Source organism: Marinovum sp., from assembly GCF_034669705.1.
Lineage (GTDB): Bacteria > Pseudomonadota > Alphaproteobacteria > Rhodobacterales > Rhodobacteraceae > Marinovum.
The window spans coordinates 1-56135 of record NZ_JAXMOR010000022.1; the positions used below are offsets into that span (position 1 = coordinate 1).

At 66.6% G+C, this 56135-nt stretch carries 52 protein-coding genes and 1 tRNA gene (1 of these 53 running past the window's edge); 30 read left to right on the top strand and 23 right to left on the bottom strand.

Features of this window, described 5'->3' with window-relative positions; translation table 11 throughout:
• Positions 1-180: hypothetical protein (locus VOI27_RS15215; RefSeq protein ID WP_323766218.1), on the bottom strand; the 180-nt coding region annotated here is incomplete at its 3' end.
• Between the two features lie 192 nt (positions 181-372).
• On the opposite strand from VOI27_RS15215, the gene VOI27_RS15220 reads away from it, so the two are divergent.
• The 7 genes from VOI27_RS15220 to VOI27_RS15250 all read left to right on the top strand — a co-directional run bounded on the left by VOI27_RS15220 (position 373) and on the right by VOI27_RS15250 (position 6418).
• On the top strand, positions 373-1587 hold the full coding sequence (locus tag VOI27_RS15220) for a MobA/MobL family protein (protein WP_323766219.1): 1215 nt from the start codon (positions 373-375) through the stop codon (positions 1585-1587).
• A gap of 136 nt (positions 1588-1723) precedes the next feature.
• Positions 1724-2032, top strand: a complete 309-nt coding sequence (locus VOI27_RS15225; protein ID WP_323766220.1) for a hypothetical protein — start codon at positions 1724-1726, stop codon at positions 2030-2032.
• A 461-nt stretch (positions 2033-2493) separates the two neighbouring features.
• Positions 2494-3624 (top strand): hypothetical protein, encoded by a 1131-nt coding sequence (locus VOI27_RS15230; RefSeq protein WP_323766221.1) that lies wholly within the window; start codon positions 2494-2496, stop codon positions 3622-3624.
• A 429-nt stretch (positions 3625-4053) separates the two neighbouring features.
• Complete coding sequence (locus tag VOI27_RS15235) at positions 4054-4440, top strand: hypothetical protein (protein WP_323766222.1); 387 nt, start codon at positions 4054-4056, stop codon at positions 4438-4440.
• Positions 4430-4855: a hypothetical protein gene (locus tag VOI27_RS15240; protein WP_323766223.1), complete on the top strand. Its 426-nt coding sequence runs from the start codon at positions 4430-4432 to the stop codon at positions 4853-4855. The genes VOI27_RS15235 and VOI27_RS15240 overlap by 11 nt, the downstream gene beginning before the upstream one ends.
• Positions 4856-5090: 235 nt before the next feature.
• A complete protein-coding gene (locus VOI27_RS15245; RefSeq protein WP_323766224.1) occupies positions 5091-5294 on the top strand; it encodes a hypothetical protein in 204 nt (67 codons plus the stop codon).
• Positions 5291-6418, top strand: coding sequence for a site-specific integrase (locus tag VOI27_RS15250; protein WP_323766225.1), 1128 nt, complete (start codon positions 5291-5293; stop codon positions 6416-6418). The genes VOI27_RS15245 and VOI27_RS15250 overlap by 4 nt, the downstream gene beginning before the upstream one ends.
• Positions 6419-6500: 82 nt before the next feature.
• On the opposite strand, the gene VOI27_RS15255 is transcribed toward VOI27_RS15250, so the two are convergent.
• The 7 genes from VOI27_RS15255 to VOI27_RS15285 form a co-directional block, all read right to left on the bottom strand.
• A tRNA-Glu gene (locus VOI27_RS15255) sits at positions 6501-6575 on the bottom strand.
• Between the two features lie 240 nt (positions 6576-6815).
• Positions 6816-8564: a single-stranded-DNA-specific exonuclease RecJ gene (recJ, locus tag VOI27_RS15260; RefSeq protein ID WP_323766226.1), complete on the bottom strand. Its 1749-nt coding sequence runs from the start codon at positions 8562-8564 to the stop codon at positions 6816-6818.
• The gene (locus VOI27_RS15265; protein ID WP_323766227.1) at positions 8561-9127 is read right to left on the bottom strand and encodes an isochorismatase family protein; all 567 of its coding nucleotides are present in this window, start codon (positions 9125-9127) and stop codon (positions 8561-8563) included. Before VOI27_RS15265 ends, recJ begins: the two co-directional genes overlap by 4 nt.
• Positions 9127-10089: a class II fructose-bisphosphatase gene (gene glpX / locus VOI27_RS15270; protein WP_323766228.1), complete on the bottom strand. Its 963-nt coding sequence runs from the start codon at positions 10087-10089 to the stop codon at positions 9127-9129. The genes VOI27_RS15265 and glpX overlap by 1 nt, the downstream gene beginning before the upstream one ends.
• A 91-nt stretch (positions 10090-10180) precedes the next feature.
• Entirely contained in the window at positions 10181-11326 is a 1146-nt protein-coding gene (locus VOI27_RS15275) for an HPP family protein (RefSeq protein WP_323766229.1), read from the bottom strand.
• A gap of 83 nt (positions 11327-11409) precedes the next feature.
• A complete protein-coding gene (locus tag VOI27_RS15280) occupies positions 11410-12696 on the bottom strand; it encodes a homoserine dehydrogenase (RefSeq protein WP_323766230.1) in 1287 nt (428 codons plus the stop codon).
• Between the two features lie 85 nt (positions 12697-12781).
• Positions 12782-13090 carry a hypothetical protein gene (locus VOI27_RS15285; protein ID WP_323766231.1) on the bottom strand — a complete coding sequence of 103 codons (309 nt, stop codon included), beginning with the start codon at positions 13088-13090 and terminating at the stop codon, positions 12782-12784.
• 102 nt (positions 13091-13192) lie between these two features.
• Here VOI27_RS15285 and VOI27_RS15290 point away from each other — a divergent pair, with 102 nt between their 5' ends.
• Positions 13193-13786, top strand: coding sequence for a TetR/AcrR family transcriptional regulator (locus tag VOI27_RS15290; protein WP_323766232.1), 594 nt, complete (start codon positions 13193-13195; stop codon positions 13784-13786).
• Positions 13787-13955: 169 nt separating this feature from the next.
• Here VOI27_RS15290 and hrpB read toward each other — a convergent pair whose 3' ends face one another.
• Together hrpB and VOI27_RS15300 are read right to left on the bottom strand one after the other, a co-directional pair.
• A complete protein-coding gene (gene hrpB / locus VOI27_RS15295; protein WP_323766233.1) occupies positions 13956-16412 on the bottom strand; it encodes an ATP-dependent helicase HrpB in 2457 nt (818 codons plus the stop codon).
• A 7-nt stretch (positions 16413-16419) separates the two neighbouring features.
• Positions 16420-17157 carry a DUF3108 domain-containing protein gene (locus VOI27_RS15300; RefSeq protein WP_323766234.1) on the bottom strand — a complete coding sequence of 246 codons (738 nt, stop codon included), beginning with the start codon at positions 17155-17157 and terminating at the stop codon, positions 16420-16422.
• 189 nt (positions 17158-17346) lie between these two features.
• On the opposite strand from VOI27_RS15300, the gene meaB reads away from it, so the two are divergent.
• The 3 genes from meaB to rpmB all read left to right on the top strand — a co-directional run bounded on the left by meaB (position 17347) and on the right by rpmB (position 19574).
• Complete coding sequence (gene meaB, locus VOI27_RS15305; RefSeq protein ID WP_323766235.1) at positions 17347-18324, top strand: methylmalonyl Co-A mutase-associated GTPase MeaB; 978 nt, start codon at positions 17347-17349, stop codon at positions 18322-18324.
• A complete protein-coding gene (locus tag VOI27_RS15310; protein WP_323766236.1) occupies positions 18321-19115 on the top strand; it encodes an alpha/beta hydrolase in 795 nt (264 codons plus the stop codon). The genes meaB and VOI27_RS15310 overlap by 4 nt, the downstream gene beginning before the upstream one ends.
• A 168-nt stretch (positions 19116-19283) precedes the next feature.
• A complete protein-coding gene (gene rpmB, locus VOI27_RS15315) occupies positions 19284-19574 on the top strand; it encodes a 50S ribosomal protein L28 (RefSeq protein WP_048530507.1) in 291 nt (96 codons plus the stop codon).
• Between the two features lie 355 nt (positions 19575-19929).
• Here rpmB and VOI27_RS15320 read toward each other — a convergent pair whose 3' ends face one another.
• Together VOI27_RS15320 and parE are read right to left on the bottom strand one after the other, a co-directional pair.
• Entirely contained in the window at positions 19930-20058 is a 129-nt protein-coding gene (locus VOI27_RS15320; RefSeq protein ID WP_323766237.1) for a hypothetical protein, read from the bottom strand.
• A gap of 901 nt (positions 20059-20959) precedes the next feature.
• Positions 20960-22918 carry a DNA topoisomerase IV subunit B gene (gene parE / locus VOI27_RS15325; protein ID WP_323766238.1) on the bottom strand — a complete coding sequence of 653 codons (1959 nt, stop codon included), beginning with the start codon at positions 22916-22918 and terminating at the stop codon, positions 20960-20962.
• 152 nt (positions 22919-23070) lie between these two features.
• Here parE and VOI27_RS15330 point away from each other — a divergent pair, with 152 nt between their 5' ends.
• Complete coding sequence (locus tag VOI27_RS15330; RefSeq protein WP_323766239.1) at positions 23071-23949, top strand: NAD(P)-dependent oxidoreductase; 879 nt, start codon at positions 23071-23073, stop codon at positions 23947-23949.
• Positions 23950-23952: 3 nt separating this feature from the next.
• On the opposite strand, the gene VOI27_RS15335 is transcribed toward VOI27_RS15330, so the two are convergent.
• The 3 genes from VOI27_RS15335 to VOI27_RS15345 all read right to left on the bottom strand — a co-directional run bounded on the left by VOI27_RS15335 (position 23953) and on the right by VOI27_RS15345 (position 26760).
• Positions 23953-24330 carry a type II toxin-antitoxin system death-on-curing family toxin gene (locus VOI27_RS15335; protein ID WP_323766240.1) on the bottom strand — a complete coding sequence of 126 codons (378 nt, stop codon included), beginning with the start codon at positions 24328-24330 and terminating at the stop codon, positions 23953-23955.
• Positions 24327-24578, bottom strand: a complete 252-nt coding sequence (locus VOI27_RS15340; protein ID WP_323766241.1) for a hypothetical protein — start codon at positions 24576-24578, stop codon at positions 24327-24329. Before VOI27_RS15340 ends, VOI27_RS15335 begins: the two co-directional genes overlap by 4 nt.
• 67 nt (positions 24579-24645) lie before the next feature.
• Positions 24646-26760 carry a caspase family protein gene (locus VOI27_RS15345; RefSeq protein ID WP_323766242.1) on the bottom strand — a complete coding sequence of 705 codons (2115 nt, stop codon included), beginning with the start codon at positions 26758-26760 and terminating at the stop codon, positions 24646-24648.
• Positions 26761-26979: 219 nt separating this feature from the next.
• On the opposite strand from VOI27_RS15345, the gene VOI27_RS15350 reads away from it, so the two are divergent.
• The 5 genes from VOI27_RS15350 to VOI27_RS15370 all read left to right on the top strand — a co-directional run bounded on the left by VOI27_RS15350 (position 26980) and on the right by VOI27_RS15370 (position 35163).
• On the top strand, positions 26980-27726 hold the full coding sequence (locus VOI27_RS15350) for a response regulator transcription factor (RefSeq protein WP_323766243.1): 747 nt from the start codon (positions 26980-26982) through the stop codon (positions 27724-27726).
• Positions 27723-29105: a HAMP domain-containing sensor histidine kinase gene (locus VOI27_RS15355; RefSeq protein WP_323766244.1), complete on the top strand. Its 1383-nt coding sequence runs from the start codon at positions 27723-27725 to the stop codon at positions 29103-29105. The genes VOI27_RS15350 and VOI27_RS15355 overlap by 4 nt, the downstream gene beginning before the upstream one ends.
• Positions 29106-29339: 234 nt before the next feature.
• On the top strand, positions 29340-31352 hold the full coding sequence (locus VOI27_RS15360; protein ID WP_323766245.1) for a caspase family protein: 2013 nt from the start codon (positions 29340-29342) through the stop codon (positions 31350-31352).
• A gap of 50 nt (positions 31353-31402) precedes the next feature.
• Positions 31403-32476: a serine protease gene (locus VOI27_RS15365; protein WP_323766246.1), complete on the top strand. Its 1074-nt coding sequence runs from the start codon at positions 31403-31405 to the stop codon at positions 32474-32476.
• 65 nt (positions 32477-32541) lie between these two features.
• A complete protein-coding gene (locus VOI27_RS15370; protein ID WP_323766247.1) occupies positions 32542-35163 on the top strand; it encodes a hypothetical protein in 2622 nt (873 codons plus the stop codon).
• Positions 35164-35167: 4 nt separating this feature from the next.
• On the opposite strand, the gene VOI27_RS15375 is transcribed toward VOI27_RS15370, so the two are convergent.
• Positions 35168-36832: a CHAT domain-containing protein gene (locus VOI27_RS15375; RefSeq protein WP_323766248.1), complete on the bottom strand. Its 1665-nt coding sequence runs from the start codon at positions 36830-36832 to the stop codon at positions 35168-35170.
• A 419-nt stretch (positions 36833-37251) separates the two neighbouring features.
• On the opposite strand from VOI27_RS15375, the gene aceE reads away from it, so the two are divergent.
• Genes aceE through lpdA form a run of 3 tightly spaced genes read left to right on the top strand, consistent with a single transcriptional unit; the run spans position 37252 to position 42969 of the window.
• Entirely contained in the window at positions 37252-39906 is a 2655-nt protein-coding gene (gene aceE, locus VOI27_RS15380) for a pyruvate dehydrogenase (acetyl-transferring), homodimeric type (RefSeq protein ID WP_323766249.1), read from the top strand.
• Positions 39907-39927: 21 nt separating this feature from the next.
• Complete coding sequence (gene aceF, locus VOI27_RS15385) at positions 39928-41211, top strand: dihydrolipoyllysine-residue acetyltransferase (RefSeq protein ID WP_323766250.1); 1284 nt, start codon at positions 39928-39930, stop codon at positions 41209-41211.
• A 12-nt stretch (positions 41212-41223) separates the two neighbouring features.
• Complete coding sequence (gene lpdA / locus VOI27_RS15390) at positions 41224-42969, top strand: dihydrolipoyl dehydrogenase (protein ID WP_323766251.1); 1746 nt, start codon at positions 41224-41226, stop codon at positions 42967-42969.
• 118 nt (positions 42970-43087) lie between these two features.
• On the opposite strand, the gene metF is transcribed toward lpdA, so the two are convergent.
• Positions 43088-43954 (bottom strand): methylenetetrahydrofolate reductase [NAD(P)H], encoded by an 867-nt coding sequence (metF, locus tag VOI27_RS15395; protein ID WP_323766252.1) that lies wholly within the window; start codon positions 43952-43954, stop codon positions 43088-43090.
• Between the two features lie 100 nt (positions 43955-44054).
• On the opposite strand from metF, the gene VOI27_RS15400 reads away from it, so the two are divergent.
• Complete coding sequence (locus tag VOI27_RS15400) at positions 44055-44960, top strand: LysR family transcriptional regulator (protein ID WP_323766253.1); 906 nt, start codon at positions 44055-44057, stop codon at positions 44958-44960.
• 75 nt (positions 44961-45035) lie between these two features.
• Here VOI27_RS15400 and VOI27_RS15405 read toward each other — a convergent pair whose 3' ends face one another.
• Positions 45036-45242 carry a cold-shock protein gene (locus tag VOI27_RS15405; protein WP_323766254.1) on the bottom strand — a complete coding sequence of 69 codons (207 nt, stop codon included), beginning with the start codon at positions 45240-45242 and terminating at the stop codon, positions 45036-45038.
• A gap of 229 nt (positions 45243-45471) precedes the next feature.
• Between VOI27_RS15405 and VOI27_RS15410 the strand changes: the two genes are divergently transcribed.
• The 9 genes from VOI27_RS15410 (at position 45472) to VOI27_RS15450 (ending at position 52583) form a co-directional block, all read left to right on the top strand.
• The gene (locus VOI27_RS15410; protein ID WP_323766255.1) at positions 45472-45804 is read left to right on the top strand and encodes an ArsC/Spx/MgsR family protein; all 333 of its coding nucleotides are present in this window, start codon (positions 45472-45474) and stop codon (positions 45802-45804) included.
• Between the two features lie 65 nt (positions 45805-45869).
• Positions 45870-46238, top strand: a complete 369-nt coding sequence (locus tag VOI27_RS15415) for a hypothetical protein (RefSeq protein WP_323766256.1) — start codon at positions 45870-45872, stop codon at positions 46236-46238.
• Positions 46239-46241: 3 nt separating this feature from the next.
• Positions 46242-46745: an NUDIX hydrolase gene (locus VOI27_RS15420; protein WP_323766257.1), complete on the top strand. Its 504-nt coding sequence runs from the start codon at positions 46242-46244 to the stop codon at positions 46743-46745.
• A gap of 1 nt (position 46746) precedes the next feature.
• Positions 46747-47037: a hypothetical protein gene (locus VOI27_RS15425; protein WP_323766258.1), complete on the top strand. Its 291-nt coding sequence runs from the start codon at positions 46747-46749 to the stop codon at positions 47035-47037.
• A gap of 46 nt (positions 47038-47083) precedes the next feature.
• The gene (gene dnaG / locus VOI27_RS15430) at positions 47084-49051 is read left to right on the top strand and encodes a DNA primase (protein ID WP_323766259.1); all 1968 of its coding nucleotides are present in this window, start codon (positions 47084-47086) and stop codon (positions 49049-49051) included.
• A 113-nt stretch (positions 49052-49164) separates the two neighbouring features.
• Positions 49165-51147, top strand: a complete 1983-nt coding sequence (gene rpoD / locus VOI27_RS15435) for an RNA polymerase sigma factor RpoD (protein ID WP_323766260.1) — start codon at positions 49165-49167, stop codon at positions 51145-51147.
• Between the two features lie 154 nt (positions 51148-51301).
• On the top strand, positions 51302-51550 hold the full coding sequence (locus VOI27_RS15440; RefSeq protein ID WP_323766261.1) for a hypothetical protein: 249 nt from the start codon (positions 51302-51304) through the stop codon (positions 51548-51550).
• 183 nt (positions 51551-51733) lie between these two features.
• Positions 51734-52018, top strand: coding sequence for an HlyU family transcriptional regulator (locus VOI27_RS15445; protein ID WP_323766262.1), 285 nt, complete (start codon positions 51734-51736; stop codon positions 52016-52018).
• A gap of 73 nt (positions 52019-52091) precedes the next feature.
• The gene (locus VOI27_RS15450; protein ID WP_323766263.1) at positions 52092-52583 is read left to right on the top strand and encodes a hypothetical protein; all 492 of its coding nucleotides are present in this window, start codon (positions 52092-52094) and stop codon (positions 52581-52583) included.
• On the opposite strand, the gene VOI27_RS15455 is transcribed toward VOI27_RS15450, so the two are convergent.
• The 5 genes from VOI27_RS15455 to thrS all read right to left on the bottom strand — a co-directional run.
• Positions 52580-53152: a DoxX family membrane protein gene (locus tag VOI27_RS15455; protein WP_323766264.1), complete on the bottom strand. Its 573-nt coding sequence runs from the start codon at positions 53150-53152 to the stop codon at positions 52580-52582. The genes VOI27_RS15450 and VOI27_RS15455 overlap by 4 nt on opposite strands.
• Entirely contained in the window at positions 53149-53901 is a 753-nt protein-coding gene (locus VOI27_RS15460; RefSeq protein ID WP_323766265.1) for a DNA-binding domain-containing protein, read from the bottom strand. Before VOI27_RS15460 ends, VOI27_RS15455 begins: the two co-directional genes overlap by 4 nt.
• Positions 53898-54755 carry a DUF692 domain-containing protein gene (locus tag VOI27_RS15465; protein ID WP_323766266.1) on the bottom strand — a complete coding sequence of 286 codons (858 nt, stop codon included), beginning with the start codon at positions 54753-54755 and terminating at the stop codon, positions 53898-53900. The genes VOI27_RS15460 and VOI27_RS15465 overlap by 4 nt, the downstream gene beginning before the upstream one ends.
• A gap of 84 nt (positions 54756-54839) precedes the next feature.
• Positions 54840-55145: a DUF2282 domain-containing protein gene (locus VOI27_RS15470; protein ID WP_323766267.1), complete on the bottom strand. Its 306-nt coding sequence runs from the start codon at positions 55143-55145 to the stop codon at positions 54840-54842.
• Positions 55146-55447: 302 nt separating this feature from the next.
• Positions 55448-56135: the final stretch of a threonine--tRNA ligase gene (gene thrS, locus VOI27_RS15475; RefSeq protein WP_323766268.1), read on the bottom strand. The gene runs 1328 nt beyond the window's last position; only the last 688 of its 2016 coding nucleotides appear in the window; its start codon lies off the right edge, out of view — the gene reads right to left on this strand; its stop codon occupies positions 55448-55450.

The window sequence follows — 56135 nt, forward strand, 5'->3', positions numbered from 1 at the left end:
CCCGCTGGCCCGATACGGCTGCGCTGTGTGAGGGCTACACCGCATCGGGCCAGCTACCCGAGCGATCCAGGGGGTCATTTTTGAATGCCGATAGGGGGTCAAGATTGCCTGCCGATTGACAGCTTGCAGCTCTTTAACTCTGGCTTGCGCCTGCTGAATGCGAATATCCAAGTCCTTCATCAAGAGTTCTCCTTGCTGTGTCTGAGAAGGAAATGCGCTCTGCGCCCGAGCTTCGCTCCCAAAAATTCGGCGGTAACTGTCTGCCCCGCCTGCCGTAGGCAAGCGCGCAGTTACGCAAACTGAAGTTTCCCTGCGCGCCTTGCCAGCGGGGCTGAAGGAGCGGATGTCAGGCTTAGGCCCGACATCCCCTGGATGATACATCCAGCAAGTCGACTTGAGGTCGTGATCCACTCCAGAGCGGACGGGCGAGGCGCTGTCAAATCCGCAGCCTATTGCGCTCGCTCTTCCTACCGGGATGAGCGGCTCGGGAAGCGGTTCAGGGCGGGGAAAACCGGCGGATGTCTATCGCACGAGCTGATCAACTGGAGCGGCGATGCAGCGTCGCTCTGGAACGCTGCTGAGAAAGCTGAGACCCGTAGGAACGCGCGGGTCATCCGCGAACTGCGCCCCAGCCTGCCTGCCGAGCTACCGCTGACCGAGCAGGTTCGTCTTGTTCGTGGGTTCGGCCTCTGGCTGCGTGACGAATATGGAGTGGCCATTCAAGCCAACATCCATGCCCCGCGGTTTCTGAACCGTGCGACGGAGCGGCGTCATCAAGCTGGCAAGCTCGACATGGCGCGAGACGATTACTTGGCAGCCCTCTTTGACGACGAGATCACTAACCGGAACTTTCATGCGCACATCCTGATGACGACGCGTAAGGTCTGCCCCCGCACCGGCGCCATGGGGGCGAAAACCAGAGTTCTGGATGACAAGAAGACGGGGCCGGAGGAGATCCGGCGGATCAGGCAAGAGTGGGCGAACCGAACCAACGCGGCACTGGCGCGGGTAGGGGCCTCTGCACGGGTCGACCTGCGCTCCTACAAGGACATGGCTAAAGCTGGTGATGCGCCGGAAGGATTGATTGCGCAGAATCATCTCGGTCCTCGTCGCGCTGAGCGTTCGCGGCGGCTGGAAGAGAAGGGACAGGATAACAGCGCAGCCGGTCGCCAGCGGGCCGAAGTCAAGGCAAACAACGAGGCGCTATGGGAGTCTTGGATGGTGCTAAGAGCACTGGAACGCCAAAAGGTGCGCGCAGACGGCGAAGCGCAGGCATGGGAGCGCGACAACGCGCGAAAGAAAAAAGCCGATGCTGAACAGCACCGGCTTCAAAAGACCAAGTCCGCCCGAGACGCAGGCGCCGCATTGGCGCAGGCGACCCAGTTCGATAGTCTCAAATCGGAGTCAGCCCTTGCTGCTGCTATTTCGTGGGCGCTGGGCAGCGAGGACGACTCGTCTTCCGCGGTGTGCGATCAGTTTTCTTCACTCTTGGATTTGGAGACTTACGAGCCGCCCGCGGGGCGGCCGCAACCGGAGCCTGTTCTTGAGGTGAAGGTTGTTCGAGTTCGGGGCCCTCGTTTTCGATAACGTCAGCCTCAGCCTCAGCCTGAGCCTGCATTTCGTCCACGCACTCTTCCAGGTAGGCGACCTCCTCTTCCAACTTTTGGATTTTCTTCATGTGCTCGGCTTCAAGTAGCGCGAAGTCGCGATCCCGGAGGGAGGCTTGTCTGAGCTGCTGCTCGGTCATGCGAGCGATCACCTGCTTGACGATGACCTCGAGGGACTGCTCGAGGGTGGCCACGGTTGCCTCAAGCTGGGCTTGCGCTTCATCGGGCAGCGGGATTTCGGTTTGGTCCGCTTCATCCCGCGTTGCTTGATGAGCCTCCCAAATTTCTCGAATTCTCGAGAATTTACCTTTGCCGTCGAGCGCCTTATGGATATCGGTAGCAGAGACCTCCCGTCCCAATTTCGCCATCAAGGCTTCGCCCGCCTGGATGATCTGTTCGTCGGTGTAAATGGGTTTGCGCACTGATTTCTCCTTTTTTGATCGAATGCAGGAGGGACTTGGGGCCGGTTTCAGAAAGGCAGAAACAACTTTCTCAACTTTTTTCTTACTTCGGAAAAGTTAATTGGTTGGTTGGAAAGTATGGAAGTCAGTAAGTTCGTAGGTCGGTCTGGTAAGTTGTCAGAAAAGTAGGTCAAGGATAGTAAGTCGAAAGGCCATCCGCGGTTCCGGCCGAAACCCGGCGCGGCCGCACTACGGCTTGCGCTAAATCGCCCCAAATATTTCTCGGGTTATCGGGTCGGACGTAATTCCCTGGGATGAAGCATACTGATCCCCGCGAATTCGCCCCGTCCGACCAAATTTACGATCTCTCTGCCGAGGACTACTACCGCTTACTACATCCCTCGGAGTCACGGGGGCAGGCGATCGTCTTTTGCAAATCTGAGGGTGTTCATTTTGGACACTACGCTTTGCGATACGAGCAGTTAATGACCCACATGCCGATGTTTCTCGATCAAACGAGCTATCTTACCCTCAATCGATTCTGGGGTCACCGGAACGGCAACAAGCTCGCCGCGCTTAATGCCCTTTATGTGGATCTCGATTATTTCAGCTGTATCGGCTGGCAGGGGAAAAGCCCTAATGTAGTGCAGGCGGCTTATACAGAGAAGCTTTCGAATTCGGGAATGCCGGACCCTACAATTTACCTGCACACCGGGCGGGGCTTAGCGGTAATTTGGTTGATCGAAGAAATCCCTGTTTCAGTGCTCCCGCGATGGCAAGGCGCCATGCGAGCCTTGGTCGAGTTTTCGGACCCCTTCGGCGCGGACAAGAAATGCAAGGACGCCGTTCGCATCTTCCGAATACCAGGGAGCACCAACGAAAAGTGCGGGAAAACCGTTCGCGTGAGCGGCGGCACCGGCCGGCGTCACAACTTTGATGCCCTTGCCGACCAGATTTACATCGCCAGTGGCCGACCGACCCGGGCAGAGTTGGAGACCAAACGGAAGCAGAGAAAGCGCAAGCGAGAAAGCGGTGCCCCGATGCCGCGAGGGTTGCCTCCAGCTCACCGGTTCAAGCTCATTCTCGAAGATCTTGAAGTGTTTCGGGGCTTCCATGGCGGGCTCATTCCTACCGGCATGAGGAACACCTGGCTGCATTTTGTTGCAACCTGCCTGACGCACATTCCAGACGTTGCAGACATCGCTGAGGAGGTGCGACAGATCGCGGAGGAGGCCACACCCGGTCTTCCGCGGTCGGAAGTTGAGGCGATTGCCAAGCAGGCTTCGAGTAAGTCGAAGCTCCCCTACACATCGACTTTCTCAAGTAATGGTCGATACCAATATGCCGGAGCCACGATCGCCGAGAATCTGGGCATCACGCCTGCTGTCGCGCGGGAGATTGGGCTGAAACAAATCATTCCTGACCAGGAAAGAAAGCGGCGCAGGGCGGACGCTGAACGGCGCCGCCGGGAAGAGAAGGGTGCCAGAACGCGGGCTGAATATCTTCAGAAGAATTGCGCCGCTCGAGAGCAACCGTGGAAGGCGCTCAACATCGGTCGGACCAAGTATTACGAGCTGAAGCGTGAAGGAAAGCTCCCTGGTGCCCCCACGGTGTAGGTCCGGACAGGTCCGTGTCCGCTTCAGGGCTATAGCCAAGCCTTTGGCGCTCCCACAGGAAAGCATCAGGGTCCACTCACCGCCCCCAGCACCCCGCAAAGCACTTCGATAAAGGCGCGCAGACCCCTGCGGAGAACTTCGCGAACAGGTGGCCGAAGAGGGGCGTCTGCTTGTGCGACTTGCCGGAAAGCGAGACTGCAACCGCGGCCCGCCCGGCCGGTGCGTCAGGGTCGGACATAAGTAACGGAGGTAATTCATGGGCAGTTCGTCGTTCTGCTGTTCCCGTCGGTGAGAACAGCAGGACGCCAGACAGCCCATTGCAAATTCGAAGTCGAAGCGGAAACGCTTCCCACACTGCGGTCAGGAAAGGAAGGAAGACCGTTCTTGTCACCTGAGGCATCCTGCCGAAGGCACCGAATGGAGAACAGCATGTTCGATATTCCCCAGTCAGCGTCCGCCCTGCACCGTTTTGCAGACGAACACTCTCAGGCAATCCAGAACGCCGCTCTGCTGCTCGGAGGGCAGCCTTGGCTTCGTCGCGCCCAGCGGCTGCTCGATGATCTCAACCAACCGCAGCCCGTAACGCGGCGGATCTTCCGGGAGGCTCTCGCGCTTCTGTCGCTCCTCAAGCTCGACTGCGTCTTCGAGGAGGGCAGCATTGAAGCGGCGCATTTTGCCAAGCTCGATCCAGCGGCCCCTTACGTCAATGATATCTGCCTTCTGACCGAAAGGCTCAGCGAAGCAGTTGCAGAGGTGCGTGCGCAGGAACAAGACGGTCGCGCGACGGCAGCAGAGGGGCGCTATAATGCCCTTTGAGACCCAACTGACTGATCCGCACACCCGAGCTATTTTCGATGCGCTGAGCGCCGCAGAAGCCCTGGCAGATGCCATCGCCGGGGCGGGCGCCGAAGGAGCGTTGGCAACCGAGCAACTCAAGCAGGTTCACGTCCTTAGCAGTGGCGATCTGAACCCCGACAGCTTTTCGAAGCAGAAGATTGCAGCACTGCGGGAGTTGGCGTGCAGTCTCGATCCCATCATCGAGGCTGAAACCCGGACGTCATATGTCCACGACGAGTGTTGCACGTCGGGCGGCTGGGAGCAGGCCGAAATGACGGCCAAAGGCGATGCGCTGGTCCAGCTTCAATCTGCACTGTGTGATCTCGCAGAAGCGATATCGAAAGCCATCCGAATCCGTGAGGCTGAACGGATAGCCGGACTCATGTTGCACTAATTTCTTTGCCGACCCAGGATTTTTTGCGAACCCTTCATGCGCCTGATTTCATTGCATGAAAAAGCCCTGAGCCGTGCCCCTTCGGCTGCCGAAGGCGGCTTTCGGCTCAGGGATTCGAACCCGCACATTCTTTTTCACGGATGAACCGAGGTCCTGTTCGCGAGGGGCAAACGCTGCTCGCAAGCATCGAAACCGCTCGCGCAATCACGCGATAAGAAATGAAAGAGGCAACAGAATGCCCGCTCCGAAAGTTACGAAGGCCTCCCTCGGCAACGCCATCCGCGCCATTCGCGCAGCCGGGCTGACACCCGCCGCTGTCCATATTGAACCTGACGGCGGAATCCGCATCGAAATCTCGGAAGTGATCGAGAAAGAACTGCCCGAGGGTGACCTCGTTGCCGCCAACGACGATGCGCTCGACTGGGAGGAGGTCGCATGAAGATCGGCTTTGAATTTCCCGGACTGTGTGAGGAAAAAACGGCGGCCGGCAGTGTGCGCTGGCGTGTCCGCGTGGAAGGCGAGAAGCGGCGAAAGATCACGATCCCGGTGGGCCCGGAGCACCCGGACTTCCAAGCACACTACGAGGCCGCCCGGTTTGGTGAGAAGCTGAAAATAAGTCCGGACGCCAGGCCCGTGTCGGGATCGCTGGATGAGTTGCGGGAGCGATATGTGAAATGGATGGAAGTTCAGGTGCAGGCAGGAAACCTCAGTCAGAAAACGCTCGAAAGCCGTGAGCGCGGATTGAGGCAGGCTTGTGATTGCCTCACGCCAAACGGCAAAGCGCGAATGGGCGCCGTAAAGGCATCAATGCCGGCGAGCGCGTTCTCACACATCCGAGATTCGTTCGGAGCGAAAACTGGTGCCGCCGCGACATGTCTGAAGGCATTGCGAGCGGCGTATTCATGGGGGGAGGAACGCGGATTCCCGGTGGGTAGCCCTGTGTTCAAGCTAAGCAACCCGCATGTCTCGAAAGGGGGAGCTGTGCCGTGGACCAAAGAGGAAAGGAAGAAGTTTCTCGATCATCACGGTCCTGGAACGATGGCTCGGAGGTGGTTCCTTCTTGCGAGTGATACGGCCGGTCGTATCGGCGACATGCACACGCTCGGTCCCAAGAATTCGCAGTTCCGTGCGGATCAACAGGTGCTGTCTTGGCAGCCAAGCAAAAAGGGGTCCCAGCCCGTAGAGGTGCCAATGAGCGCTGAGCTCATGATGGAGCTTGCGGGTCTTCCTGACGACGCTCCCGCATTTCTCTTCACAGATAACGGAAAGCCTTTCGCGTCATCCGGGAGCCTCGACAACCGCGTGCGGAAGTGGATCATCGCAGCTGGCCTTTGCACGGTGGAGCTCGATGCGGCCGGCAAGGAGGTCAAGAAGGCCACACGCTCGCAGCACGGTCTCCGGAAAGCTCGCGCGGAAGAGATCGCTGAACAAGGTGGTTCGGTTTACGAAGTGATGGCTCTGCTGTCGCACAGCGACATCAAGACCGCTGAAATCTACACCAAGAAATACGAGCGTGCGGCTCTTGCCAAGCAGGCAGCTGACCGTCGTCGTAACCTTGACTGAAGAGCAGGTGTCCCACGGTGCTAAATTCGTGGGACACTACCCGAAGGGAGGCCCAATGAAATCAACGACTTGGTGGAGGAAGTGGCAGCCCGTAGGGGAATCGAACCCCTCTTTCCAGGTTGAAAACCTGGCGTCCTAACCGATAGACGAACGGGCCACTCTGTTCCGCTGCGGGGTTGTCTGTGTCGCCAACCCTGCGGCGTGAGGCGGGTTCTAAGTAATGCGGCAGGTATGCGCAAGCGGAAAAATGAAAAAAATCCCCCGAAGGAGAGATTTTTTCCGATCTGACGATTTGTCGCGTAAGGCTTTGATATCGTTGCATTGAAATCCGTCGTCTTAGCGCGGATTTATCCACAGGCCGTGGTGTCCGGCCCGGCAGGACGCGCGGGCGGCGGACTTACGCGCCGGCGCGGGCGGCGTCGTCAAGGCGGAGCTGGACCTTCTGACGCCCACCCCAGCTGTTGATGTCGAGCTTGCCGGCCAGATGGAACCGCGCGCCGCCGTGATCGAGCAGGACCTGGCCCAGCGGCCCGTCAAAGGCGCCGAAGGCGATGGCGTCGAGCGGCGGGGTCAGCCCGTCGGAAAAGCTCAGCCGCAGGTGGCTCTCGCCGGCACGCTTGGCAAAGCGGATCGCCATGTCGGGAAAGGCAAAGCGCGGGGCCGGGGCCGAGGCGCCATAGGGGCCGGCGTCCTCGAGCCGGGTGACCAGCTCGGGGGTGGCGGCGCCGGGCATCAGCGCGCCGTCGCAGCGCAGGTCGGCCGGGCCGGCGTCGCCCGCGCCCTGCCGCGCCAGCAGCTCCGAGAGCCGCGCCATCGCCGGCTCCAGCTGCGCGCGGGTCAGGCTGAGGCCGGCCGCCATGCGGTGGCCGCCGCCCTTGGTCAGATGACCCTCGGCCACCAGCTTCTGGATCGAGGCGCCCAGATCGACCCCCATGACCGACCGGCCAGAGCCCTTGCCATCATCGCCGTCAAAGCCGATCACGATGGCCGGGCGGTTGGTCAGCTCCTTCAGCCGCGAGGCGACGATGCCGACGACGCCGGGGTGCCAGCCTTCACCCGCCGCCCAGACCAAGGGCGCGTCGAGCCCGCGGTCTTCGGCCTGGGCGAGGGCGGCGGCGCGCACCGCCGCCTCGATCTCGCGGCGGTCGGCGTTGAGCTCTTCGAGCCGGTCGGCCATCGCCTTGGCCTCGGCGGGGTTGTCGGTCGAGAGCAGCCGGGCGCCGAGATCGGCCTTGCCGATGCGGCCGCCGGCGTTGACCCGCGGGCCCAGCACATAGCCCAGGTGATAGGCCGCCGGAGCGCAGTCGAGCCGCGCCGCATCGCAGAGCGCCACCAGACCGGTGCGCTGGCGACCGGCCATGACCTTGAGCCCCTGGCGCACCAGCGCCCGGTTCACCCCGGTCAGCGGCGCCACATCGGCCACCGTGGCCAGCGCCACCAGATCGAGCAACGCCATCAGGTTGGGGCCGGCCTCGCCGGCCTCGCGCAGCTGCCGCCCGGCCTCGACAAGGCAGAGGAAGACCACACCCGCGGCGCAGAGATGGCCGAGCGCGCCGTCCTCGTCCTGCCGGTTGGGGTTCACCACGGCGACCGCTTCGGGCAGGGTCTCGCCGCCAAGGTGATGGTCGAGCACCACCACGTCGGCGCCCTTGGCTGCTGCGATGGGCTCATGGCTGAGCGTGCCGCAATCGACGCAGATGATCAGGTCATGGTCGCGCGCCAGCGCCGCCATGGCGGGGACGTTGGGGCCATAGCCCTCGTCGATGCGGTCGGGGACATAAAGCGTCGCCTGCCGGCCGAAGTGGCGCAGCCAGGCGATCAGAAGCGCGGCGGAGGAGCCACCGTCGACGTCGTAATCGGCAAAGATCGCAATGCGTTCGCGGGCCTTCAGCGCCTTCAACAGCCGTGCGGCGGCCTTGTCCATGTCGCGCATCTGGCGCGGGTCCGGCAGCAGGTCGCGCAGTTTCGGCTCGAGGAAGGCCTGCGCCTCGGCGGCCTCGACACCGCGCCGCGCCAGCACCTGCGCCAGAGCGCGGGGCAGGGCGGTGGCCTGCTCCAGCAGATCGGCCTGGCGCTCGACGGCAAGGCCGGGGCCGACCCAGCGGCGGTTGGTGAGCGAGGTCTCGACCCCGAGAAAGGCACTCATCGCGCGGCGCCCATGATCTCGGCGCAGCTTCGGGCGGTGACGAACTCGCCGTGCAGGTGACTGATGGCGGCGGCATGGATTGCCTCGGGGTCGGGCGCGGCGAGGCCGGGCTGCCAGGAGGTATCGGCATTGGCGGCAACGGCGGCGCAGGCGTCATGCGCCAGGGTGACGTCAAATCCGAGGTTGGCCGCCATGCGGCAGGTGGTCGAGACGCAATGCGGCGTGGTCAGCCCGCAGATCACCAGATGGGTGACGCCTTGGGCGCGCAGATCGGCCTCGAGACCGGTGCCGATGAAAGCGGAGTTGACGCTCTTTTCATGCAGCGTCTCGCCGTCCTGTGGCGCGAAACCAGCCAGGAACGCGAGACCGCCGCTTTCGGGGTGCAGCGGGCTGCCGAGGGTGGTGCTGAGGTGGCGGACCATGTGCAGCGGCCAGCCCTGCGCGCGCGCGTGACCGGCCAGCCGTAAGGCCTGGGCCTCGGCGCCGGGGTTGTTGCGCGCGCCCCAGGCCGGGTGGTGGAACCCGGCCTGGAAGTCGATCATCACGAGGGCTGTCGCCGCCATCACTCTTCCGGGTGACGGTAGATCATGCGCCGCACCGATCCGGTCTTGGAGCGCATCAGCAGGGTCTCGGCGGTGGTCCAGCCCGGCGTGCGCTTCAGCCCCGGCAGGAGCGAGCCCGAGGTGACGCCGGTGGCGGCAAAGATCACGTCGGCGGTCACCATGTCGTCGCGGGTATAGACCCGGTCGAAATTGGTGATCCCGGCCTTGCTGGCGCGGCCCTTCTCGTCGTCGTTGCGGAACATCAGCTTGCCGTAAATCTGCCCGCCCATGCATTTCAGCGCCGCCGCGGCCAGTACGCCTTCGGGCGCGCCGCCGGAGCCCATGTACATGTCGATGCCGGTGAGTTCGGGCTCGGCGCAATGCATGACGCCGGCGACGTCACCATCGGTGATCAGCCGGATGGCGCAGCCGGTGGCGCGCAGCTCGGCAATCATCTCTTCGTGGCGCGGCCGTTCCAGCACGCAGACGGTGATGTCGGTGGTCGAACAGCCCTTGGCCGCCGCCAGCGCCGAGACCCGCTCAGAGGGGCTCATCGTCAGGGTCACCACGCCGGTCTTGAAGCCCGGGCCGATCGCCAGCTTGTCCATGTAGACGTCGGGCGCATGCAGCATCGAGCCGCGCGGGCCCATGGCGATCACGGTCAGCGCGTTGGGCATGTCCTTGGCGGTCAGGGTGGTGCCCTCGAGCGGGTCGAGCGCGATGTCCACCGCCGGGCCCTTGCCGGTGCCGACCTCTTCACCGATGAACAGCATCGGCGCCTCGTCCCGCTCGCCCTCGCCGATCACCACGGTGCCCTCGATATCCAGCTGGTTGAGCTGGTCGCGCATGGCGTTGACGGCGGCCTGATCGGCGGCTTTCTCGTCGCCGCGTCCAATCAGCTTGGCGCTTGCGATGGCGGCCTGTTCGGCCACCCGGGCAAGGCCCAGAGACAGCATGCGGTCGTTGAAATCCTTGGGGGCCATGGGCGGAATCCTTTGTGAGATAAGCGTCGGCCACTGACTACCTTGTGCGGGGTTGTGGCTGCAAGTGGCTTGCGCCCCTCGGTGCGGCCAGTCAGGAGGCGCGCACGCTGCGACGGGCCAGCGCCGCGATGAAATCGGTGCGGGTGACGATGCCCGTGATGCGGCCGCGCTCCAGCACCGGCACCGCGTCGACCTCGCCTTCGGCCATCAGCGGCATCAGTGCGGCAATCGGCGTGGCGGTGGTGGCGCGCGGGCCGGCGACGCTCATGATGTCGCCGGCGCGCACCGGCTGCGCGCGTTCACGGTCGAGCAGCCGCCGCAGCGCCGGGCCGAAGCCGCGCCCGAGCCGCAGCGCATCCTCGCGGCTGCGGGTAATCAGGTGGATCTGGAAGATCACCCCGAGAAACCGCGCCTCCGGCCCGACCACCGGCAGCGAAGTGATGCGATGGCGCGCAAAGAGATCGGCGACCTCGCCCAGCGGCGTCTCCGGGGTGACGGTGATCAGGTCGCGCGACATGATGTCGGCCGCGGTCAGCGGGCCGGTGTGATGGGTCGCCGCCTGCAGTTCGGCCGCGCCGATCAGCCGCGCGAGGTCTTCGACGCCAAGGTTGAAGGACTGCCGGTAGCGCTCGAGAATCGCGGTCAGTTCCTCCTCTGACAGGCCCAGCCTCTCGGCCGGATCGGCGTCCTCGGTGCCGTGGCTGCCGGGCGCGTCGAACTGGCGAAAGGGATAGTGCCGCCCGGTCAGCCTGGCATAGAGCGCCGCCAGCGCGACGAGCGCAACGGTGCCCAGCCCGACCGGCGCCAGGGCAAACCAGAAGCCCAGCCGCTCGACCGCCTCTGGGCTCATCGCCGCGGTCATCGCCACGGCACCGGCCGGCGGATGCACCGCGCGGCAGAGGATCGTGACCGTCACCGCCAGCCCCACCGCCAGCGCGATGCGCAGCGAAGCCTCCGGTACCAGCAGCGCCACCGCAACCCCCACCAAGGCCGCCAGCGTGTTGCCGACGATCGCCGACCAGGGCTGGGCCAGCGGACTGTTGGGCACGGCAAAGAGCAGCACCGAGGAGGCGCCGAACGGCGCGACGAGGTACATTCCGAGCTCGAGATCGACCGCCGGAGACAGCAGGAACAGGCCGGTGACCGCCAGCCCGGCAAAGGCGCCGATCCCGGCGCGCAGCGCCTCGGTCGGCGCGGTGCGGGCCACGGCAGGACCCAGAGATCGCAGAATGTGCACGGTCGGCGGCCCCTCAAGCGGTTCCGCCCTGAATTTCAGCAAACCTCCCGGATTTCAAGCGCCGGGCGGTCGCGAAATCGCGCTCAGACCTCTTCGATCCGCAGCGCCACCGGCTCGCCCAGCACCACGTCGGTCTGACCCATCGCCTCGAGCGCCTCGTTGAGCGCCGAGCGCTGGGTCTTGTGGGTTACGATCAGCACCGGCGCGGCCTCGTCGGCATGGTCGTACTGCCGCATCCGGTCGATCGAGATGCCGGAGGCGCCGAGCAGCGTCGCCACCTTGGCCAGCGCGCCGGGCTTGTCGCGCAGGGTCATCCGCAGGTAATAGGGCGCCGGCGCCGCGCTCTGCGCCGGTTGCGAAGGCGAGAGCGTCGCGGCCGGCTGGCCGAAGGTGCTCACCCGCAGCCCGCGGGCAATGTCCATCACGTCGCCCATCACCGCGCTGGCGGTCGGGCCTTCGCCAGCCCCCGGCCCGCGCAGCACGATCTGCTCGACCGCATCGCCCTCGATCACCACCATGTTGGTGCCGCCCTCGAGCTGGCCGAGCGGCGAGGCCGCGGGCACAAGGCAGGGCGACATCCGTTGTTCCAGCCCGCGACCGGTCATCTGCGCCACGCCCAAGAGCTTGATGCGATAGCCCATGTCGGCGGCGGCGCGAATGTCCTCGATCAGGATGCGGCCGATGCCTTCCAGTTCGACCCCGGCGAAATTCACCTGGGTGCCGAAGGCGATCGCCGACAGCAGCGACAGCTTGTGGCCGGCATCGATGCCGCCGACGTCAAGCTCCGGATCGGCCTCGAGATAGCCCAGCTGGTTGGCTTCCTCGAAGACCGTGTCATAGGGCAGCCCGGCGCTTTGCATCCGGGTCAGGATGTAGTTGCAGGTGCCGTTCATCACGCCCAGCACGCGGGTCACCTCGTTGCCCGCCAGCCCCTCGGTCAGCGACTTGATCACCGGGATACCACCGGCGACCGCGGCCTCGAAGCGCAGCACCGCACCGTTCGCCTCGGCCAGCTGCGCCAGTTCCTGCCCGTGCAGCGCCAGCATCGCCTTGTTGGCGGTCACCACGTCCTTGCCGGCCTTGAGCGCGGCCTCGGTGGCGGCCTTGGCCGGCCCGTCAGAGCCGCCCATCAGCTCGACGAAAACGTCGACGTCATCGCGCTTGGCCAGCGCCACCGGATCGTCTTCCCAGTCGTAGGAAGACAGGTTCACGCCGCGATCCTTGTCGCGGGTGCGGGCCGAGACGGCGCTGATCTCCACCGGGCGGCCGGCGCGCACTGCCAGAAGATGCGCCTTCTGCCGGACGATCTTGACCGTGCCGGTGCCGACCGTGCCAAGCCCGGCGATTCCGAGGCGTAGGGGTGTGGTCATGGGGATATCCTCCAGCAGATCAGGGGTTTCGCGCGATGTATCGCCAACCGCGACAGGGTGCAACGGCAAGGATGCGCGCTGCCGCCTATTCGGGCGCCGGGATATCGTCGATGCCGCGGGCCATGCGCGCGCGCGTTGCCCGGTCGATCACCGGGCCGCGCAGCCGCGCCGCGCGCGCCTCGAGCCCGCGGATCCGCGCCTGCACCGAGCGGGTCAGCGCCAGAGAGGTCCGGGCCTCGGGCACCGCCGCCAGCTCCTCGACACTCAGAAGCCGCGGGTAGGGCGCGCTGGCCACGTCAGGGCCCTCGCTCTCGGCCAGCTCGGGGAATTGGGTGCAGGCGATCAGCGTGCAGACCATCAGGCCGAGGCAGAAACTGGACCGGATCAGGCGCATGGCGGCTCCGCAGGGTTGATGGCCCCCCTCATGCCGCATCGGGCCCGCGGGGGCAAGGATTGGTGATTGATCTGAACGATCGTTCAGTTCTATGCTGCGCCCATGGCACGCACCCAAGGTTCGCATTCCGACATCACCGGCCCCCGGGTCCGCGCCGCGGCGCTGCGGCTTTTCGCGCGGCATGGCTTTGCCGCGGTCTCGATGCGCCAGATCGCGGCCGAGGTCGGGGTCCAGGCCGGAGCGCTCTACAACTACACGCCCGACAAGCAAAGCCTGCTGTTCTCGCTGCTCAAGGGTCACATGGACGATCTGCTCGCCGCCTGGGCGGAGGAGCCGTCAGCGCAAGACCCCGTGGCGCGGCTCGAGGTCTTCACCCGCTTCCACATCCGCTTCAACCTCGAGCGGCCGGAGGCGATCTTTGTCTCCTACATGGAGCTGCGCAACCTCGCGCCCGAGAATTTCACGGTGATCGAGCAGCTGCGCCGCGCCTATGAGGACGAGCTCGAGGCGATCCTGCGCGCCGGTGTGGCCCGCGGCGACTTCGAGATGCCCGATACCAAGATCGCCACGCTGGCGGTGATCGCGATGCTCACCGGGGTCAACACCTGGTACCGCACCGGCGGCCGGCTGTCGCTCGACGAGGTGCAGCAGATCTACTGGGACATGGTGTGCGGCGCGGTCGGCGCCCGCGGCTGACCTCCGGACTCCTTATGGACGGGAAATATTCCCGGGGGCCGAGCCCACCTTGACCCGCTTGCAGCCACCCCCTGCCAGCCCGCCGTCCCGGCCGCCGCCCGGGACCTCCCGGCCAACACCACGCGAGACGCCAGCGAGGGGCCCCGGGGTCCCCCCGGGGCGGCCACCCTCAGCTCCCCCGGCGTTTCGCCCGCAGGGTCGGATCGGCTTCGCGCGGGTCTTCGGGCCAGGGGTGACGCGGATAGCGGCCGCGCATGTCGCGGCGCACATCGGCATAGGAGCTCTCCCAGAAGCCCGGAATGTCCATCGTGGTCTGCACCGGTCTCTGCGCCGGTGACAGCAGGGTGACGCGCAGCGGCTGGCCGGCCACCGTCGGATGGCTGGTCTGGCCGAACATCTCCTGCAGGCGCAGGGTGATCTCCGGGTGCTCGCCGGAATAATCGATCGGGATCTTGCGCCCCAGCGGCGTCACGAAGGAGCCCGGCACCGCCCGGTCGAGCGCCTGCACCTGATCCCAGCTGAGCCGCGCCACCAGCGCGTCATGCGGATCGAAAGCCTTCCACTGCTCTGCCGTGCGAACACCCGAGAGGTATGGCAGCAGCCAATCCTCCAGGCCCGCCATCAGCGCCGCCTCCGAGACCTCGGGCAGGGCGACGCCACCGGCGCGCGCCACCTCGATCCGCGCCACCAGCCGCGCCGCGCCCTTGCTCAGCTTCAGCCCCAGCTCGCGCACCCCGTCGAGCATGGCGCGCGCCACCGCCTCCTCGGGCGCGTCGCTCCAGACCCTGTCCTGCAGGGCGATCTGGCCAAGACGTTCCTGCTGCCGCGTCACCACCCGGCGCTCGCGCCGCGACCAGTCGCAGAGATCGACCCAAGCGATCTGTTCGGCAAAGAGCGCGCGGATCTCGGCCTCGGTGATCGCCACGGCCTGGCGGATGCGGGCCTCGCGCGGGTTGCCGTCGGTGTCGGTGACCACGATCAGCCGCTGGCCGGCGAGCGGATCGGCGGGCTCCATCACCGCCCCCTTGCCGCCAGAGAGCACGTAGCGCGGCGCATCGCCCTTGCGCCGCAGCCCGATGCGGTCGGGATAGGCCAGCGCCGCCATCTGCGCGGCGCTCAGCGCACCGGCGCGAGCGGGTTTCGCCGCCCGCCCCAGCCGTTTCGCCTCCTGACCGATGCGCTCGAGCGCCGGGCGGTGCACGTCGTAGGGCCGACGCTGGCGAAAGCCGCGCGGATCGCGCAGCGCCTCGAGCCGCAGCGCGAGGTCCACCGGCGCGCCGCGCAGCGGGTCGCGGTCGGCCAGCAGCGCCGCCAGCGAGGCCGCCGCGGGGCCTGCAAGGGCCAGCATATGCGCCAGCCGCGGGTGCAGCGGCAGGGCGGCGAGTGCGCGGCCATGGGCGGTGATCAGGTTGCCGGCATCAAGCGCGCCCAGCATCCGCAGCAGGGCCTGCGCCTCGGCCCAGCTGCCGGGGTTGGGCGGGGTGAGGAAGGGCAGCGCGTCGACCGTGCCGCCCCAGAGCGCCAGCTCCAGCGCCAGCCCGGCGAGATCGGCCACCTCGATCTCGGCCGGGGCGAAGGCGGGCAGAGCACCTTCCTCACCGCGGGTCCAGAGCCGGTAACAGAGGCCCGGCGCCACCCGCCCGGCGCGGCCGGCGCGCTGGGTGGCCTCGGCGCGAGAGACCTTTTCGGTCACCAGCCGCGACATGCCCGAGCCCGGATCAAAGCGCGCCCGCCGCGCCCGACCGGCGTCGACCACCACGCGGATGTCCTCGATGGTCAGCGAGGTCTCCGCAATTGAGGTGGCCAGCACCACCTTGCGGCCTTGCGTCTCGGGCCGGATCGCGGCGCGTTGCTGGGCAAAGGGCAGGGCGCCATAGAGCGGCCGCAGCGTGCACTCGCCGGGCAGGCGCGCTTTCAGCAGGGTCTCGCAGCGGCGGATCTCGCCCTCTCCGGGCAGGAAGACCAGCACGCCGCCCGCGGTCTCGGCCACCGCTTCCGCCACCAGATCGGCGCAGGCCTCGGCAATCCGCACCTTCGGCCCCAGCGGCCGGTCGCGCCAGCGGGTCTCGACCGGAAAGCTGCGCCCCGCCGAGGTCACCACCGGCGCGCCGCCCATCAGCTCGGCCACCGGCGCGGCCTCGAGCGTTGCGGACATCACGATCAGCCGCAGGTCGTCGCGCAGGGCGCCTGCGATCTCGAGACAGAGCGCGAGGCCGAGATCGGCGTTCAGCGAGCGTTCGTGGAACTCGTCGAAGATCACCGCGCCAATGCCGGCGAGCTCCGGGTCGGACTGGATCATCCGGGTCAGGATGCCCTCGGTCACCACCTCGATGCGGGTGGTCCTGCCGGTGCGCGACTCGCCCCGGATCCGGTAGCCCACGGTCTCGCCCGCCGCCTCTCCCAGTGTCTCGGCCATGCGTTCGGCGGCAGCGCGAGCGGCCAGCCGGCGCGGCTCGAGCATCAGGATGCGGCCGTCGACCAGCCCGGCCTCGAGCAGGGCCAGAGGCACGCGGGTGGTCTTGCCGGCGCCGGGCGGCGCCTGCAGCACGGCGCGGCCGGTGGCGGCGACCGCGGCCAGAAGCTCTGGCAGCGCGGCGTCGATCGGGAGGGGCTGTCGGGGCGTCATGCCGGCCTTATCGCCGAATGAGCAGCACCCGTCCACGCAGAGTTTTGGCGTCGATCCGGCTCACCTGCCAGCGTCCTCCGGCCCCCGGCGTATAGGTCACCTCGAAGGGAAACTGCCGGCCTTCCTTCAGCGCCTTGCGGGAAAACCCGCCCTCGCGGATGTAGCGGCCCGTGCAGGTCACCCGGCCGGTGGCGCGGCTGGCCCCGGCCGTGGTCAGCCGGATGCGCCGCTCGCCGTCGAAATAGGCGGTGTCGAGCTGGCAGAGATCTTCGCCCTCGCGCGCCCTGAGCAACTCGTAGAAAGCGGTCAGCGGATCGAGCGCGTCGCCCTGGCGCGCCGGATCGAGCCAGTGATCCTCTGGGTCCTCGCTTTTTTCCAACACCGGCACGCCGCCGCGATAGGCGATCACCTTGTCGCTCTGGCGCCGGCCGGTATCGAGGCTTTCCTCGTAGCGCGTCGGGGTGAAGGTTTCGCCCGTCACCCGCCCACGGGCCTCGGCCCGGTAGCGAAAACGCGCGATGGCGGCGATCAGGCCGGAGGATCTGACCTCGCCGGTCGCCGCGTACTGCCCGCTCTCCTGCGTCATGGCGAAGTGCACCTCGCCGGCCTTGAGCCCCGCGAAATAGACCTCGAAACGCCCGGCCTCAGACGCTGGCTGTGCGGCCATCGCGCCGCTGCCGAGGGCGGTGAGGGTGAAAAAGGTCGTCAGGGCACAGAGCCTGTGCCGCAGTTGCTGCCCGATCATATGTGGTGGTCCCGTTGTCCCGCGGAAATCTTTTGTCCGGTGGATTGTCGCCACCGCTCTGGACTAGAGGTACGCGCCAAGGCAGAAATTGCCAGCCGGTGCGTCCGTCTGTGGCCGGGCGCGCGACTTCCCGCGTATCGGCGGGCGGGGCTGTGCGGAAAGATGCCGGTCGGGAAAGTGAGGGACGAGATGGAGATTGCCAAGCTGGCCGAACGGGTCCTTGCCGGAGAGCGCCGTGCGCTGTCCCGGGCGATCACGCTGATCGAGAGCGGTCGCGCCGATCACCGCGCGCAGGCCACCGAGCTGATGGAGCATCTGCAACAGGCCGACCGTCAGGCGCTGCGAATCGGGCTCTCGGGCACGCCGGGGGTGGGCAAATCCACTTTGATCGAAAGCTTCGGATTGATGCTGACCGGGCAGGGCAAGCGGGTGGCGGTGCTGGCGGTCGATCCCTCCTCGGCACGCTCCGGCGGATCGATCCTCGGCGACAAGACGCGGATGGAGCAGCTGTCGCGCGACCGGAACGCCTTTATCCGCCCCTCGCCCAGCCAGTCGCATCTTGGCGGCGTCGCCCGGCGCACCCGAGAGGCCGTGCGGCTCTGCGAGGCGGCGGGGTTCGACGTGGTGTTGATCGAGACCGTCGGGGTCGGCCAGTCTGAAACCGTCGTGGCCGAGATGTCGGATCTCTTTGTGCTGCTGCTGGCCCCGGCCGGCGGCGACGAGCTGCAGGGGGTCAAGCGCGGCATCATGGAAATGGCCGACCTGATCCTTGTCAACAAGGCCGACGGCGACCTGAAGCCAACCGCGATGCGCACCTGCGCCGATTACGCCGGCGCGCTGCGGCTGTTGCGCAAACGGGTGCAGGATCCCGAGGGCTTTCCCAAGGCGCTGACCGTCTCGGCGCTCGAGGAATCTGGACTAGGCAAGGCCTGGGAGGAGATGCTGGCGCTGACCGACTGGCGCCGCGCGCATGGCCATTTCGAGGCCCGCCGGGCCGACCAGGCGCGCTATTGGTTCGCCGAGGAGGTGCGCCAGGCGCTGCTGTCGCGGCTGCAGGCGCCGGAGGCGCGCGCGGCGATGCAGGCGCTGTCAGACGCAGTGGCCGAGGGCCGCAGCACGCCGGCGGGTGCCGCGCAGGAGATGCTGACGCGGCACCTTGGCGGATGAGGTCCGAGACGCTGTTTGACGGCGATCTGCTTCGGGCGACGCTGTTCAACCCGGGGCAGGGGGCGCTGTTTGTCAGCTTCCGCCAGAGGCTTGCGGACCCGGGGCAGTTCGGCGCGCCGCGCCCGGTGCGCAGTTTCACCGAGGCCGGAATGAGCCACCTGCACCTGCAGGCGCGCTGGAACGACTGGTACATCAACCCCGAGACCGAGGCGCTGGAAGCCATGCTGCGCGCCCATGCGGCGGGCTATGACGATGCCTGCGCCATGGGGTTCTCGATGGGCGGCTACGCGGCCTTTCGCTTTGCCGCGGCGCTGCGGTTGCGGCGGGTGATCGCGGTCTCGCCGCAATATTCGATCTCGCCCGACCATGTGCCCTTTGACCGGCGCTATCGCGACTGTGCCGGCGGGTTCGACGCGGCCGCGGGCGACCTGTCGGGGCGCGGCACTGCGGTGCAGGGGGTGATTCTCGCCGATCCCTTCCGGCCGCTCGATATGCGCCACGCCGGGCTGATCTGCGCCGTCTTTGCGCAGGTGTCGATTGCCCGGCTGGCGGGCGGCGGCCACCCGGCCACCGGGGCGCTGCGCGAGGGCGGGCGCTTTGGCAAGCTGCAGGCGCAGCTGACCAAACCGCGGGTGCCGGCGCGGCGGGTCGTCAGGCTGCACCGCAATGTGCGAAGGCAGAGCCCGAAATACTGGCGGCATCTTGCGGCACAGGCAGAGAAATCCGGCCGCGCTGCGCTGGCCCGGGCGGCGCTGGCCCGGGCAGTGGGGCTGGAGACCGGGCAGGGCTGACGGAACCTGCGCGGGTTTCTCACGAGGCCCTTGACGATCCTCGCCCGCCCGCGTAATAGCCTGCGAACCAGATTTCGGGCGCGGCCTATGCGGCGCCCTTTGATATTTGCGGGGCGCGTCCGGGCCAAGGGGTTCGATGTCCTGCTCTGAAATGATGAGGATGATCACATGTCGCGCCGCTGCGAACTGACCGGAAAAGGCCCGATGACTGGCAACAACGTCAGCCACGCCAACAACAAGACCAAACGTCGCTTTCTGCCCAACCTGAACGACGTGACCCTGCAATCCGAGACCCTGAACCGCGGCATCAAGCTGCGGATCTCGGCGTCGGCCCTGCGCTCGGTGGACCACCGTGGCGGTCTCGACAAGTTCCTGGCGAAAGCCAAGGACGCCGAGCTGTCGGATGCGGCGCTCAAGGTCAAGAAAGAGATCATGAAGGCACAGGCCGCAGAGGCCTGATCCCTTCCGATTTACCGCGGCCCTTCGGGGTCGTCAGACCCTCGTCGGCCCACCCGGCGGGGGTTATTCTTTTTGGCGGAATGTCAGGGGTTTGCAGGGCGGTCTTAAGGTGACCTATCCGAAGGGATAGGGGGCGTCGACCGATGCGCCTTTGCCCCCGCGAGCGGCGCCGGCTAGATCTGGGACACGCGATGAGTGATCTGCTGCAAGGCGTGTACCCCTGAAGCGGTTTCCAGCCGAAAGGCCAGGGCCGCTGCGTCACGGGGCAGGTCACTCCTCGCGCTTTCCCGACACGCGGATCGCCTTCGGGCGACAGGCAATGAGGCGGCCTGGCACAGGCCGCCCCGTTTTCAGGTCATTTGGATTTGGGCGTTCCGATGTTGAGCGGCTTGCCGAGGCCCGAATTCGCGGTGGCGAGGACCTTGGGCTTTTCCTGCTTCGGCTTCTTGGCTTCTTTGTTGCCCTTGTTCTTGTGCTTGGACATGGGTGATCTCCGATGGTTTCCCGCGGCGGGATCGCCACGGGCCGTCGCATCGTCAGGCGATCAGGGTTGCCCGTTTTTGCGGGGCGATGATCCTTGGGAAGCGGCAGGGGGTGAGTCGTCTCACCGGCGCTGCGACGTGGAATCTACGCCTGTGGCGGGTGTCCCGCAAGGGGGATGATGCGGGGTGACCCTGACGCCGCGGGCGGCGGTGGGTTGCAAACCCACCCTACGGCAAGACGCAATCGGTCTCGTACCTCACCGGGCCCGGAGACAAGGCCGTAGGCCGCCGGGCCGGCGCCTGCCTGCCCCACCGGGCTGGCGCTTTGGCGGGTCTTGGCGCTCCAATGAAGCAGAGGGACGTGCTTTGCGGGCATAAAGCGCGTTGATCGACCGTTGCAGCGCCATCCCGCGGGCAGGCGCAGGCCCGGCTTGTGCCATGTGCGGTGGTGGTGGGTTAGAAACCCACCCTACGCTTGCAGCGAGGGGAGATATGCGCCTTTGGCGAGTGTGCCGAAAGGGGGATGATCGGAGCGGCGAGCGGCCGCGACGCACAGGTTGATTAACAAGTCGTTAATAAAAGGGTAGAGTGCGCGGATTGTTGTATCGATTGGGTGTCATCATGAAGCGTGTTCTGACCGTCTTTCTTCTCGCCTGTGCAACCATGGTCCCGGCGATGGCCGATGACCTGTCAAATCCGACCGTCGATCCGGGGTCATTTCTTGTCAGGATCGAACTGCTGCAGTCCGGCACACAGACCTATCAGTCCTGCTGCAAGACCTGCCGCAAGGGGAAGGCCTGTGGCAACTCGTGCATCTCAAAGGCAAAGTCGTGCCGGGTGGGACAGGGATGTGCCTGCGACGGCTGATCCCTCGCAGGGAGGGACGCGCAGCGGCTGCGCACCCTACACGTCAAGTTCTTCCACAAACCGCGCATTCTCCTGGATATACTCGAACCGCTTCTCCGGCTTCTTGCCCATAAGCCGCTCCACCAGATCACCGGTCTCGCCGGGCTCGTCCTCGTCGATCGACACCCGGATCAGCTTGCGCGTCTCGGGGTTCATCGTGGTTTCCTTCAGGTCCTTGGCGTCCATCTCGCCCAGGCCCTTGAACCGCGAGACCGAGATATTGCCTTTGCCGCCCAGCCCCTTCTCGAGCCACAGGTCGCGCTCGGCCTCGTCGAGACAATAGACCCGCTTGGCGCCCTGGGTCAGCCGGAACAGCGGCGGGCAGGCGAGGTAGAGGTGGCCGGTGTCGATCATTGGTCGCATCTGGGTAAAGAAGAAGGTCATCAGAAGCGCCGCGATATGGGCGCCGTCGACGTCGGCGTCGGTCATGATGATGATCTTGTCATAGCGCAGGTCGTCAATGTTGAACTTGGTGCCGAGGCCGACGCCAAGTGCCTGTGACAGATCGGAAATCTCGGCGTTGGAGCCGAGCTTGGACGAAGCCGCGCCCAGCACGTTGAGGATCTTGCCGCGCAACGGCAGCAGCGCCTGGGTCTTGCGGTCGCGGGCCATCTTGGCCGAACCGCCGGCCGAATCGCCCTCGACGATGAAGAGTTCCGTGCCTTCGCGGGCGGTGGCCGAGCAATCCACCAGCTTGCCCGGCAGGCGCAGCTTCTTGGTGGCGGTCTTGCGCGCGGTTTCCTTTTCCTGACGCCGCCGCAGCCGTTCCTCGGCGCGCAGCACGAGGAAATCGAGGATCGCGCCGGCGGATTTGGTGTCCGACGTCAGCCAGTGGTCGAAATGGTCGCGCACCGCGCCCTCGACCAGTTTGGCGGCCTCCGTGGTGGCCAGCCGGTCCTTGGTCTGGCCGACGAACTCCGGCTCGCGGATAAAGCACGACACCAGCGCGCAGCCGCCGGTGATCAGGTCGTCGCGGGTGATCTGCGCCGCCTTCTTGTTGTTTGACAGCTCGCCATAGGCGCGGATGCCCTTGAGGATCGCGGCCCAGAAGCCGGCCTCATGGGTGCCGCCCTCGGGCGTCGGGACGGTGTTGCAGTAGCTCTGGATAAAGCCGTCGCGCGAGGGGGTCCAGTTGATCGCCCATTCCACCTTGCCAGGCGCATTGAACTTCTCGCGGAAATCCACCGTGCCGGCAAAGGGCTTCTCGGCATAGGTCGAGGCGCTGCCCAGCGTTTCGGTCAGGTAGTCCGAGAGACCGCCGGGAAAGTGGAAGGTGGCCTCGGTCGGGGTCTCGCCGTCGTCGATGGCGCTTTTCCAGCGAATCTCGACGCCGGAAAACAGATAGGCCTTGGAGCGCACCATCTTGAGCAACCGGGCGGGCTTGAAGCGATGCTTGTGAAAGATCTCCTCGTCGGCATGGAAGGTCACCGTGGTGCCGCGCCGGTTGGGGGCAGCGCCGATCCGGGCCACCGGACCCTGCGGGATACCGCGGGAAAACCGCTGCTCGTAAAGCTCCTTGTTGCGTGCGACCTGCACCACCATCGAATCCGACAGCGCATTGACCACCGAAGCGCCGACGCCGTGCAGACCGCCAGAGGTCTCATAGGCCTTGCCGGAGAATTTGCCGCCGGCATGCAGGGTGCAGAGGATCACCTCGAGCGCGGATTTTCCGGGAAATTTCGGATGCGGGTCGATCGGGATGCCGCGGCCGTTGTCGCGGATGGTGACGGCGAAATCCTCGTGCAGTTCGACCTCGATGCGGTTGGCGTGCCCCGCCACCGCTTCGTCCATCGAGTTGTCGAGCACCTCGGCCACCAGGTGATGCAGCGCGCGCTCGTCGGTGCCGCCGATGTACATGCCCGGCCGCTTGCGCACCGGTTCCAGCCCTTCGAGCACCTCGATATGGCTGGCGTCATAGTCTGAAGGGTCCACCGGGGTGAGAAGATCGTCGGCCATGTCCGCTGCTCTTTGTTGCTCTTGATTGCCGCACAGTATGGCAGAGGCCGTCGGTCGGGGGAAGGGTATGGATCGCCACGCAGGGCCGGAACGGGCTTGCGTCTCGCCGCGTCGTGGTGATGATCCGCGCAGATTTGAAAAGGGAGGCGCTCATGCGCATTGCATTCACCGGCGGCAGCGGCAAGGCCGGCCGCCACATCGTTCCATGGCTGCGCGAACGCGGTCACCGGGTGCTCAACCTCGATATCGACGCACCGGCAGAGCCCGACAACCTCACCGTCGACCTGACCGACAGCGGCCAGGTGTTCAACGCGCTGTCGAGCCTGTCGGGCTTTGACGAACTGAACCCGCCCGAGGCGCCGAAATTCGACGCGGTGGTGCATTTCGCGGCGCTGGCCCGCATCCTGATCAAGCCCGACAACGAGACCTTTCGGGTCAACACGCTGTCGACCTACAACGTCCTGGAAGCGGCGGTGAAACTGGGCATTCCCAAGGTGATCTTTGCCTCGTCCGAGACGACCTACGGCGTCTGTTTCGCCCAAGGCGAGGTAAAGCCCGAGTACCTGCCGGTCGACGAGGATCACCCTATGGTGCCGCATGACAGCTACGCCATGTCCAAGGTCTGCAACGAGGCCTGCGGCCGGTCATTCCAGGCCCGCTCCGGCATCGACATCTATGGTCTGCGGATCAACAACGTGATCACGCCCGAGGAGTATGCCAGCAAGTTCCCGGCCTTCATGGAAGACCCGGCGCGCCGCCGGCGGAATATCTTTGCCTATATCGACGTGCGCGACCTGGGCCAGATGGTCGAGAAATGCCTCGAGGCCGATGGCTTGGGCTACGAGGTGTTCAACGTGGCCAACGACGATCTCTCGGTCGGGCTGAGCAACGCCGAAGTGCAGGCGCAGTTCTACGAGGGCGTGCCGCTGCGCCGCGAGATGGGCGAGCACGAGACCTTCTACAGCAACCGCAAGGCGCACGAGATGCTGGGGTTCCGTCCGCAGCATTCCTGGCGCGACGTGCTGGGCTAGGGCTCAGGCCGCTTGCCCGCGCAGCCAGTCGGCGAGGCTTGCCTCGTCGAGCTGGCCTTGCGCCAGGCGGATGATGCGGTCGCCGATGTCCTGGGTGTCGTGCGTGATGGCGATGCCGTTCAGCCGCAGGCACACAAGCATGGTTCGATAGGCCGTGCGCTTGTTTCCGTCGTTGAAGCAATGACCGGCCGCGATCGCCTTGGCGTAGGCGGCTGCGAGGTCGAAAGCATCGCCGATCATGCCGTAGACCAGACGGTTGTCGACTCTGGCGAGCGCGCCTTCGAGCGACTTGTCCTGGGCGCGACCGGGCAGTTCGCCGGGGTTCAGCACAAGGTCATGCAGCCGCTCGGCCTGCTCGGCATTGAGAAGAATAAAAGTCATTTATCCTTCAAATATTCGAGCACCGGTGCGGCCTGTTCGCGGGTGTCTTCGACCGCGGCCAGCACCTCCTCCATCGAGGCAAACCGCGGCTCGCCGTCCAGAGTCGCCTCTTCCGGCACCAGGTAGCCCACGCATTTCGAGTTCTTCATGATCGCCACCGGTTCACCGCCGGCGCGGTCAAAGACCTTCTGCGGCTCGCGCAGTTCGGTCATGGTGCAGATGTTGCGGGTGTGAAGACGGGTGACCATGTGGCTATTCCTGCATGAGAGTGTGTATTTTAATATACACTTTTCCGCCCATTTTTCAAGACGAGCCTCACGGCTGCACTGTCTCGACCTCGAATTGCAGGAACAGCGGCACCGGGTCGGGAGTCTTTTTGTTGCGTGACAGCGAGATGGCGGCGCGGGTGGTTTCCCCGAAGCCGGCGGTGGCCAGCAGGTCGGCCAGGCCCGCGGGGCCGGCGCGCGCGGCGCGGGTTTGCGCCACGGCGTCCTGCGCCAGAAACGACAGGTCCTCAACCACCGAGCCCGCGGACGCCGGCGAGAAGACCACGATCACCCGCTCGCGGCCAAAGCTCTCGCCGGTGATCAGGATGTAATCCTGATCCAGCCGGTCTCCGGGCTGCATCCGGCCGTTGTCGATGAAGGTGATCGAATGGTCGGAGCCCACGTACAGGATGTTGAAATCCACCGGCGCGTCAGAGGGGTTGGCGAGCCGCAGCCCCAGGGTGTCATCCGGCACCAGCCGCGGCACCGAGCTGCCGGCAAAGCCGCGACGCGAGGCCGGCAGCACCGCCTCGGCCCCGGCGTCATAGCGGCCGCGCACCATCTCGGCCTCGATCTGCAGCCCGGAGGCGCCGGCGGTGGCCGCGCCGACCTTCATCAGGTTCAGTGCGCGCGTCATGCGGGTCAGGTTGTCGGCCACCACGAGCGCCAGCGCTCTTGCGTCCTTGTCGCCGGTCGAGACCGAGGGCACCTGCGCCAGATCGCCGTCATCGACGCTGCCCGAGGCCGGCAGGAACCAGAGCGCATCCGGCCGGGCGCTGTCGGCAAAGACCGCAAGGCGCAGGTCGGCTCCGGCCGCGCCCGCGGGCACGAAACGGATGCGTGGCCCGGTCAGCCCGTCGCGGGCGATCACCTGCAGGGCGGCCTCCAGCGCCTTGGCCGGAGGCGAGCCGGGGGCCGGCAGAGCCACCGTCAGAGACAGGTCGAGCGCGCTGCCGATCCGGCGCAGCACCGCGCCCGGCGGCAGGGCGTCGAGGTCATAGGCCCCGGTCGCGCGTGCCGAAAAGGTGTCGGCCTCGCTGACGGCGAACTCTGCCAGCGCCGCGTCGTCGGCGTCGGCGGGCGAGGCCAGCAGCAGCAGCGCGCTGCCAAGGCTCAGCCCGTGCAACGCGCCGGCGTCGATCTGCAGCCCGTCGCCGGAGCGCCGGGCCGGCCATTGCAGGATGCGGTCCGCGCTCTCGCGGCCAAACACCGGCAGGTCGAGATCGCCCTCAAAAAGCGGCGTCGTGCGGGCAATATTGCCGGTGGCGTATTTGCGCAGCACCTCCTGCGCCAGTTGCCGATAGGTGATGCCGGGACGTTCGGCCAACGTCTCGAAGAGCGTATAGGTGAAGACCCCCTGCATCCTGCGATTGGCCTTGTCCTTGGGCATGGTCTTTTCCGGCGTGGTCTCGTTGGTCTGAGCGGCAAAGAAGGCCACCAGCCGGCCCTGAGCGCCGTCGTCTGCCCCGGTCACCACTGGCGCCTCGGGCCGGGCGCGCGGATCGGGCAGGGCGCGGCTCTGGCCCTCGGCCGCGGCCATCGCCGCCTCGGGGATCGACAGCGCGCCGGCGGGCAGTTGCCGCAGCCGCACCTCCTCGGTGCCCGGCGCGGCGCGGGTGGCGGTGCCGGAATGGCAGCTGTCGAACACCACCCAGACATCGGCCCCGCGCGCCCGGATCGCATCGATCATCGCGCCGATCTCGTCATCGACCAGCGCGTTTTCCACCTGTCCCACCGTGTCGTTCCACGCGCCCACGTCCACCGGCAGGAAGATCTCGTCGAGCCCGTCAAGCTCGCTGCCCGGATCGGCGGCGGGCATTTGCGAGCCATGGCCCGAGAAATGCAGGTAGACGAAATCCCCTGACGCGACCTCCTGCGCCAGCGCGGCAAACTCTGCCCGGATTGCCGCCAGCGTCGGCGCCGTCCCGCCCTCCAACCCGTCTGCCAGCACCGAAATATTTTCGGGTGCGAAGGGCAGGGCGGGGTTGCCGGCGAGGTAGCGCGCCACAAGATCGACGTCATTGGCCGGCCCCCTGAGCCAGAATCGCTGGTCGAGCGCCGGGTAGGTCGAGGCGCCGATCAGCAGCGCATGGGCCTCGCGGGCGAGGCTGGCGGCGGGGATCATTGCGGCCAGCATGGCCATTGCGGCAAGGGGGCGGAACATGGCGGGCCTCGCGGTTTGGGAACGGCGCGCTGGGCGCGGTCAGGAACACGCCGATTGTGAGCCGTGAGAGCTTCGGCGCAAAGCATTTCCTGTGGCGTTGGTGCACTTAACAGCGGTTTTCATGTGCCTTGCACCCGCCCGGCCCCTAACCTTGCGCCCAGAGTGGCACAGAGCCGGGGCTTGACCCCGCGGCCGTTCCCCATTGATCTGGAGGCAGTGATGTCCGTGCATGAGATGACCTTGGAGCCCAGCAAAACCCCGCCCGCCGACCGGCGTCGCCGTATTCTGATCGTCGAGGACGATGCCGCCGCGGCCCGCGCGGTGTCGGACGCGGTGGCGGATCTCGGCTGCGAACCGATCGTTATGCGCAACTTCGACGACGGGGTGAAGGCCGCCGGTCTGGCAGACTTCGCGGTGGTGGTCTTTGACCGGATGCTGCCGGGCGGTGACGGCATCGATGCCATCGCGCGGATCCGCGCCGGTGGCTCGACCGCGCTGATCCTCGTGGTTTCGGCGCTGGGCCGCGCCGCCAACAAGATCGAGGGGCTGGAGAAGGGCGCCGACGACTACCTCGCCAAGCCGTTCGACCCCGACGAGCTGCGCGCGCGGCTGCGCGCCCTGCTGCGCCGGCAGGAGATGACGGTGCTCGACAATGACCTCATTGCCTTTGGTCCGCTGGAAATCCGCATGAAGGCGCGCACCGTGCATGTAAAGACCACCCATGTGGCGGTCAGCCCCAAGGAGTTCGAGCTGATCACCTATTTCGCCCGCAATGCCGGGCAGGTGGTGACCCGGATGCAGCTGCTCGAGCATGTCTGGAACCTGCATTTCGATCCGCAGACCAACGTCGTCGATGTACATGTCGGCCGGCTCAGGCGCAAGCTCGAGGCGGCGGCGGGGCGGCCGGTGATCCATACCGCGCGCGGCGAGGGCTATATCTTCGACCCCGGCCGGGGCCTGCCGTGAGGCGGGTACCGCTGGCGCGGTCGGCCAGCCTGCGGTTGTCGCTGGCGATTGCCGGGCTGATCCTGTTCGTGGCGCTTCTGGCGATGGCGGTGCAGTATCGCACCGCCGCCGGCGCGCTGGCGCGCCAGCAGACCGAGCTGCTGCAGGCCGATTTCGACCGGATCGCCGAGCTTCACGACCAGCGCCGCACCCCCGCGCTGCGCCAGGCGCAGGGTGCGCCCGGCGGGGAGGCGCTCGGGGCGGCGATGCCCGGCGAGTTGCTCTATCTGCTGCAGGACGGGGCGGGGCAGACCCTGGCCGGCAACCTCGCCGACTGGCCCGAGGCGCTGCCGCCACCAGAGGCGGGCGAAGCGGCCCCGCGGGTGTTTGCCCTCTCCGCCGACGACGGGCGCTATACCGGCATCGCGCGGGTGCTGCCGGGGGGCTTTCCGTTGCTGGTGGCGCGGGCCGATCCGGTCACCGGCGACACCCTGGCCGAGATGCGCGGCACCATCGCCTGGATGGCGCTGGCGCTTTTGGCGATGGCGGCGCTGACCGGCGGCTTCGTCAGCCGGCTGGTGCTGCGCCGGATCGACCGGGTCAACGCCCTGGCCGACCGGGTTGCGGCGGGCGATCTCTCGGCGCGGCTGCCGGGGGTCCGCAGCGCCGATGAATTCGGCGCGCTCGAGGATCACGTGCATGCCATGCTCGACCGTATCCAGAACCTCAACGCTGCCACCAACCGGCTGTCCGATTCCATCGCCCATGAGCTGCGCACACCGCTCAACCGCATCGCCCAGAAGCTCGACCGGCTCGAAGGCCAGCCAGCGCTGGTGGGCGAGATCCGCGGCGAGCTGCGCGGCACCATCCGCATCTTCGACGCGCTGCTCGACATCTCCGGCGCATTGGCCGAACAGGGTCAGCGCCCCGGCCTCGCCCCGCTCGACCTGAGCCGGATGGCGGGCGAAGTCTTCGACCTCTACGAGCCGGTGGCTGAGGAGGCCGGGCTGCAGTGCCGCTGCGAGGTGGAGGCGGGGCTGCATATCCTCGGCGACCGCTCGCTGCTGGCGCAGCTGATCTCCAACCTGCTCGACAACGCGATCAAGTTCTGCACCCCCGGCGACACCATCACCCTGCGCCTCACCCGTCAGGGCGCGCGCCACCTGCTCGAGGTGTCCGACACCGGCCCCGGGGTGCCAGAGGATATCCGCGCCGACCTGTTCGAGCGCTTCACCCGCGCCGAGCGCGACCGCGACAAGGCCGGTCACGGCCTGGGGCTGGCGCTGGTGCAGGCAATCGCCGCCCGGCATGGCGCCAAGCTCGACCTGCCGCCGCGGCCGAAAGGTTTTGCGATCGCGATTGCCTTCCCTAAGCTTGACGCAGAGTTAAGTGATTCGTGAGCCATATTGATGCAGCTGAGGGGGGAGGCGGCCCGCGGGCCGGCTATTGTGCCGGTGACCAGCGCCGTCCTGAACATGCCAGTGCGCCCGGCGCCGACCGGGGTCCGCGCCGCGACCATTGACGCGGCGCTGTCTTGGGGTGCGGTGCCCCTCCCGAACCGGAGGGAATGACAAATGCCGACAGGGAAAGTGGCAGATGTTGAAGCCGGCGGCGCGCACCGCAAGATGCTTCTCATGACACGCCGCATCGCCTCGCTTTCCCTGCTGGCTCTTGCCAGCGCCGCCGCCCCGGCCAGCGCCGAGATTCGCGCGCTGCTGGTCGGCGTCTCGGACTATCAGCACCTCGACGCCGACCTGCGCGGCCCGGCCAATGACGTGGGCCTGATGGCGCGGGCGCTGATGGCGCGCGGGGCCGAGCCCGCTGCGATCACCGTGCTGGCCGCGCCCTCGGCGCCGCTGCCCGAGGGGGTGGTCAACGCCGGCCTGCCGACACGGGCGGCGATCCTCGACGGTCTGGCCGATCTGGCGGCGACCTCGGGGCAGGACACCCACGCGGTGTTCTACTTCTCCGGCCACGGCACCCAGATGCCCGATACGAACGGCGACGAGCAGGGCGGCTATGACGAGATCTTCCTGCCGGCCGACGCCAAGGGCTGGAACGGCGCCAGCGGCACCGTCGAGAACGCCATCATCGACGACGAGATGACGCCGCGGCTTCAGGCGATCCTCGACCGCGGTGCCGTCCTGTTTGCCATGCTCGACGCCTGCCATTCCGAGACCGGCTTCCGCGCCCTGCCGGACAGTGCCGGCGCCGGGGTGGCGCGCTACGTCGCCCCCGCGCTGCTGGCAATGCCCACCGATCTGTCGCAGGCCGAGGCCGCACCCGCCGCGCCGCCGCTGACCGGCGATTTCGTCTTTCTCTATGCCGCCCAGCAGGACCAGCGGGCTTTCGAATACCCGCTGGGCGATCCCGCCGACCCGGCCAACTGGTACGGCGATTTCACCCGCGCGGTGGCGATGGTGCTGGAGAGCGGCGCGGCGCTGACCTGGGCCGGCCTGTTGCAGCAGTCCATGGCCGAGATGAACGCCAATGCGCCCGCCGCGCAGACCCCTGACGCCGAGGGCTCCTTGCTTAACGCCGCCGTTCTGGGCCAGACCGAGGCGCTGCCGCCGGTGCTGCGTGTCGCGGGCGGCGCGCTTCAGGCCGGCGCGCTGCAGGGGGTACGCGCGGGCGCGGTCTACGAAATCTTCGCCGCCGCCGAGGCAGAGCCTGTGGCTCTGGCCACGGTCATACGCGTGGCGCCCACCAGCGCCCGGCTGCAGTCGCAGCAGGCCTTGCCGTACGCCGGCTTTGCCAGGCTGAAAACCCCCGGTCAGCCGCAGAAGGTGCGCCTTGCCGGGCCGGTGCGGGCCGATGGGGCGGGCTATGCGGCGCTGCGCGCCGAGATCGCCCGGCTGCAGGCCGCCGAGGCGCCCGACGGCGTAACCTGGACCGAGGGGCCGGCTGATTACACCCTCGTGCTGACCAAGGGCGCATTGGCGCTGGCCGGGCGCGACGGGGTGGTCGATGGCGCCGGCCCCGGCAGCGCGCCGCGGGTGATGGCGCCGGGCGGTCTGCTTGATCTGATCGAGCGCGCGGTGCGGGTCTTTCAGGTGCGCTCGGCGACGCAACAGGTCGCCGCCAGCCGCACCGGGCTGAGCCTTGGCGGCTTTGGTCCGAAATACCGCCTGAGCCATGTGCCGGTCGCGGGCGCCGACGCGGCCTGCGAGGGCGGCACGGCGGCCGAGGCGCAGCCGGTCAGCACCACCGTGACCGTCACCCATTGTGACCAGCTCTGGCTCGAGGTCAGCAACCCCAGCCAGACCGCGCGCGACATCACCGTGCTCTATATCGACGCCGACAACCGGATCACCGCGATCTGGCCGGAGGCGGGGCTGTCGAACCGTGTGGGCTTTGACGAAACCATCGAGGCCGGGCTGCTGATCCAGAACCCCGGCCCGCAGCGCCACGGGCTGGAAGAGATCCTCGTGCTGGCGGTGCCGGCAGAGGACAAGGCACCGCGCACGGTGCTGACCGCGCTGGCCGATCCCGCGCCGACCCGCGCCATCCCCGAGGCGACGCCCGGCGCGGCCGCCTGGCTGCTGCAGGCGACCCTGCCGGATGCGCCGAGCCGCAGCCTCACGCTGCCCGGTGCGATGTCGCCGCTGGAGGTGACCCGGTTCGCGATCAAGCTCGAGCCCGGCTGACCCCGCTTTTTCACCTCGACCCTTTCACTGACAGACACAGGACAAATGCCATGACAGACCAAAAGACTTTCCTTTCCGCCGCCCTTTCCGGGTTGATTGTCCTCGGCGGCAGCGCCACGGCGCAGGGCATGCCCGAGGACGCCATGCAGAGCGACCCGAACCGGGCCAACCCCTTTGCCTTTGCCAAGTCCGACGCCAAGGAGGCGATGCTGGAAGAGCAGATGGCGGCGGCCGAGACCAGCGGCGACCGGGTGGTCGGCGGCGAGGTGGCGGCCGATGGCGCCTGGCCCTGGCAGGTGGCGCTGATGGTCGCCGGGGCGCCCTCGACCCCGGACGCGCAGTTCTGCGGCGGCTCGATGGTGCTCGACACCTGGGTGCTGACGGCGGCGCATTGCATCTACATGCCCGACGGCGAAGGCGGCAATTTCCAGCTCGCGCCAGAGCAGTTCGACATCCTGGTCGGCACCAACACCATCGCCGAGGGGCAGGGCGAGCGGGTGCCGGTGGCCGGCGTCTACCGCCATCCCGAGTATGACGACCGGCTGTTCGACAATGACATCGCGCTGATCAAGCTCGCCCGCGCCCCGGGCGTCGCCTACCAGACGATCAATGTCCCCGACACCGAGTTCGGCGAACAGCTCGACCAGGAAGGGGTGCCCACGATCGTCACCGGCTGGGGGCTGGTCAATGGCGCCAAACGCACCGAGGCGATGATGCAGGCCGAGATCCAGGTGCTGTCGCGCGATGCCTGCAACAATGCGATGATGGAGGCCCGCGCCGGCTATGCCGCGCCGCGGCTGATCGAGGCCGCCGGGGCCTTCCAGCTCAACCAGCAGGAAACCGAGGAGGTCTGGTCGGCGATGCTGTCGCGCGCGCCGCTGCCGCTTTCGCCCAACATGATCTGCTCGGGCACCTTCGAGGGTGGCAAGACCTCCTGCCAGGGTGACAGCGGCGGGCCGCTGGTGGTGCCGCTGACCGACGGCAGCTACATCCAGGCCGGGGTGGTCAGCTGGGGTCTCGTCGGCAATGGCTCGACCACCTGCGCCGAGGACGCGATGTTCTCGGTCTATACCAAGGCGTCGAAATTCGTGCCCTGGCTGAACCAGACCGTCAGCAGCAACTGAGGCCGATGTGCGGGTGGCCGCATGTCCTTTGCCGGGCCGGCGCTCCGCTGGCCCGGTGGCTCTGTGTGCTGGCGCTTGCGGGGTCTGGTCTGGCGGCGCAGGCGGCGGGTGAGCCCGCGCCCGCGCCGCGGCCCTCCGACGAAGAGATCATCGCCGAGGTTGACGCCGGTCTCGATCTCCTGCGCGCCGGCGAGACCGAGGCGGCGCGGCTCAGGCTTGAGGCGGTCAACAACATCACCTACGCGGCCGATTACCCGCCGGTCGTCGATCACTACCCCAACCTCGGGCTGTCGCAGTACCACTATGAGACCGGCGACTGGCCCGAGGTGCTGCGGTTCTCGGCCTCGGTCGCCACCGGTCTCATCGCCGAAGGCCTTGCCGATCACCCGCATCGCGTCACCGCCAGCGTGCTGCAGGGCGCGGCGCTGGCCCGGCTGTCGCGACAGACCGAGGCGGAAGTGCTGTTGCGCAACGGCGTGGCGGCGGCGCGCGGCCGGCCCGAGCTGGCCGAGACCTATGGGGTGGCGCTTTACAATCTGGCGCTGCTGGTCACCGACCTCGACCGCGAAGATCACGGTGCAATCACCGACGAGTTTCTCGACAACTGGAGCAGCGACTGGCCGATCCCGCTGCAGCTGTCGCTGATCATCAGCTACCGAGACATCGACAACGACTATACCGTCGACGACGACCTTGCCCGCGCCATCCGCCGCGCCCGCAATCTCGTCGCCGCCGCCGAAAGCGCCGAGGACGTGCCGCTGCGCCGGGTTGCCGGGTTTCGCGGCTACCTCGGGCTGCTGCTGGCGCAGGACGGCGACTTTGCCACCGCGCTGGACCTGCTGCAGAAGGAATACGACTATTACCGAGAGGCCCGGGTCACCGGGTCCGACCTGACCAATTGCATCATCTACCTCGGGCTGGTCATCCGCTACGGCCAGAGCGCCGAGGCGGCCCTGAGCTTCTTTGCCGACGAGGTGCAGATCGCCCGGCAGAGCGGCACCGGCGCGCATGACATTGCCCGCTTTCTGATGGAGCAGGCTGCCGCCGCCGAGGCCACCGGCGCGCAGGACGAGAGCCAGCGGCTCTACCGCGAGGCCTATGCCGAGCTGCGGTCGGTCGACCGCGCCAATCACTGGGTGGCACAGCAGGCGCGGGCGCAGATCGATATCGACCATCCCGGCATGGCGGGCTTTGCCTTTGCCTCGGAACTGGGCGCGGTCGAAGCGGTGCGCTTTGATCTCACGGCCGACGGCCGCGACGTGCTGCGGCTGTTCTTCGAAGGCAACTACCTGCTGCTGGACCCGGTGCTGGCCCGTCATGCCGGGGCCGAGGGGCGCGAGGCCGTGCTCTACCGTCTCAACCGGGCGCTGGCGCTGGCGCTGATGGGGCGGCACGACGAAAGCCTCGCGGTGCTGGACGAGACCCGGGCGCGCGCCATTGCCACCGGGGCGCTGCCGCCCGGCGCGCCGATCCTCGACCTGATCGAGACGGTCGCCCGGGTCTGGGGCAGCGGCCATGATCCCGAGGCGGCGGCGGGTGCACTGGCCAGGCTGAAGGCGCGGGCGCCGGCGATGAACGCCGAGGTTCGCAGCGCCTATCGCGCGCTGCTGGCCTTCTACCACTTCCGCCGCGACGACCGGCGCCGCATGACCGAGGTGCTGGCGGTCTGGTTCGCCGACCGCCCGCCTGGGCCGGCCACCAGCCTGTGGGAAATCTACGCCGCCACTCTGGTGATGGAGATGGCCTTCGGGCAGATGGACCCGGCGCTGAACGAGGCGCTGATGCAGGAGACTCTGGCGGCGCTCGAGGCCTATCCGACGCTGACCCTGTCGCGCGACTACCTGCGGGTGGTCAAGGTGATGAACTCGCGAACCGGGGTCTTCAATGACGAGGCGCTGGTCGAGCTTGGCACCGTGGTCAGCAGCGTCGGCGCGATGGTGCCGGAGGGCCATTCGCTGCATTACGCCACCCAGTTCGCGCTGTCGAACGTGCACGCCTGGCGCGGCAAGACCGAGGAGGCGCTCTACTGGCTGCGGCAATCGGTCGAGACCATGCGCGCCACACGCTATCACCGGCAGGACGAGGTGGCGTTTCTGCTGTCGCGACAGGCCGGGCTGCTGCTGGGTCTGGGCCGGATCAACGAGGCGCATTCGCTGTCTCAGGAAGCGCTGCGGCTGATCGATCCGCTGACCGACCGGCCGAACCTGATCGGCGAGATCTACCAGACCACCGCCTCGGCGCTGTGGTGGCGCAGCGACGATCCGCAGAAGGCAGCGGATTTCATCGACGGCGTTCTGGGCGATCCGAAGATCCTGTCGCGGCTGGAGCCGGTCGACCGGGTGATCCTTTTGCGGCTCAAGGCCGATGCCGAGGCCAATTTCGCCGCGCTGGACGCGGTTCTGGCCACGCTCGACCGGGCCGAGGCGCAGATCGGTCTCGACCCGGTGATCGACTGGCGGCGCGAGCAGTCCTTCAACCGTCAGACGCGGGCGATTGCCAACTACTGGAACGGCGCGCTGGCCGAGGGCTTTGCCGCCATCGTCGAGAGCAACGACATCTACACCGCCTGGCTGGCCTCGATCCGCCGTGCCGAGGGCGCGCAGGGGGTTGATCCGGGGGCCTACCGCGACCGTGCGGTCTGGGAGGCGATGATCGGCTGGGACTACGCCCGCAGCCTGCCGGAGTAGCGGCTCAGCGGTCGCGGCCGCCTTCGCCCACCACCACGAAGGGCGCCCAGAGGCGCGGGTGGGCAAACCGGTCCTCGCGGGGGTCGGCAAGGAGATCGAGCGCCGAGCGCTGCAACGCCTCGGCCCGGCCCAGCGGCGCCTCGGCATACATCCTTTCGAGCATGCCGGTGGTCAGCACCGACGCGGCGTAGTCATCGACCGGCCAATGCGACACCAGGATCGCCCGCGCGCCGGCATAGATGAAGGCCCGCGCCAGCCCCGTGAGCCCCTCCGCGCCGGGCGTGCCATCGGACCCGGCGGTGTCGCAGGCCGAGAGGATCACCAGATCGGCCGAGAGCTTGAGCTGCGCCGCCTCCGAGGCGGTGAGCAGCGCGTCGTCGTGCGGCGAGGGGGTTTCCGGCGGGGTGAAGACCAGCGCCGGTTCGGTCAGCCCCGGCAGCCCGTCGGCCAGCAGCCCGTGGGTGGCAAAGGCCACCACGTCGGCGCCGCTGAGGTCGAGGGTCTTGACCGCCCCTTCGGTGGCGGCGCGGGCGAGATGCACGCTGGTCTCCGGCGCGCCCATGGTGGCGGCCAGCCGACGCAGCTCGCGCGCGGTATTGGGCAGCGGGGCGAGATCGGCAACCCGGCGGACGTCCTCGTAGATGCCGCGGGTGACGACCTGCGCCTCTTCCGGCGCTTGCGCGCCGTCCTCGGCGGCCAGCCGGTAGCCCAAGAGCGGATCACCGAAGCCCAGGAAGGAGGGCGTGTCGCGGGGGCGGGCGGGCAGGGCGGTCTGACGCAAGGCCCGCAGCGCCGAGACATGCGGCAGGGTGGTGAGCGCATGCCGCCTGAGCAGCCAGCCGGTCTCGCGCAGCGCCTGCGGCGCGGTATCCTCGCCGTCGGGCGGGCGGGTGACCAGCACCGCCGGCGGCAGCGAGGTGAGCGGGCCGTCGAAGACCACCATCAGGTGCCGCGCAGCGCCGATCACCGGCTCGAGCGGCGCCAGCGTCTCGAGATAGAGCCGATGCGCCGTGGTCCGGTCGAAGCCGCGGATCCGTGAAACCCCCTGTCTGTTGCCCAGTGCGACACCGGCGCGGCTGTCGACCTCGACCCGCAGCTGTGCCCGCAGGCCCTGCACCAGGGTGCGCAGCTCGCTCAGCGGCAGCTCGGCGCGGGTCCAGGCGCTGGCCCCCGGCGAGACCGCCCAGGTATAGAGGTAGCTGTCGTCGGTCATCGTCATCACCAGCGCCTCGCCGGGGCGCAGCAGCGCCTGCACTTCGGCAATCGACAGCGGCGCCGGGTCGGTCAGCTCGCGGAACTCGGGAAACTCTGTGCCGAGCCGCGCGTCGAGCGCCTGCAGGCGGGCGCGGCCGTCGGAGATCTCGGCCTGCAACCGCGTTACTGTCAGCTCGGCCTCGGCGCCGGGGCGGGCGGCAACCTCGGCCAGCTCGGCGCGCTGGGCGGCGATCTCTCTCGAGATGTCCTGCTGGTCGCGCAACAACCCCTCGAGCCCGGCGGTGCCGGCGGCGATCCGGCCCGCCGCCTGGGCCAGGGCACGGCCGGCGGAAGACGCCTGGGCGCGCTGGGCGGTGACGAAGACCCGGTCGCGAATCTCGGCCCGGGTCTGGGCGGAAACCGCAAAGGTCAACACCGACCAGAGCACCATTGCCAGAATGCCGTCGCGGATCATGCCGTTCTCCTGCCCGAGGGGCGCAAACCCCGTCCTGCAGGCAGTTTCCCACGGAATCGGAATTCTTCAAACCCTGTGAAAGGTGACAAATTCGGTATGGAAAGCAGGTAAACAGCGAGAAATCCAAAAGATTCGCAATCCGGCCCAGCCATGTTACGCTCTGATCAGCGAGAGGGAGGAGACGGCGCGAATCGCGGATGGTTTAGCGTTAAACTATCTGCCATGCGCTGAGTGCATGAAGGTTATGCGTCCCGGTCACTACGGGGCGTCGCTCTCTTGTGTTATTGCCTCCCCAATTGCGAGTGCGCCTGTCCGCAGGCCGTCAGCAGCAGAAGCCACCGCGGTGGCTTGGCGTTGGCGAGATGTAGTTTAGTGTTAAACAATTGCGCGGGAACTCGCGCCAAGAGGGAAGAGGATATATGACTGACCAGACCTCCGACATCGATCCGATTGAATCCCAGGAATGGCAGGATGCCGTCCAGGACGTGATCGAACGCGATGGTGCAAATCGCGCGCATTTCCTGCTCGACAAGGCGGTGCAACAGGCCCGCGCGGCCGGGGCCACGCTGCCCTTCAGCGCCACGACGCCCTATCAGAATACCATTCCGGTCGACGATCAGTACGACTTTCCGGGCGACATGGAGATGGAATGGCGCATCCGCACCATCAACCGCTGGAACGCCATGGCCACCGTCGTCCGCCGCAACAAGGTGTCGAGTGAATACGGCGGCCATATCGCCTCCTTCGCCTCGTCAGCGGCGATGTATGACATCGGCCTCAACCACTTCTGGCGCTCGAAATCCGCGATCCACGGCGGCGACCTTGTGTTCTTCCAGGGCCACGTGATCCCCGGCATCTACGCGCGGTCCTTCATGGAAGGCCGGATCAGCGAAGAGCAGCTCGAGAACTTCCGCTCGGAGGTTGGCGGCAAGGGCCTGTCGTCCTATCCGCACCCCTGGCTGATGCCGGATTACTGGCAGTTCCCGACCGTTTCGATGGGGCTTGGCCCGCTGATGGCGATCTATCAGGCGCGGTTCATGAAATACATGCACAACCGCGGCCATATCGACATGGGCGACCGCAAGGTCTGGTGCTTCCTCGGCGATGGCGAGATGGACGAGCCGGAATCGATCGGCGCGATCCATCTGGCGGCGCGCGAGAAGCTGGACAACCTGATCTTCGTGGTCAACTGCAACCTGCAGCGGCTCGACGGTCCGGTGCGCGGCAACGGCAAGATCGTGCAGGAGCTGGAAGGCAACTTCCGCGGCTCGGGCTGGAACGTGATCAAGCTGCTCTGGGGCAAGGGCTGGGATCAGCTGCTGGAGAACGACACCACCGGCAAGCTGCGTCAGCTGATGGATGAGACGGTGGACGGCGACTACCAGACCTTCAAGTCGAAGGACGGCGCCTATATCCGCGAGCATTTCTTCGGCAAGTACCCCGAGACGGCGGCGCTGGTCGAGGACTGGACCGACGATCAGATCTGGGCGCTGCGCCGCGGCGGGCATGATCCGCAAAAGGTCTATACCGCGTTCAAGAAGGCCACCGAGACCGAGGGGCAGCCGACCTGTCTGCTGGTCAAGACGGTCAAGGGCCACGGCATGGGCACCGCTGGCGAAGGCCAGAACACCACCCACCAGCAGAAGAAGATGAACGAGGAGCAGCTCAGGGCCTTCCGTGACCGGTTCCAGATTCCGGTCAGTGACGAGGACGTGGCCAAGGCGCCGTTCGTCGCGCTGAACAATGCGCAGAAGGCCTACCTGGCCGACCGGCGCAAGGCGCTTGGCGGCGAGTTCCCGAAGCGGACCTCGGATGCGCCGAAGCTGGAGATCCCCGAGCTGGCGAAGTTCAAGGGGCAGCTGGAAGGCACGGGCGAGCGCGAGATCTCGACCACCATGGCCTTCGTGCGGATCCTGACAACGCTGCTGCGCGACAAGAAGATCGGCAAGCAAGTGGTGCCGATCGTGCCGGACGAAAGCCGGACCTTCGGGATGGAGGGGCTGTTCCGCTCGGTGGGCATCTACAACCCGCTGGGGCAGAAATACACGCCTCAGGACGCCGACCAGATGTCCTATTACAAGGAATCGGAAAGCGGACAGGTGCTGCAGGAAGGCATCAACGAGGCCGGTGCCATGGCCGACTGGATCGCGGCGGCGACGTCCTATTCCAACCACGGCGTGCCGATGATCCCGTTCTACATCTACTACTCGATGTTCGGCTTCCAGCGGATCGGCGATCTGGCATGGGCGGCGGGCGACAGCCGCGCGCGCGGCTTCATGCTGGGCGGCACTGCCGGGCGGACCACGCTGAACGGCGAAGGCCTTCAGCACGAGGACGGTCACAGCCACATCCTGGCCTCGACCATTCCCAACTGCATCACCTATGACCCGACCTTCCAGTTCGAGGTCGCGGTGATCGTGCACCACGGCTTGCAGCGGATGTTCGTTGATCAGGAGGATGTGTTCTTCTACCTCACCCTGATGAACGAGAACTATTCTCACCCCGACATGCCGATGGGCGTCGAGGAGGACATCATCAAGGGGCTCTACCGCTTCTCGAAGACCGAGAAGCCGGGCAAGAAGCACGTCAACCTGATGGGCTCCGGCACGATCCTCGTGCAGGCGATGAAGGCGGCGGAGATGCTGAAGGAAGACTTCGGCGTCAGTTCCGACATCTGGTCGGCGCCGAGCATCAACGAGCTGGCCCGCGACGTGCAGGATTGCCTGCGTCACAACCGGCTCAATCCGCTCGACGAGGAAAAGGTGCCGTTTGTCACCCAGCAACTCGAAAAGGCTCAAGGCCCGATCATTGTCGCCACCGACTACATGAAGAACTATGCCGAGCAGATCCGGGCGGCGGTACCGAACCGCTATACGGTGCTGGGGACGGACGGTTTCGGCCGCTCCGACAGCCGGGTCAACCTGCGGCGCTTCTTCGAGGTGGACGCCAATCACATCGCCGCCGCGGCCATGGTCGACCTGCACCGCGAAGGCGCGGTCAATAAGGCCGAGCTGGAGAAGGCGCTGAAAAAATACGAAATCGACGGCGACAAGCCGAACCCGCGTCTGGTGTAAGCGGGAAGGAGGAACAGTATCATGGCAATCGAAGTTAACGTCCCCGACATCGGCGATTTCACCGATGTCCCCGTCCTCACGATCCTTGTGTCCGTCGGCGACACGGTGGCCGAGGAAGACCCGCTGATCGAGCTGGAGAGCGACAAGGCGACCATGGAGGTGCCCTCGCCGGCTGCTGGCAAGGTCAAGGAGATCAAGATCTCCGAGGGTGACACGGTGTCTGAAGGCACCCTGATCATGCTGCTTGAAGGCGAGGACGCCGGGTCTGGCGATGCCGCGCCCAAGGAGGCCCCCAAGGCTGAGGCGCCGAAATCCGACGCCCCGGCCCCCGGTGCCACCCCGGCCCAATCCACCGCGCCGGCCCCCACGGCCGTGACCGATGCCGGTTTCGGCAAGGCGCATGCCTCGCCCTCGGTCCGCGCCTTTGCCCGCCAGCTCGAGATCGACCTGGCCAAGGTCAACGGCTCCGGCCGCAAGGGCCGCATCCTGCGCGAGGACGTGACCAACTACCTGAAATCCTCCACCGCGGCAGCCCCGGCCGCCGCCGGTGGCGGTGCCAAGGGCGGCATGGGCATCCCGCCGATCCCGGCGGTCGACTTCTCGAAGTTCGGCCCCGTCGAAGAGGTGGAGATGAGCCGGATCAAGAAGATCTCCGGCCCTGCGCTGCACCGCTCCTGGCTCAACATCCCGCATGTCACCCATAACGATGAAGCCGACATCACCGATCTCGACAAGTACCGCAAGGAGATGGACACCCACGCCAAGGAGAACGGCTACCGCGTCACGCTGCTGTCGTTCGTGATCAAGGCGTCCGTGTCGGCGCTGAAACAGCACTGGGAGTTCAACTCCTCGATCCATCCCGATGGCGACAAGCTGATCAAGAAGGACTTCTACAACATCGGTTTCGCGGCGGACACGCCCAACGGGCTGATGGTGCCGGTGATCAAGGATGCCGACCGCAAGGGGCTGGTGGACATCTCGAAAGAGCTGATGGAGCTCAGCAAAGCGGCTCGTGAGGGCAACCTGAAGTCCAAGGACATGCAGGGCGCGACCTTCACCATCTCGTCGCTGGGCGGTATCGGCGGCACGTCCTTCACCCCGATCGTCAATGCGCCCGAGGTGGCGATCCTCGGTCTCACCCGGTCCAAGATGGCGCCGGTCTGGAACGGTGAGGAGTTCAAGCCGCGTCTGATGCAGCCGCTGTCGCTGTCTTACGACCACCGTGCCGTCGATGGCGCGCTTGCCGCACGGTTTACCGTGACGCTCAAGACGCTGCTCGGCGATATGCGCAAGTTGATGTGGTAAGGAGGAAAACCCATGGAAGTCAAAGTACCCGATATCGGTGATTTCTCCGACGTGCCCGTGCTGACCATCCTGGTCTCGGTGGGTGACACCGTGGCCGCCGAAGACCCGCTGATCGAACTGGAAAGCGACAAGGCGACGATGGAAGTGCCCTCACCGGCGGCCGGCAAGGTCACCGAGATCAAGGTCTCAGAGGGCGACACGGTGTCCGAGGGCACGGTGATCATGGTGCTGGAAGGCGCTGACGCCGGCACGGCCGATGAGGGCTCGAAAGAGCCCGAAAAGGCGCCAGCGCAAGCCCCGAAAGCGGTCGAGGCCACCGGCTCCGCCTCCGGCAAGGGCGACAGTCACGCCGAAGTGGTGGTCCTGGGCTCGGGTCCGGGCGGCTACACCGCGGCCTTCCGCGCCGCCGACCTCGGCAAGAAGGTGGTGCTGATCGAGAAGTACCCGACGCTGGGCGGGGTCTGCCTCAACGTCGGCTGCATCCCCTCGAAGGCGCTGCTGCATGTCGCCAAGGTGATCACCGAGGCCGAGGAAATGGGCGCCCATGGCGTCTCCTTCAGCAAGCCCGAGATCGATCTCGACGAGCTGCGCGCCTTCAAGGACAAGGTGGTCGGCCAGCTGACCGGCGGCCTCAAGGGCCTGTCAAAGGGCCGCAAGGTCGAGGTGGTGCAGGGCTACGGCAAGTTCACCGGGCCCAACATGATCGAGGTCGAGGGCGATGACGGCAAGAAGACCGTCTCGTTCGACCAGTGCATCATCGCCGCCGGTTCCGAGCCGGTGAACCTGCCGTTCATCCCGCAGGACGACGACCGCGTGATCGACTCGACCGGCGCGCTGGAGCTCAAGGACATCCCCAAGCGCATGCTGGTGCTCGGCGGCGGCATCATCGGTCTGGAAATGGCCTGCGTCTATGACGCGCTTGGCTCCAAGATCACGGTCGTCGAGCTGATGGACCAGATCATTCCCGGCGCCGACAAGGACATCGTCAAGCCGCTGCACAAGCGTATCGAGGGCCGCTACGAGAACATCCTGCTCAAGACCAAGGTCACCGCGGTCGAGGCGCAGGACGACGGTCTCAAGGTCACCTTCGAGGATGCCAAGGGCGACACCACCACCGACACCTTCGACAAGATCCTCGTCGCCGTGGGCCGCAAGCCCAACGGCAAGCTGATCGACGCTGAGAAAGCCGGTGTGGCGGTGGATGACCGCGGCTTCATCGCCGTCGACGGCCAGCAGCGCACCGGTGTGAACCACATCTTCGCCATCGGAGACGTGGTCGGCCAGCCGATGCTGGCGCACAAGGCGGTGCACGAGGGCAAGGTCGCGGCCGAGGTCTGCGCCGGGCACAACCGGCATTTCGACGCGCGGTTGATCCCCTCGGTGGCCTATACCGACCCCGAGGTCGCTTGGGCCGGGATGACCGAGACCGAGGCCAAGGCGCGCGGCGTGACCTATGAAAAGGGCGTCTTCCCCTGGGCGGCCTCCGGCAAGGCCCTGTCGAACGGTCGTTCCGAAGGCATGACCAAGCTGCTGTTCGATCCCGAGGACGACCGGATCATCGGCGGGCTGATTGTCGGCACCAACGCCGGCGACCTGATCGCCGAGGTGGCGCTGGCGATCGAGATGGGGGCGGATGCGGTCGATCTCGGCCACACCATCCACCCGCACCCGACGCTCAGCGAAACGGTGAACTTTGCCGCCGAGATGTTCGAGGGCACCATCACCGACCTGATGCCGCCAAAGAAGAAAAAGCACTGAGCCTTCTGCACGGCAAAAACAAGAAGGGACCGGCCATCGCGCCGGTCCCTTTCGTGTCAGGTAAGGGGCTCTGCCCCTCGGTCTTTGGCCTCACCGGGGGCTGGCCCCCGGTCCGGCCTCAGGCCACGTTCTCCAGCTTGGCCTTGGGGGTCACCCCCAGCGCAAAACAGACATCGCGGGTCAGCTCGGGCCGGTTCAGGGTGTAGAAATGCAGGCTGTCGACGCCCTCGGTGACCAGGGTGTCGCACATCTCGGTGCAAAGCGCGGTCGCCAGAAGGTCCTCGCGGCCGTCGCGGGTGGCCTTGTCAAAGGCTTCGTCGAGCCAGGCCGGGATTGGCGTGCCGCAGCCCTTGGCGAACTTGCGCACGCCCTTCCAGTTCTCGATCGGCAGGATGCCCGGCACGACCGGCGCGGTGATGCCGGCTGCGGCGCAGCGGTCGCGGAAGCGCAGGAAGGTCTCGGCCTCGAAGAAGAACTGGGTCAGCGCCTCGTCTGCGCCGGCGTCGAGCTTGCGCTTGAGCCAGTCGATGTCGGCCTGTTCGTCGGCCGCCTCGGGGTGGCGGTCGGGATAGGCGCCGACGCGGATGGTGAAATCGCCGCTCTCCTTCAGCGCCGCGATCAGCTCGCAGCTGTCGGCAAAGCCCTCAGGGTGCGCCTCGAACCGCGCGGCGCCCTTCGGCGGGTCACCGCGCAGCGCGACGATGTCATTCACCCCGGCCTTGGCGAAGTCCTGCGCGATGCCAAGGGTTTCCTCGCGGCTGGCATTGACGCAGGTCAGGTGGGCCGCAACCTTGAGGCCCGAGGACTTGTGCAGCGTCGCCACCGCGTCACGGGTCAGCTCGCGGGTGGTGCCGCCGGCACCATAGGTGACCGAGACAAACCGCGGCTCGAGCGGCGCCAGTACCTGCACCGTGTCCCAGAGCCGGAACGAGGCCTCGAGATCACGCGGCGGGAAGAATTCGAACGAAACGGCGGGAGCACTCATGGGGCACGATTCCTGTCACTGGGTTTCCTCCTTGTCGCAAAACTGGCGATGTGAGACAAACTCATAAATCTCATCACCATTATGAGCCGGGTCACAAGCCATGCATATCGAGTTCCGCCACCTGCGCACCATCAAGGCCATCCACGAGGCCGGCGGGCTGGCCCGCGCCGCCGATCAGCTCAATATCACCCAGTCGGCGCTCAGCCATCAGATCAAGGGGCTGGAGGACCAGGCCGGGGTCGAGCTCTTCGTGCGGCGCTCAAAGCCGATGAAGCTCTCGGCCGCCGGCATGCGGCTGCTCCGCGCGGCCGAGCGCATCCTGCCAGAGATCGAGAAGCTGCAGGAGGAGTTTTCCGGCCTGCGCGATGGCAAGTCCGGCCGGCTGCATATCGCCATCGAGTGCCACGCCTGTTTCGAATGGCTCTTCCCGGTGCTCGAGGCGTTCCGCAAGTCCTGGCCCGACGTCGATGTCGACATCCGCCCGGGGCTGGCCTTCGACGCGCTGCCGGCGCTGCAGAAAGAAGAGGTCGACCTGGTGGTCTCCTCCGACCCCGAGAGCCTGGCGCATGTGGAGTTCTCGGAACTGTTTGACTACGCGCCGGTCTTTGTGGCCTCGAAGGATCATCCGCTGGCGGCGAAACCCTATATCGAGGCCGAGGATTTCCGCGGCCAGACGCTGATCACCTACCCGGTAGAGCGCACCCGGCTCGACGTCTTCAGCCAATTGCTGATCCCGGCACGGGTCGAACCGGCGGCGGTGCGACAGGCCGAGCTGACGGCGGTGATCCTGCTGCTGGTGGCGTCGAACCGCGGCGTTTCGGTGCTGCCGGATTGGGTGGTGCGCGAGGTGAAGTACAACTCGGATTACATCACGCGGCCGCTGACCGAGCGCGGGCTGACCCGCACGCTCTATGCTGCGACCCGGGCCGACGACGTGGCAAAGCCCTACATGCAGGAGCTGATCGGGCTCGCCCGGTCAGAGGCGGCACGGCTGCAGGCGGCCTGAGGCGAGGAGGCCCCGCAAGGGGCCGAGGAGCCACTCCTCAAGCCCTCGCGGGCTTTCCTCGTCCTTTCAAAAGGATCAAACCAGCTTCAGATCGGAGGCCATCTGGCGCCCGTCGCGGCCTTCTTCCAGTGCGTAGTCCACCTTCTGATTGTCCGCCAGCCCGGTCAGACCGGACCGTTGTACTGCTGAAATATGAACAAAGACGTCCTTGCCGCCCTCGCTCGGTTCAATGAATCCATAGCCCTTCGTGGTATTGAACCACTTCACGGTGCCCGTCGGCATGTCCGCGTCTCCTTCACCCTTGTCTTGCCAGAGGCGTCCAGACCTCCGGGTCTTGTCCGCCACCTTCGCCGTTCCTGCCGCGCGCACCGGAGAAATACCCCCGTGCCAGCCGCCTGAGCGTCGAAAGTCACGTAGGGTCAAGGATTGCATGGCTTTGTAAAAAATCAAGGACAAGCGCTGGCGGCGCGGCCGTCGCGTGATAATTTGCGGAAAAATCCCGGAGGCCCAAATGCAGCTCTATGGTCTGAAAACCTGCGATACCTGCCGCAAGGCATTGAAAGCCTTGCCAGATGCGCGATTTGTCGATGTCCGGGCCGAGGGCGTGCCAGAGGACGTGCTGCGCCGCGCAATCGGGCAGTTCGATGACAAATTGGTCAACACCCGTTCCACCACATGGCGCGGACTGACCGAAGCGCAGCGCGCCGAGCCGCCTGAGGCGCTGCTCGCCGCCCATCCGACGCTGATGAAACGGCCGCTGATCGTCGCCGGTGAGCGGATGTACCTCGGCTGGAGCAGGGAGGTTCAGGCCGCCTTGGCCGGGCAGGGGGAATCCGGAGCCTAATTTCCCGGCTTGGAACCGGGGGCGCGATTGCTTACCTCAAGTGCGAGACGACACAAGGACCCCTCATGCGCAACGCAGCATCGACCCTCGGCGTAATCGGCGGCATCATCGCGATGATCGTCGGCTTCTTCAGCTATGGCTATACCGAAATGGTCACCCGCTATGGCGAGATCGAGGGGCTGGCGCAGCAGCTGAGCAATGTCGAGCTGATCCGCGCCGCCGCCGTGCTCTCGCCGCTTCTCGCGATTGCCGGCGGTGCCATGTCCAAGGCCCGGGCGCTCTGGGGCGGGCTTCTGCTGCTGCTGTCTTGCGGTCTGATGTACGTGGCCTATGGGTTCAACGTCGGCACCATGTTCCCGATCGCCTTCACCGGTCTCGGCGGTCTGCTGGCGTTGTTGGCCGGCAAGCCCGACGAGCCCAAGGCGCATTTCTGAACGATGGACACGCCATACCCAAGGATCGGCGCGCTGGCGGTTCTGGTCGAGGGGGACCGGGTGCTGCTGGTGTGCCGCGCCGCGCACAAGCCCGATGCGGGGCTCTGGGGCTTTCCCGGCGGCCATGTGGAGCCCGGCGAGACCGTTCACGCCGCCGCCGTCCGTGAGCTGATGGAAGAGACCTGCCTCAGCGCCACGCCGGTAGAGACGCTCACCCATCTCGACCTGATCCGCCATGATGCCGGTGGCGCTTTGCTCTTTCACTACTTGCTGGTGGCCGTGCGCTGCAGCGGGGCCAGTGGCAGGCTCACGGCCGGCGACGATGCCGCCGAAGCCGCTTGGCATCCGGTCGAGGCCGTGCTCACCGGCGCGCTGCCGACCAGCCGCGATGTCGATACCGTGCTGCGGCTGGCCGTGGGCGATGTGCGCGGTTTCGCCGATCGCGGGCCCGGGGCTGGAGACACGGCGGCGAATGCACTACCTCAGCCGGCAACGAAGGAGAAATGACATGCGTTACCTGTTTGTGACCTGCCTTGCGCTGCTGCCCACCATCACGCTGGCCGCCAATCCCGATTGCGCCGTCTTTGGCGGCATCGTCGACCGGATCGTCGCCGAACGCGTCGAGGGCACCGAGATGATGGCTGCGATGGAAGTGGTTGCCGCCGAGTACACCGGCGAGCAGGCGCGCTTTGCCGGCACCATCCCGCATCTGACCGATTGGGTCTACAACGGGCTGGCCGAAGAGCACCTGACCGACGAGGCCGGGCAGGCTTTCGCCGCCCAGTGCGCCGCGCAGTAACCGGGCGGACTCGACTCTTCGCGCGGCAGGGCCAATATAACACCCCATGAGCCTGCCCCCCGGATTCCTCGAAGAGCTGCGCACCCGCCTGTCGCTAGTCGACGTGGTGGGCCGCAAGGTCATGTGGGATGCCCGCAAGAGCAACCAGGGCAAGGGCGACATGTGGGCACCTTGCCCATTCCATCAGGAAAAAAGTGCGTCGTTTCATTTAGATGACCGCAAGGGCTTCTACTATTGCTTCGGGTGCCACGCCAAGGGCGACGCGATCTCCTTTGTCCGCGAGACCGAGAATGTCGGTTTCATGGAGGCGGTCGAGATCCTCGCCGGCGAGGCCGGCCTGCCGATGCCGGCGCGCGACCCACAGGCGCAGCAGAAGGCCGACCGCCGCACGGTCCTGAGCGAGGTGATGGAGCAGGCGGTGCAATTCTTCCGCCTGCAGCTGCGCACCGGTGCCGCCGCCGAGGCGCGCGCCTATCTCGACCGGCGCGGGCTGGCCCCGGCGACGCTCGAACGCTTCGAGATCGGCTTTGCGCCCGACACCTGGCAGGGGCTCTGGGATCACCTGCGGGCGAAGGAGGTGGCGGAGGAGCTGATCCTCGCCGCCGGGCTGGCGCGGCCGAGCCAGAAGGGCGGCCGGCCCTATGACACCTTCCGCGGCCGCATCATCTTTCCGATCCGCGATGCGCGGGGCCGGGCGATTGCCTTTGGCGGCCGGGCGATGGACCCGAAAGACAATGCCAAGTACCTGAACTCGCCGGAAACCGAGCTCTTCGACAAGAGCCGCAGCCTCTACAACCTCGGCCCCGCGCGAGAGGCCTGTGGCAAGGGCCAGCCGCTGGTGGTGGCCGAGGGCTACATGGACGTGATCGCGCTGGTCGAGGGCGGTTTCGGCGCCTCGGTGGCGCCGCTCGGCACCGCGGTGACCGTAGAGCAGTTGCGGCTGATGTGGCGGATGTCGGACGAGCCGATCATCGCGCTCGACGGCGACACTGCCGGGCTGCGCGCCGCGCACCGGGTGATCGATCTGGCGCTGCCGCTTCTGGAGGCCGGCAAGTCGCTGCGCTTCGCGCTGATGCCGGAAGGGCAGGACCCCGACGACCTGCTGCGTGCCAAGGGGGCCAAGGCGGTTCAGGCGCTGCTCGACCAGGCCCTGCCGATGGTGCGGCTGTTGTGGCGGCGCGAGACCGAGGGCAGGGTTCTCGACAGTCCCGAGCGCAAGGCAGCGCTCGACAAGGCGCTGCGCGAGAAGATCAAGCTGATCCAGGACCCCTCGATCCGCAGCCATTACGGTCAGGAAATCAAGGAGTTGCGCTGGCAGCTGTTCTCGGCCGGTCGTCGCAAGCCGGCCCCGGGCCAGAAGCGCCCGCCGTGGAAACCCGGTCAGAAACGCTGGCAGCCGCCAGAGCCGCCGCGCGCCGGCACCAAGGCCTCTCTGCTGGCCGCCGCCGACGAGGTGGCGTTTACCGCGATGCGCGAGGCGGTGATCCTGGCGGCGGCGATCCGCACCCCGGCGGTGGTGCAACACTTCGACCACGCGCTCGAGAACCTGCCCTGTGCGGCGCCCGAACATGCAAGGCTGCGCGACCTGATCCTGCGCCATGCCGAGCACGGCGAGACGGTGCTTTGCGAGGAAATCGAACGATCGATGGGGATTGGTGCCCTTGAAAATCTGCTCGCCATGCGCCATGTGGCAATCATCCCGTGCATCCGCAAACCCGGCGATATCGATCTGGCCCGTATGACCCTGGCCGAGGAATTCGCAAAGCTCACCGCGCATCACGGGTTGCAGGCCGAGATCGAGGAGGCCGCCGAGGATCTGGGCCAGATCGCCGACGAAGCGGTGACATGGCGGCTGGGACAGGCGGCCGAGGCGCGCAACCGTGCCGCTTCGGGCTCGCAGGAAGACAACACGGAATATGACACCGGACCAAATGGCGCGCGAATCAATCGGGACGAACGCAACAGGCTGGACGCCCTTCTTGACCAGATCGCCCATGCTAAATCGCGGAAATAACGCGGTTTGGAGAGGAAATTGTAGATAATTCGGCGTAGAACCCTGCACGAATCGCTGAGATTCGGTAATGATTCGGACCAGCGAATCACTCGCGCCGCAAACAGGAGCCCCGCATGGCCGCCAAAGACAACGACGATCAGAAGACCGACTCCCAGGAGGACGTGTCGCTCGACATGAGCCAGGCAGCGGTCAAGAAGATGATCGGCGAAGCGCGCGAGCGTGGATTTATCACCTACGACCAGCTCAATCAGGTGCTGCCGCCGGATCAGGTCTCGTCCGACCAGATCGAGGACGTGATGTCGATGCTGTCGGAAATGGGCATCCAGGTCACCGAGGAAGACGAGGACGCCGAGGAAGACGACAACAAGGGTGCGACCGATCTGGTCGAGACCAAGAAACCGGGCGAAGTGGCGCTGTCGTCGGGCGGGGCGGAAAAGCTCGACCGCACCGACGACCCGGTGCGCATGTACCTGCGCGAGATGGGGTCCGTCGAACTGCTGTCGCGCGAGGGCGAGATCGCCATCGCCAAGCGGATCGAGGCCGGCCGCAACACGATGATCGCCGGGCTCTGCGAAAGCCCGCTGACCTTCCAGGCAATCACCATCTGGCGTGACGAACTTCTGTCCGAAGACATTCTGCTGCGCGACGTGATCGATCTCGAGACCACGTTTTCCGGCCAGCTCGACGAAGAGGGCGGGGTGGGCGAACCGGTGGTCGAGGCCGCCAATGTGGCGACCGCGCCGAAAAAGGACACCGGGCCCGAGCTCGACGCCGATGGCAACCCGATTGCCAAGGACGACGACGAGGACGAGGACGAGCAGGCCAACATGTCGCTGGCCGCGATGGAGACCGCGCTCAAGCCGCAGGTCCTCGAGACGCTCGACCGCATCGCCGACGACTATTCCCGCCTGTCCGAAATGCAGGACAGCCGGATCTCGGCCACGCTGAACGAGGATGGCACCTTTTCCGCCGAGGAAGAGGCCACCTATCAGCAGCTGCGGTCCGAGATCGTCCTGCTGGTCAACGAGTTGCACCTGCACAACAATCGGATCGAGGCGCTGATCGACCAGCTCTACGGCATCAACCGCCGGATCATGGCGATCGACAGCTCGATTGTGAAACTGGCCGATCAGGCACGGATCAACCGCCGCGAGTTCGTCGATGCCTATCGCGGCTATGAGCTCGATCCCTCCTGGTTGGAGCGGATGGCGGAAAAGCCCGGCCGCGGCTGGCAGATGTTCATCGAACGCTCGGCCGACAAGGTCGAGGAACTGCGCACCGAGATGGCGCAGGTCGGCCAGTACGTCGGTCTGGATATCCCCGAGTTCCGCCGCATCGTCGGACAGGTCCAGAAGGGCGAGAAAGAGGCCCGTCAGGCCAAGAAGGAAATGGTCGAGGCCAACCTGCGCCTCGTCATCTCGATTGCGAAAAAGTACACGAACCGCGGGTTGCAGTTCCTTGATCTCATTCAGGAAGGCAACATCGGCCTGATGAAGGCCGTCGACAAGTTCGAGTATCGCCGCGGCTACAAGTTCTCGACCTACGCGACCTGGTGGATCCGTCAGGCGATCACCCGCTCGATTGCCGACCAGGCGCGCACCATCCGCATCCCGGTGCACATGATCGAGACGATCAACAAGCTGGTCCGCACCGGCCGCCAGATGCTGCATGAGATCGGCCGCGAGCCCACGCCGGAAGAACTGGCCGAGAAGTTGCAGATGCCGCTCGAGAAGGTCCGCAAGGTGATGAAGATCGCCAAGGAGCCGATCTCGCTCGAGACCCCCATCGGCGACGAGGAAGACAGCCAGCTCGGCGATTTCATCGAGGACAAGAACGCCGTTTTGCCGCTCGATTCCGCCATTCAGGAAAACCTGAAGGAAACCACGACGCGCGTGCTCTCGTCGCTTACCCCGCGCGAAGAGCGGGTGCTGCGGATGCGCTTTGGGATCGGCATGAACACCGACCACACGCTCGAGGAGGTCGGTCAGCAGTTCTCGGTCACCCGCGAACGGATTCGCCAGATCGAGGCCAAGGCGTTGCGCAAACTCAAGCACCCGAGCCGGTCGCGTAAGCTGCGCTCCTTCCTCGATCAGTAAGACATCGCGCCGGGCCAGAGTGGCCCGGCGTTTTTCCTTGTCCGGCGCGCCCCTCGCATGCCGGACGTGACAGTCATTGACAGTTTCCTTGGCCCGCATTGGAACCAAGTGATTCCCGGGGGCGTTCCTATTCCGAACACCGAAGGAGACTGCCATGATCCGCCTCATCCCCACCGCCATCGCTGCCAGCCTCGCTGCCGCCGGAGTTTTCGCGGCCACGGATGCGCAATGGGACGACTCCGCACCGCTGGTGCTGGAGGTCGAGGTCGCGGCCGAGGACCTTGCCCGCTGTCAGCAGACGCTGCGCGATCTGGCGTCGCAGCCGGTCGTCACGGACGCCGGCCATTCCGGGTTCTTCGCCAATACCTCTGATCTGCCGACAGTCGTTTGCGTCGTTTACTGACCGTCAGGCTGACGCCACCACCGCAGGCCGCCCTCCGAGGCGGCCTTTTTTTTCATCCGCGAGCCGGCGCCTGTGCATTCCGCACCAAATCCGCTTGGTGTAGGATGTGGCGAACAGCTGGCCGGCGATCCAGTTCCGCCGGCGGCATGATCATGCCAGACACGGCATAGAAGGGGGTACCTGATGTCATTTTTCAAGAAGCTCTTCGGCGGCGGCAGCGCCTCCGGCACCGACAAGGACGACGCCCAGCCTGAGGAATACAAGGGTTTCCTCATCCATCCACAGCCGGTCAAGCAACCCGGCGGCTACCGCATCGGCGCCCGGATCGAGAAAGACGTCGACGGCACAGCCCGCAGCCACGATCTGATCCGCGCCGATATCATCAGCGATCCGGAAGAGGCCGAACGCATGTCGCTGCTGAAGGCGAAACAGGTGATCGACGAGCAGGGCGAGCGGCTTTTCGGCTGAGCGTCGGACCGCCGCATGGCCATTGACCCTGCGGCACGTTCCGGGTCAGGTTGTCCCGTGCCCGGAGACCGCCATGATCAGACCGCTTGTCCTTGCTGCCCTCTGCCTGCCCACAGCCGCCGCTGCCGCCTGCTTTGGCGATGCCGGCACGCCGCTGTTTCACTGCACGGTCGACGGCGGAGAGACCGAGATCCGCGTCTGCCTGCAGGACAACGCTGCCTATTACGCCTATGGCGCGCCGGGCCGCGCGCCCGATATCGTGTTTTCGCGCCACGTGCAGGATATCCACCTGACCCCCTGGCCGGGGATCGGCCGAACTTATTGGGAAGAGGTGGCCTTTGCCAACGGCCCCTTCGAATACCGCATCAACCACAGCTTTGACCGCAACGGCGAACTGCCGGCGAGCGGATTGCTGACGGTGACCCGCGACGGGCTGCAGATCGCCGAGCTGCGCTGTCAGACCGGCGGTGCATCGGTGGCCGATTTCCAGCCGCTGTTCGACGCCAAGGAGGAAAGCGGCCAGTGCTATGATCTCGGATCGCGTGTCTGGGGCAGCTGCTCCTAGCCGGCGTGGGTCCGGCCCAGCACGGCACGGCCGATGATCCGGTCGAGCGACAGCGCACCGCCGCCCTTGATCACCAGCACCGAGAGCACGAAGACCCACAGCGCCCGCTGGTCGAGGATCACCGCATCCGGCACCCGGTCGAACCAGGCGCCGAGGGTTTCGGGATGGGCGAGCCCGCCGTGGCCGATGAGGTCGGTCAGGCTCTGGACCACGATGAACCCGATCATGCCGAGCGCCGCCAGCCGGGTGACCAGCCCCAACAGGATCATCAGCGGCAGCAGGACCTCGGCCCACATCCCGGCCACGACAACCAGCCAGTGAAACACGCCAAGCTGGCTGACATCATAGGTCACCGCCTCCATCGCCCTGGGGAAGATCTGCGCATAGGCCCCGGTCGAGGGCTGCAGGACGCCGAACAGCCCGTCGCCCAGCTTGGTCACCGCCGAGGCCCAGAAATAGACCATCAGCACCGCGGCAAAGACAATACGGGCGAGCAGCGGCAGCAGCCCGTCGAGGCTGCGCTCGAGAGCGTCTGAGATCATGTCATAGAGGTTGACGAGCGCGGTCATGGCGTGCCTTTCTTCAGGTCTGTCAATGCGTTGCCTGAAATCAGCAGGCTCAGGACGGCACCGAGGTCGACCTCCGGTGCCAAGGCCAGCGCGGCCTCGTAGGCTTGGCCCAGGGTTTTGTCCGACTGCAGCGCGGCGATGAAGGCGGCGCCGCCTTCGGGCAGCACATGCGGTTCCGGGTCGAACTCGGCACGCAGGATCAACGCGTCCTCGGCGGCGGGCGGGGGCTTGGGGCTGCCGGGCACCATGTTGTAGCGCCAGATCGACACCACCGGATAGCGCGAGCGCAGCAGCCGCAGCGACGGCGCGAGGCTCAGGCGCGCGGCCATCAGCGCCTCTGGCTCGAGGGCCAGCGCGGCGGGGTCGAGCGGCAGGGCATCGGCGGCGTGATAGCTCTCGCGGAGGGCGTATTCCAGCCGCGCCACATCGCCGAGATAGGGGTACTTCGCCAGCGGTGTGAAGTTCTCGAGGAAATCGCCGAAGCCCGCGCCGTAGTGCATCATCCGCGGCGAGCGGGGCGGCTCCTGGCGCAGGTAGAGCGCTGCGAGGTTGGTGAAATTATCCACGCCCAGCAGCTTTGCCACCGCCGGGAAGCCGGTCTTCAGCGCCTCTCCCAGCGAGCTGGCGATATTGTTGCGATAGACGTCGTAGCGGCGACCGGCGGGCCGGCCGGCGCCATCGACCAGCCCCTCTGGCACCGCCGCTCCGGCATCGAGCAGGGCCGCGCGGAAGGCAGCTTGCCCGGTCACGCCGGCACCTGCGCCAAGGCGCGGTCGGCGCGTCGCGCCTCGTCGTGCAGCGCCGGCCAGTCGGGCACGTCATTGTCCCATTCCACCAGCAGCGGACGCGGGCCCGAGCGCGCCAAGGTGTAGCCCAGCAGCGCCCAGACCGGGTCTGCGATGGCGCGGCCGTGGCTGTCGATCAACAGCGGCGCGCCGTGGTCGTCTTCGTCCTCGTCATGGCCGCCGAGATGCACTTCGCCGACGCGGGCCAGCGGAAAGGCGTCGATATAGCCCTGCGGCGAGAAGCCGAGGTTGGTGGCCGAGACAAAGACGTTGTTGACGTCGAGCAGCAGCCCGCAGCCGGTGCGGCGGGCGATCTCGTCAAGGAAGGCTGGCTCGTCCCAGCAACTCTCGGCAAAAGCGAGATAGGAGGAGGGATTCTCGAGCAGCATCTGCCGGCCGAGAGTCTCCTGCAGCTGGTCGATATGGTCGCAGATGCGCGCGAGCGTGGTGTTGGTATAGGGCAGTGGCAGCAGGTCGTTGAGGAAGTGGCTGTCGTGGGTCGACCAGGCGAGATGCTCGGAAAAGCTGGCCGGCTGCAGCCAGTCGCAGAGCTGCTTCAGCCGGGCGAGGTGGTCGGTGTCCAGCGGGCCTTCGCCGCCGATCGACAGGCCGACGCCATGGACCGAGAAGGCAAACCGCTCCGAGAGGGCGCGCAGCTGCGCCAAGGGCCGTCCGCCATCGCCCATATAGTTTTCGGCGTGGATTTCGAGCCATTCGACCGGCGCGGCCTCGGCCATGATCTGGCTGTAATGCTGCGGCTTGTAGCCGACGCCCGGCGCGGCGGGCAGGGCCTCGTGGTGACGGCTGGCGTCTGGCATGGCGGCTCTCCTCGGCCGTGGGGTGGGCAGCGCTGCCCACCCAGAGTGTCGCATGATGCCGGGCAGCTGCCCAGCCTTGGCAGCTCAGCTCTGCGGCAGATCGCGCTCGAGCGCCTCGAGCGAGCCCATGCGGTCCGAGCCGTCGGCCATTTCCGGCAGCTCGATCTCGGTGCAGGTGCCGGCGTCGACCAGGGTCCAGGCGTTGCCTTGGTAGTCGACTTTCGAGGTGCCGGCGCAGGTGGTGCCGGGGCCTGCGGCGCAATCGTTCTCGCCGGCCAGCGAGACACCGTAGCATTTCTCTTTCTCTTGCGCCTGGGCGGTCGTGACCTGAGCGGCAAGAGCGGCGGCAACAGCACCGGCGACGGCGACGGTTTTCATGATATTCGACATTGGTTCATCCCTTTTGGTCAGTGGTCCGGTCATCCGGTCCAATGCCACCCCTGCGGCGGCTGTCCCAAGAATAGAGCCTGCCCGGGGGCGCAATCACTTCACAGGCCCGTGGATCACGGATGCGTAATCGCCTGTCAGGCCGGCGTGATGCCGCGTGTCCGCTATGCCGGGGAAGTCCTTGAAAACAAACGGGGCGCCACATGGAATGTGACGCCCCGACAGGTTCCGGCGCTGGAATGTTACAGCCGCGCCGGTGAAAACGACAGATAACTCTCCGTCGATCACGGCGCGATTGCCGAATGTTACAACGCTTCGGCCGGCGCATCGGCCGCAATGGGATCGGCAAGGTCGGGCGGCGTCGCATCGCGGGCCAGCGCCGAGATCATCTCGTCCACCGGTTTGACCTCGGTACGTTTCTCGCCCAGCCGGCGCACGGTGACCGTCCGTTCCTCGACCTCGCGGCCGCCCACGGCAAGGATCACCGGCACCTTGCCCAGCGAATGTTCGCGGACCTTGTAGTTGATCTTCTCGTTGCGAATGTCGGCCTCGGCGCGCACGCCCTGGGCCTGCAGCGCGGCGACCACCTCCTGCACGTACTCGTCAGCGTCAGAGATGATCGAGGCCACAACCACCTGCCGCGGCGCCAGCCAGAACGGCAGCTTGCCTTCCCAGTTCTCGATCAGGATGCCGATGAAGCGCTCGAAGGAGCCGAGGCAGGCGCGGTGCAGCATGTAGGGGCGGTGCTTGGCGCCATCGGCGGCGATGTAGTTCGCGCCCAGTCGCTCGGGCAGGTTGGGATCGACCTGAAAGGTGCCGCACTGCCAGACCCGGCCGATCGCGTCGGTCAGGTAGAAATCGAGCTTCGGCCCGTAGAAGGCACCATCGCCCGGCTCGAGCGTATAGTCGCGGCCCACCGCCTTGATCGCGTTCTCCAGCGCGCCTTCGACATAGTCCCAGCTCTCGTCGCTGCCGACCCGCTTTTCGGGACGG

What these genes read in the sequence shown, in the direction of transcription:
- hrpB (WP_323766233.1), bottom strand. Translation starts at nt 16,412, where the DNA reads ATGACGCCCCGACAGCCCCTCCCGATCGACGCCGCGCTGCCAGAGCTT.
- VOI27_RS15265 (WP_323766227.1), bottom strand. Translation starts at nt 9,127, where the DNA reads ATGGCGGCGACAGCCCTCGTGATGATCGACTTCCAGGCCGGGTTCCAC.
- VOI27_RS15235 (WP_323766222.1), top strand. Translation starts at nt 4,054, where the DNA reads ATGTTCGATATTCCCCAGTCAGCGTCCGCCCTGCACCGTTTTGCAGAC.
- lpdA (WP_323766251.1), top strand. Translation starts at nt 41,224, where the DNA reads ATGGAAGTCAAAGTACCCGATATCGGTGATTTCTCCGACGTGCCCGTG.
- meaB (WP_323766235.1), top strand. Translation starts at nt 17,347, where the DNA reads ATGGAGATTGCCAAGCTGGCCGAACGGGTCCTTGCCGGAGAGCGCCGT.
- VOI27_RS15340 (WP_323766241.1), bottom strand. Translation starts at nt 24,578, where the DNA reads ATGGTCACCCGTCTTCACACCCGCAACATCTGCACCATGACCGAACTG.
- VOI27_RS15220 (WP_323766219.1), top strand. Translation starts at nt 373, where the DNA reads ATGATACATCCAGCAAGTCGACTTGAGGTCGTGATCCACTCCAGAGCG.
- aceF (WP_323766250.1), top strand. Translation starts at nt 39,928, where the DNA reads ATGGCAATCGAAGTTAACGTCCCCGACATCGGCGATTTCACCGATGTC.
- VOI27_RS15450 (WP_323766263.1), top strand. Translation starts at nt 52,092, where the DNA reads ATGATCAGACCGCTTGTCCTTGCTGCCCTCTGCCTGCCCACAGCCGCC.
- VOI27_RS15345 (WP_323766242.1), bottom strand. Translation starts at nt 26,760, where the DNA reads ATGTTCCGCCCCCTTGCCGCAATGGCCATGCTGGCCGCAATGATCCCC.
- rpmB (WP_048530507.1), top strand. Translation starts at nt 19,284, where the DNA reads ATGTCGCGCCGCTGCGAACTGACCGGAAAAGGCCCGATGACTGGCAAC.
- recJ (WP_323766226.1), bottom strand. Translation starts at nt 8,564, where the DNA reads ATGAGTGCCTTTCTCGGGGTCGAGACCTCGCTCACCAACCGCCGCTGG.
- VOI27_RS15350 (WP_323766243.1), top strand. Translation starts at nt 26,980, where the DNA reads ATGTCCGTGCATGAGATGACCTTGGAGCCCAGCAAAACCCCGCCCGCC.
- VOI27_RS15465 (WP_323766266.1), bottom strand. Translation starts at nt 54,755, where the DNA reads ATGCCAGACGCCAGCCGTCACCACGAGGCCCTGCCCGCCGCGCCGGGC.
- VOI27_RS15335 (WP_323766240.1), bottom strand. Translation starts at nt 24,330, where the DNA reads ATGACTTTTATTCTTCTCAATGCCGAGCAGGCCGAGCGGCTGCATGAC.
- metF (WP_323766252.1), bottom strand. Translation starts at nt 43,954, where the DNA reads ATGAGTGCTCCCGCCGTTTCGTTCGAATTCTTCCCGCCGCGTGATCTC.
- VOI27_RS15300 (WP_323766234.1), bottom strand. Translation starts at nt 17,157, where the DNA reads ATGATCGGGCAGCAACTGCGGCACAGGCTCTGTGCCCTGACGACCTTT.
- VOI27_RS15455 (WP_323766264.1), bottom strand. Translation starts at nt 53,152, where the DNA reads ATGACCGCGCTCGTCAACCTCTATGACATGATCTCAGACGCTCTCGAG.
- VOI27_RS15410 (WP_323766255.1), top strand. Translation starts at nt 45,472, where the DNA reads ATGCAGCTCTATGGTCTGAAAACCTGCGATACCTGCCGCAAGGCATTG.
- VOI27_RS15400 (WP_323766253.1), top strand. Translation starts at nt 44,055, where the DNA reads ATGCATATCGAGTTCCGCCACCTGCGCACCATCAAGGCCATCCACGAG.
- VOI27_RS15360 (WP_323766245.1), top strand. Translation starts at nt 29,340, where the DNA reads ATGACACGCCGCATCGCCTCGCTTTCCCTGCTGGCTCTTGCCAGCGCC.
- parE (WP_323766238.1), bottom strand. Translation starts at nt 22,918, where the DNA reads ATGGCCGACGATCTTCTCACCCCGGTGGACCCTTCAGACTATGACGCC.
- VOI27_RS15420 (WP_323766257.1), top strand. Translation starts at nt 46,242, where the DNA reads ATGGACACGCCATACCCAAGGATCGGCGCGCTGGCGGTTCTGGTCGAG.
- dnaG (WP_323766259.1), top strand. Translation starts at nt 47,084, where the DNA reads ATGAGCCTGCCCCCCGGATTCCTCGAAGAGCTGCGCACCCGCCTGTCG.
- VOI27_RS15330 (WP_323766239.1), top strand. Translation starts at nt 23,071, where the DNA reads ATGCGCATTGCATTCACCGGCGGCAGCGGCAAGGCCGGCCGCCACATC.
- VOI27_RS15320 (WP_323766237.1), bottom strand. Translation starts at nt 20,058, where the DNA reads ATGTCCAAGCACAAGAACAAGGGCAACAAAGAAGCCAAGAAGCCGAAG.
- VOI27_RS15445 (WP_323766262.1), top strand. Translation starts at nt 51,734, where the DNA reads ATGTCATTTTTCAAGAAGCTCTTCGGCGGCGGCAGCGCCTCCGGCACC.
- VOI27_RS15310 (WP_323766236.1), top strand. Translation starts at nt 18,321, where the DNA reads ATGAGGTCCGAGACGCTGTTTGACGGCGATCTGCTTCGGGCGACGCTG.
- VOI27_RS15425 (WP_323766258.1), top strand. Translation starts at nt 46,747, where the DNA reads ATGCGTTACCTGTTTGTGACCTGCCTTGCGCTGCTGCCCACCATCACG.
- aceE (WP_323766249.1), top strand. Translation starts at nt 37,252, where the DNA reads ATGACTGACCAGACCTCCGACATCGATCCGATTGAATCCCAGGAATGG.
- VOI27_RS15440 (WP_323766261.1), top strand. Translation starts at nt 51,302, where the DNA reads ATGATCCGCCTCATCCCCACCGCCATCGCTGCCAGCCTCGCTGCCGCC.
- rpoD (WP_323766260.1), top strand. Translation starts at nt 49,165, where the DNA reads ATGGCCGCCAAAGACAACGACGATCAGAAGACCGACTCCCAGGAGGAC.
- VOI27_RS15245 (WP_323766224.1), top strand. Translation starts at nt 5,091, where the DNA reads ATGCCCGCTCCGAAAGTTACGAAGGCCTCCCTCGGCAACGCCATCCGC.
- VOI27_RS15405 (WP_323766254.1), bottom strand. Translation starts at nt 45,242, where the DNA reads ATGCCGACGGGCACCGTGAAGTGGTTCAATACCACGAAGGGCTATGGA.
- VOI27_RS15375 (WP_323766248.1), bottom strand. Translation starts at nt 36,832, where the DNA reads ATGATCCGCGACGGCATTCTGGCAATGGTGCTCTGGTCGGTGTTGACC.
- VOI27_RS15415 (WP_323766256.1), top strand. Translation starts at nt 45,870, where the DNA reads ATGCGCAACGCAGCATCGACCCTCGGCGTAATCGGCGGCATCATCGCG.
- VOI27_RS15365 (WP_323766246.1), top strand. Translation starts at nt 31,403, where the DNA reads ATGACAGACCAAAAGACTTTCCTTTCCGCCGCCCTTTCCGGGTTGATT.
- VOI27_RS15470 (WP_323766267.1), bottom strand. Translation starts at nt 55,145, where the DNA reads ATGTCGAATATCATGAAAACCGTCGCCGTCGCCGGTGCTGTTGCCGCC.
- VOI27_RS15280 (WP_323766230.1), bottom strand. Translation starts at nt 12,696, where the DNA reads ATGACCACACCCCTACGCCTCGGAATCGCCGGGCTTGGCACGGTCGGC.
- glpX (WP_323766228.1), bottom strand. Translation starts at nt 10,089, where the DNA reads ATGGCCCCCAAGGATTTCAACGACCGCATGCTGTCTCTGGGCCTTGCC.
- VOI27_RS15250 (WP_323766225.1), top strand. Translation starts at nt 5,291, where the DNA reads ATGAAGATCGGCTTTGAATTTCCCGGACTGTGTGAGGAAAAAACGGCG.
- VOI27_RS15240 (WP_323766223.1), top strand. Translation starts at nt 4,430, where the DNA reads ATGCCCTTTGAGACCCAACTGACTGATCCGCACACCCGAGCTATTTTC.
- VOI27_RS15230 (WP_323766221.1), top strand. Translation starts at nt 2,494, where the DNA reads ATGACCCACATGCCGATGTTTCTCGATCAAACGAGCTATCTTACCCTC.
- VOI27_RS15285 (WP_323766231.1), bottom strand. Translation starts at nt 13,090, where the DNA reads ATGCGCCTGATCCGGTCCAGTTTCTGCCTCGGCCTGATGGTCTGCACG.
- VOI27_RS15290 (WP_323766232.1), top strand. Translation starts at nt 13,193, where the DNA reads ATGGCACGCACCCAAGGTTCGCATTCCGACATCACCGGCCCCCGGGTC.